A 57,671-nucleotide genomic window follows, 5' to 3' on the forward strand; every position below is an offset into this window, starting at 1 on the left:
TGGCCGGTGCGTCCGGCAATGCCGACGCGCGCATCTTTGCTTTGAATATGTCGCCGGAACTGGTGTCCATTGCCGGCGTCTACCGTACTTTTGAAGACGGCTTCCCGGCCGAATTTGCGCGTTCTCCCGCGCAAATCCGTTTGATGGGTGACCGAATCGATATACTATCTGTCAATTCCGCAACCCGCGCCTGAGTGGCCGCCATCCCTCTTTCTGTAAAGGATTATCTGTGGCAAGAATCATTGTTGTAACGTCCGGTAAGGGCGGTGTCGGTAAGACGACCACGAGCGCCAGCTTTTCGACGGGCCTGGCCATGCGCGGCCACAAGACTGCGGTCATCGACTTCGACGTCGGCCTGCGCAACCTCGACCTGATCATGGGTTGCGAACGCCGCGTGGTGTACGACCTGATCAATGTGATCAACAAGGAAGCGACGCTGAACCAGGCCCTGATCAAGGACAAGCACTGCGACAACCTGTTCATCCTGCCCGCCTCGCAGACGCGCGACAAGGATGCGCTGTCGGAAGAAGGCGTGGAGGTCGTGCTCAACGAGCTCATCAACATGGGCTTCGAGTACATCATCTGCGATTCGCCGGCCGGTATCGAGCACGGCGCGCTGATGGCGCTGACCTTTGCCGACGAAGCGATCATCGTCACCAACCCGGAAGTGTCGTCGGTGCGCGATTCGGACCGCATCCTCGGCATCCTGCAGGCCAAGTCGCGCCGCGCCCAGAGCGGCGGSGAGCCGGTCAAGGAACACCTGCTGATCACGCGCTACTCGCCGAAACGGGTGGAAGCGGACGAGATGCTGTCGCACGAAGACGTCAAGGAAATCCTGCGCATCTCGCTGATCGGCATCATTCCGGAATCGGAGTCGGTCCTGCATGCCTCGAACCAGGGCAACCCGGCCATCCACTTCAAGGGCACCGACGTGGCGCAAGCGTACGAGGACGTGGTGGCGCGCTTCCTCGGCGAGGAACGTCCGCTGCGCTTTGTCAACTACGAGAAGCCCGGCTTCCTGCAGCGACTTTTCGGGAGTAAGTGACCATGGCCCTGCTTTCCTTCCTGTTCCCGAAAAAGGAAAAGACCGCCACGGCGGCCAAGGAACGCCTGCAAATCATCATCGCCCGCGAGCGCAACGGCCGCACCGGCCCGGACTTTCTGCCGGCCTTGCACAAGGAACTGATCGACGTGATCTCGAAGTACACCAAGGTCAACGCCGACGACATCAAGATCTCGCTCGACCGCCAGGGCAACCTGGAAGTGCTCGACGTCAACGTCGTACTGCCCGACGCCTAATCCGCCTTCTCCGGCGTTGCACGCGCATAGGCCTGCCCTTCGGGGTGGGCCGGGTCGGCGATGCCCGCGCTGACCAGCTCCTGCGCCACGCGCACGCAGGCTTCCACGTGCTGGTAGCCGAGCTGGCGAAACGCAAAAAACCCGATCCCGGCCGACGCCAGCTGCCCGGCCAGCGGCACCAGCTTGCCGGCCTGCTTGGCAGCAGTCTTGACGCCGACCTTGCGTAACATGTGCACCACCACCTCGCGCGTGACGACCTTACCCACCAACATGCTGCCGATGCCCACCGCCGCCTGATAAGCGATCATGCGAAAGCGTGGATGCATGCGCTCGATCTGCTCCTCCGACAGGCCGAAGTGGCGATTGATCTCCTCGATCAGGTTGGCGAACAGGCGCATGTCCGAGACGATGTCGAGCCCGGGGATGGGCACTGCCGCCACGCTGGCCGACACCATCGCGCGGCGTCGTACCAGTTGCCGGCAACGGTCGCGCACGGCGTCGATATCGCGCGCCGTGCCGGGCACCAAGGTCCAATTTGTGTCTTTTTTCCTACCCATTGCGGCTCCCGGACGAGAATTTGAATTTTCTTTCCAAAATCCAACTTCTTGATTGAATTCACAGTTTTTCCAGTGTACCGTGTATTGCTTCTGCACCTGTACACGATAGCGGACCCAACTTTCCAAGCAATAGTTGTTGTTCTGTGGAAAAATAATGTGACCATTTTGAGAGCCAATTGTAAATCTCTGGTATATTCCTCAGTGTCAACTCTTTAACAATTATTTCCCACGGGCAGCAGTATGAGAATCGCTGTACTTGATAACGACCGCAGCCAGGCCGACCTGATCTGTCAGGTCCTGACCTCGGCAGGTCACATATGCCACAGTTTCCAGACCGGTAAAGATCTGCTGGCGCAGGTCCGCAAGGACAGCTACGACATGCTGATCCTCGACTGGCAGGTGGTCGATATGACGGGCGCCGACGCCATGCGCCGGGTGCGTGAAAAGCTGCCCGAGACCGCGCCGGTGCTGTTCCTCACCACCAGTTCCGGCGAGGACGATATCGTTGCCGGTCTCGGCGCCGGGGCCGACGATTACATGATCAAGCCGCTGCGCCGCAGCGAGATGGTGGCGCGGGTGCAGGCGCTGCTGCGGCGCGCCTACCCGGCGCAAAATGGCGCGGAGCAGTTGCAGTTCGGCCAGTATGTGTTTGAAACCCGGCCCGGTCGCCTCTTGATGGATGGCATCGTGTTGGATGTCACCCACAAAGAGTTCTACCTGGCACTGTTATTTTTCCGCAACATCGGCCGTCCGCTGTCGCGCGCCTACATCCACGAGGCAGTGTGGATCCGCGAGACGGCAGTGCCGTCGCGCACCATGGACACCCACGTTTCGCGCGTGCGCAACAAGCTGCAACTGAAGCCGGAAAACGGTTTCCGGCTGGTGCCGGTGTATAGCTACGGTTACCGCCTGGAAAAGCTCGGCATCTAGTCGATGGCAGGCCTGCCCCACTGTGGCGCGCGGGTCGCGCAGCGGGCCTGGCGGGCTTTCGCCCCCGGCGGCAGTAGGGACATCGCGCTATAATGTCCGCTGATCCATCGTCCGGAACCGAAATGCAGCTGCTTGCCGTCGGCCTCAACCACCATACCGCCCCCGTCTCGCTGCGCGAGCAGCTGGCGTTCGCCCCTGAGCAGCTGGGCCAGGCGGTGGTGGCGGCGCGCTCGTGGTTCGAGCGGATCGACCACCGCGGCGCGGACGAAGCCGCCATTCTCTCCACCTGTAACCGCACCGAGCTCTACGCGGCCAGCCAGGTGCCCGATCCGCTCGACGCCGGCGCCCATTTCCTGGCCGACTTCCACCAGCTCAATTACGCCGACCTGCGCCCGCACCTGTACATGCTGCCGCAGCACGACGCCGTGCGCCACACGTTCCGCGTCGCGTCCGGGCTCGATTCGATGGTGCTGGGCGAAACGCAAATCCTCGGCCAGATCAAGGATGCGATCCGCACCGCCGACGCAGCAGGCGGCCTCGGCACTTACCTGCACCAGCTGTTCCAGCGCAGTTTTTCGGTGGCCAAGGAAGTGCGCAGCACCACCGAGATCGGCGCCCACAGCGTGTCGATGGCGGCGGCGGCCGTGCGCCTGTCGCAGCGCATCTTCGACAAGATCGCCGAGCAGAACGTGCTGTTCATCGGCGCCGGCGAAATGATCGAATTGTGCGCGACCCACTTCGCCGCGCAGAACCCGCGCTCGATCACCATCGCCAACCGCACGCTCGAACGTGGCGAAGCGCTGGCCCACCGCTACGGCGGGCGCGCCATGCGCCTGGCCGAGCTGCAGGACAAGCTGCACCAGTTCGATATCGTCATCTCGTGCACGGCGTCGTCGCTGCCGCTGATCGGCCTGGGCATGGTCGAGCGCGCGATCAAGGCGCGCCGCCACAAGCCGATGTTCATGGTCGACCTGGCCGTGCCGCGCGACATCGAACCGGAAGTGGCGCGCCTGAACGACGCCTTCCTGTACACGGTGGACGATCTCGGCAAGGTGGTGCAGACCGGCATCGAGCACCGCCAGGCCGCCGTGGCGCAGGCCGAAGCGATCATCGAAACCCGGGTGCAGTCGTTCATGCACTGGATCGACGACCGCGCCGTGGTGCCCGTCATTCAAGGCCTGCACGAAAACGGCGAGGCGCTGCGCCAGCTCGAACTCGAGCGCGCGCGCAAGATGCTGGCCAGGGGCGACGAGGTCGATGCCGTGCTCGAAGCGCTGTCGCGCGGCCTGACCGCCAAGTTCATGCACGGTCCGCAGCAGGCGCTGCACCGCGCCCAGGGCGAGGAACGCGCCCAGCTGGCACAGCTGCTGCCGCAATTGTTCCGCGGCCGTCGTTAGCGCCCCTGCTGCACTTCCCTGCCGCGCCGTCTGCCGCCTGCTCCGCTGCGGCCCTCCGTTCTACCTCTGATACCGATACCTTATGAAACCATCCATGCTGGCCAAGCTCGACCAACTGGCAAACCGCCTGGTCGAACTCGATGAATTGCTGATGTCCGAAGGCGCCACCGCGAATATGGACGCCTACCGCAAGATGACGCGCGAACACGCCGAGCTCGGCCCGCTGGTCGCGCTGTACAAATCGTACGGCGACGCCCAGGGCGACCTGGCCGCCGCGCAAGACATGCTGCAGGACCCGGACATGAAGGACTTCGCGCAGGACGAGATCGAGGCGGCCAGGCAGCAGCTGGCAGCGCTGGAACTGGAGTTGCAGAAAATGCTGCTGCCCAAGGACGCCAACGACGAGCGCAACATCTTCCTGGAAATTCGCGCCGGCACCGGCGGCGACGAGTCGGCGCTGTTTGCCGGCGACCTGCTGCGCATGTACACCCGCTTTGCCGAGCGCAACCGCTGGCAAGTCGAAGTGGTGTCGGAATCGGCCTCGGACCTGGGCGGCTACCGCGAGGTGATCGTGCGCCTGGTCGGCAACAGCGTGTATTCGAAACTGAAATTCGAATCGGGCGGCCACCGCGTGCAGCGCGTGCCGGCCACCGAAACGCAGGGCCGCATCCACACCTCGGCCTGCACGGTGGCGGTGATGCCCGAGGCCGACGAGGTCGAGGACGTGCACATCAACCCGGCCGACCTGCGCATCGACACGTTCCGCGCCTCGGGCGCCGGCGGCCAGCACATCAACAAGACCGATTCGGCCGTGCGCCTGACCCACCTGCCCACCGGCATCGTGGTCGAGTGCCAGGACGACCGCTCGCAGCACAAGAACAAGGCCCAGGCGATGAAGGTGCTGGCCGCCCGCATCAAGGACGTGCAGCTGCGCGAACAGCAGTCGAAAGAGGCTGCCACCCGCAAGAGCCTGATCGGCTCGGGCGACCGCAGCGAACGGATCCGCACCTATAACTACCCGCAGGGCCGCATGACCGACCACCGCATCAACCTCACCCTGTACAAGCTCGACTTCATCATGGATGGCGACCTGACCGAACTGACCAATGCGCTGGCCGCCGAACACCAGGCAGAGCTGCTGGCGGCGCTCGGCGATTGATGTCAGGCCGTCAGCCACCAGCAGATGCGCATGCCGTTAAGTTAAGCGAAAATTATTAATTTTGTTAACGTAAAAACGTCGTCCCTGCGCAGGCGGGGACCCAGTTTGGCTGACATGCCGACGCATCTCGCAGAACTTGGGTACCCGCCTTCGCGGGTACGACGGCCATGAAGGCCTTCACTTAAGGCGACCTCTAAAAACTTACTGCGCGACCCGCTATCGCCTCTCCGTTGCTCAGCGTACCTTTGTACGCTTGCGCTACTCAAGACGATATCGGGCCGCTCGCTACGGTTTTTCGAGGTCTCCTTAACGGCATGACCAGCAGACGCCGTCATTGCCGCGCAGGCGGCAACCCAATCTGTTGCGCAGGCGGCAATCCCATTGTGATGCACCGGGTGGGCAGCCCATGCTTAAGAAGCTGCTAAGGCCAACCAGGCAACTTTGTGCGAAAATCCTCGGCGCTGTCCACCGACCAACCTGACCGGAACCACCATGCATCCATCCCGCCCCCTGCTGTTGTCCGTTGCTGCCGCCAGCTTCGGCCTGATCGGCGTTGCCCTGTACCTGCAGCACGGACTCGACATGCTGCCGTGCCCGCTGTGCGTGATCCAGCGCTACCTGTTCCTCGCGATCGGCATCGCTGCGCTGGCCGGGGCGCTGCTCGCCAAGCCCAGGGCCGGCGCCGGCGTGGCCCTGCTGGCCGCGCTGGGTGGGCTGTACACGGCCGGCAAGCATTTGTACGTGCTGGCCAATCCCGGCCTGTCGTGCGGCATCGATCCCGTGGAAACCTTCCTCAACAAAATCCCTACCGCCACGTATTTGCCGTTCCTGTTCCGCGCCGACGGCCTGTGCGAAGACGCCACCGCGCCCTGGTTCGGCCTGTCGATTCCGCAATGGTCGTTCCTGTGGTTCGCAGTGCTGGCGCTCGTGCTGGCCTGGGTGCTGATCCGCCGCCGCGCATGATCGCAGCACTGACCGAGATCGTCGCCGGTGTCACCGTCGGCGCGCTGCAGCGGCAGGCGCTGCTTGACGCGCTCGACTGGCGGGTACTGCTGTGCCACGCCCTGCAGACCAACCGCGTGGGCCTGATCACCGGCGCCGAGCGTGCGCTGACAGACGACGAAGCCCGGTGCTTCGGCGACCTGGTGCAGCGCCGCCTGGCCGGCGAACCGGTGGCCTACCTGGTGGGTGAGCGCGAATTCTTCGGCCTGCCGTTCGCGGTCAGCGACGCGGTGCTGATACCGCGCCCCGACACCGAGCTGCTGGTGGAACTGGCGCTGGCGCGCCTGCCGGCCCGCGGCCGCGTGCTCGACATGGGCACCGGCAGCGGCGCCATCGCCGTCTCGCTGGCGCACACGCGGCCCGACGCCAACGTCACCGCGCTCGATGTCAGCGCCGATGCGCTGGCCGTCGCGCGCCGCAACGCCGACGCCAACGGCACACGCGTGACCCTGCTGCACAGCGACTGGTTCGACGCACTGGGCAAGGCAGCGCCGTTCGATGTCATCGCCTCCAACCCGCCTTATATCGCCAGCGGCGACCACCACCTGTCTGAAGGCGACCTGCGCTACGAGCCGGTGAGCGCGCTGACCGACCACGCGGACGGTTTGTCGGCGCTGCGCATCCTGGTGGCCGGCGCCCCGGCGCACCTGGCGCCGCAGGGCTGGCTGTTGATGGAGCACGGCTACGACCAGGCCGAGGCCGTGCGCGCCCTGCTGACTGCGGCCGGCTACACCGACGTGCAGAGCTGGCGCGACCTGGCCGGCATCGAACGGGTCAGCGGCGGCCGCTCTCCCCTGTAACGTCATCCTCCCCCAGCAGCCGGCGCGCGACCGCCAGCAATTGCCCCGCCGGCGCCGGCTTGCTCAACACCAGCGCATAACGCTCCGGCTGCGCCGGCGGCAGCAGCGCGTGCCACACACGCGGTACATGCCGCTGCGGTGGCGGCGGCTGAGCGGTGCTGGCAGTTGCGGTTGTGCTGTTGCTGGCGGTCGCGCTGGCGGTTGCGTTGGTGTCGTTGCCGATGCTGGCGTCGGAACCGGCGCTGGCGTCCGGATCGGTGCAGATCACCAGCGCCGGTGACGCGCCGTCCAGTGCGGCGGCGTCGTAGCACAGCGTAAAACCGGCGCTGTCGAAGATCTCGGCCAGGTACGCGCGCATGGCATCGTGCGGTTCCAGCACCAGCACGGTGTAGCCGTCACCGAACGGGGCGGGCGGCTGATCGCGCGCGCCAAACGGTGGCGGCGGCATCGCTTCGTCCTCAGTAGCCGGCGCGGCGCTCAGCGTGAAGCGCAAGGCGGCGCCGCGCTGCTGCAGACAGCCGCCCATGGCGCGCACCAGGTGCGCCGCCAGCACCAGGCCGGGCGCCATCTCGCCCCCGTCGAGCGTGACCGGCACGGCAGTCCAGCCGTGATGGGCCGCTTCCAGGGCCGCGACAGCTGCGCTGGCTTTGACGCCGGTGCTCGCAGTGGTGGCTGCGCAGTCTGCCGTACCGGCGGGATCGGCGCGCGCGGCGCGCGCGGCAGCGCAGGGATCGCCGGTCACGGCGAGCTTGGCAATATCGTCGGGGTAGGCGATATCGGCATGACTGGCGATATTGGCAGTGCGGGCGAGTTCATCGGTTTGGCCGGTGTGGCCGATATTGGCGGTGTTGGCAGTGTTGGCGGTGTTGGCGGTGTTGGCGGTGTTGGCAGTGTTGGCGGTGTTGGCAGTGTTGGCGGTGCCGGCGATATCGGCGAAAGTGACGCTGACAGCGCGGTCTGCCATGTCTCCGGCACCGGTATGAAAGGCCAGCAGGATGCTGCCATCGGTGCTGGCGCCTGCCGCCAGCGCCAACGGTGCGCCGACGTGGGCGGCCAGGCGGTCGAACACTTGCGCCAGCAGGTGCGCATCGAGCACCGCCAGGCCTGGCAAGCTTGCCGGGTCATGGCGGATGCCATGCGCCTGCATCAGCGCATGCAGGTAAGCGGGCGCCGGCGCCAGCTCGGGCGGCATCACTTCGTAACGGGCGCAGGCCTGCAGATCGGCCAGCCAGGCCAGCTGGCGATGCGCGAGACCGGCAATGTCGTCGAGGCCGGCGCCGCGGGCGCGGGCGGCGATCTGCGCCAGCGGCGCGCGCAGCTCGTGGTTCAGGCGCGTCAGCAAGCGGGCACGCACCTGCGCTTGCGTCAACTGCGGCGTCCCGGTAGGACCAGCAACGGCAGCAGTAACGTCGCAACGCGCATCGCTAGCGGAGTTGACGGCATGAGCCGTTTCAGCGGCGTGCGCTGCGTCAGCGGCGTGAGTTACGTCAGCGGCGTGAGCAGCGTTATCGGCATCAGCGGCGTGCGCTGCATCTGCGGCGCGAGACGCATCAGCGGCGTGCGCTGCATCTGCGGCGCGAGACGCATCAGCGGCGTGCGCTGCATCTGCGGCGCGAGACGCATCAACTGCGCGAGACGCATCAGCGGCGCGAGACGCATCAGCGGCGCGAGACGCATCAGCGGAGTGAGCGACGTCAGCGACGCCAGCAGCGTTATCGGCGTCAACGGCGTTCGCGGCGTCAGCGATATCCGCAGCGGCATCAGCGTCATCGACGGCGTGCGCAGCGTGATTCGCCTGCGCCGCATCAGCAACATCAGCAACACCGGCACCGTCGCCGACGTCTGCCGCCGCACCGCGTTCGATACCGGCTGTCATGAATGGCCGACCGCCTGACGCACCGACTGCCGGTAGGCGGTCGGCGTGGTGCCGGCGTGTTCGCGGAAGGCGGTGGCGAAGTTGGCGGCGCTGCGAAAGCCGATCTGTTCGGCGATCTGCTGCACGCTCATGTCGGTATCGACCAGCAGCTGGCGTCCGCGCATCATGCGCGCTTCGGCCAGGTAGACGAACACGGTGATACCGGCCTGCTGGCGAAACGCCTGCGACAGCCGTTTTTCGTATGTCCCCAGCGCGCGTGCAATGCCTGCCAGCGTCAGTGGCGCACCGAGGTTGTCGTCGATCAGGCGCATGGCCGCATCGGTCATGACGGCGTCCGGATGCGGATGAAAACGGCGCGCCGGATGATCGCTTCCCGTTGGTTGCGCGGGCGCCGGCGTGACCGCGGTCGCTGCGGTGCCGGCGGCCGCATCGGCGGTAGCGGAGGCCGCCGAACCTGCTGCCGCAGCAGCCACCACGGCCACGGCAGCGGCGGCGCGCACGGCAGCGAGCTCGAGATGGATGCGCACGCGCGCAAATACTTCGGCCGGATGATAGGGCTTGGTGATGAAATCGACGCCGCCCATGGCCAGCCCGGCCACGCGCTCGTCGGGATCGTCGAGCGCGCTCAGAAACAGCACCGGAATGTCGCGCGTGACCGGGTCGGCCTTGAGCAGGCGGCAGGCCGCAAACCCGTCCACCACCGGCATGCGTACGTCGAGCAGGATCAGGTCCGGCGGGTGGGCCAGCGCGCTCTGGTAACCGGCGGCGCCGTCGGCCGCGCTGCGGACGTGATACAACTGGCGCCGCAGCAGATCGGTGAGCACGCGCAGCTCGTCCTGTTCGTCATCGACGATCAGGATGGTCGGCCGTACTTTTTCAGTAGAGATAACGGAAAGAATGGCGCGCTCCCGGTGGGGAATACGCGCCGATTATACACAGCCAGTGCAGCGATTTTCAGTCCTGCCGGTGTCTTTCTTGAGTCCGCCTCTTGGGGCAAAAGTTTTGTCTCCTGATTCAAAAGCAAGCTACCAGTGACCGACCAGCGTCAGGCCGTCGCTGCCGGTCTGGATGCCGACCAGGGTGGCGTCCACCACCAGTTGCGCCACCATTTCGTCGCGGCTGTGGCTGTCGAGGTAGTTGTCCCAGCGCGACAGCGTGGCGGCGTCCGGTGCGGCGTCGGTGATGTTGCGGAACATCTGGGTCACGAACGCCGCGTCGTCGAGCACGCCATATTTTTGCTGGAACTCGGCCGATTGCGTAAAGCCGTGGGCCAGCGCGGCGCCGGTCAGGTTTTGACCCACCCAGTACTGGACGCCCTTGATGTCGCCCGAGCGGTCGAGCGTGAGCTGGTACAGCATGCCGATTTCACGCAAGGTGGCGGTGGACGCCTGGGCAAAGCCGAGATCGACCACGCGGTCGTCGAATTCCGCCAGCTCGACCTGGCGCACGGTATTCATGCTGCCGGCCCCCTGCCCCACCATCAGATCGGGGCCGTTGGCGCCGGCGCTGGTGTGGTTGCCCAGCACGATCAGGTGGCTGGCGGCCGAGCCGGTGAAGACGGCAGTGTCGATGCCGTCGCCGCCCACCAGCAGGTTGCTGCCGCTGCCGACCACCAGCCGGTCGTTGCCGGAACCGGCGATCCAGCCCTGTTCCTCGGTCAGCAGCTCGCCGCCGAGCGCCATGCCGTCGGCCGTCCACCACAGCGCCTTGTGGGCATCGGTGAGGGCGATCTCCGACAGGACCGCAGCGCGCTGGCCGAGGTCGCCGGGCGCACCATCGAGGCGCGCCACGTAGCCGGACAGTTCGCTGGCGGTCGGTTCGCGGTCGAGCGTATGGCGCAGCAGGGTCGCCACGAAATCGGCGTTCCCGAGTTTCATCAGGCCGTCCCGCGCTTCGGCTTCGGCCAGGAAACCGGCAGCGTACTGCTGGGCGGTCATGGCCTGGTTGGTCCAGAAGGTCAGGCCGGGCAGGTCGGGCGCGCGGTCGAACGCAGCGTGGTACAACAGCGACAGCGTTTCCAGGCGCACGGCGTCGGCGTTGACGAAATGGAGCTGGCCGATGGCGAGATTGAGTTCGGCAGCGGTAATGGTCTGCATGCCGCCAAGCAGCGTGGCTTCGTGCATGCCGAGCACGGTGCCATTGGCCTTGAGCACGAACCGCCACTGGCCGCTGTCGGTGCGTCCGCCCTGCAGCACGTCGTTGCCGGTGCCGGCCACCAGCACATCGTTGCCGCCGCCGCCGAACAGGATGTCGTCGCCATCGCCGCCATCGAGGTAATCGTTGCCGCCGGCCGTGCCGAGGATGTCGTTGCCGCCGTTGCCGTACAGCGTGTCGTTATCGGTACCGGTCGTGAGCGTGATGTGCTGGGCCGCGTCGTCGCCGATCAGGAAGTTGCTGCCCTGTCCGCCCTGCACGCGCGCGGCACCGATGATGGCGCCGAAGTCGAGGTTGTCGATCTGCAGCCCCACGCCGCTCAGGCTGCGGGCGTCGATCACCAGGGCGATCTCGGTGTCCAGATCGACCACTGCATTGGCAGCGACACCGGCCAGCGCGCTGGCGCGCAGGCCCTGCGCGGTGACCATGGTGCCGGCCTGGACCGAGGTATCGCCGGCAATCAGCAGCATGGTGTTGTCGAGCGTGCCGCTGCCGCTGACGCGCAGCGTACCGTTCTGCTGCAGTTCGTCGGCCGCCTGGCTGGCCAGGAACTGGCGCGCCTGCGCTTCCATCGCGTCGCGGGTGCCGCTGGCCACGGTATGGTCGTCGATGCGGCCGATCAGGTCGAGCGCAGCCAGGGCGCCGGCCAGCAGCACCGACGGCCCGCTGGCCTCGAAGCCCACGCCCACCGGCACGCTGACGGTCAAGGTGCTGCCGACGCCGTTGGCATTGGCGCCAATGCCGAGCGGGATGTCGGCCAGGGTGGCGTGCGGCGTGCCGATATCCTCGGCACGGCCGCTGCCGACCACCGGCACCGTGACGGTGCGGACGGCCACCCCGGTGCGTGCATCGACGCCGGACGCGGTCGTCACAGCGACACCGTCCACCAGTACCGATTCGCCGCTGCCGACCTGCAGCACCAGCGGCGCAGCGGCGCGGTTGGCGTTGCCGGCGGCATCGGTAAACAGCTGGGCCGGCACGCCGATGGTCACCGGCGCCGAACCGGTCGGGACCAGGGTGGCGGTATAGGTGGTGCCGCTGCCGCTGAAGTTGCTCAGGGTGCCGCCGGCCACCACGATGTTCGACAGGTCGAGCACACCGGGATCGCTGAGCGTGAAGGTCAGCGTCACCGCCTGTCCCGGCGCCAGCACGGCGGCGCTGCTGGTGATGGCGACCGTGGGTGCGATCGTGTCGACCAGGTAGGGCACGGTCTGGAGGGTGCTGACATTGCCGGCGGCATCGGCCACGCGCACGGCCAGGATGCCGTTGACGTTGGTGGGCAGGACCAGGCCGTCGAGACTCCAGGCCTGGCCGCGGATGACGGCCTGCAGCCAGGTGCGGCCGCCGTCGATCGACACCTGCACCACGTCGCCGGCTGCCGGCGGCGCCGACAGCGTGCCGCTGAGCGACTGCTGCGCAATATTGGTCAGCAGGTCGCCGGCCAGGCCGGTATCGTTGGAGAAGCTGATGGCGCCGCTGGTCGGTGGCGGCGCCACGGTGTCGATCTGCAGCGATGGCAGGCTGGTGTCCGCACCGGTGTTGCCGGCCAGGTCGCTGAAGCCCGAGACGGCGATGCTGGCGCTGCCGGCCGGCACCCCGGCCGGCGGCGTGAAGGTGGCCGTGTACACCAGCGGATCGGCCGTCGCGGTCAGCGCACCGAGGGTGCCGCCGGTGACTGCCACGTTGGCAGCGCTGAAGTCGACCGGTGGCGCCGAGAACGTAAAGGTGATGATGGCCGGTTCGACCCCGTTGGCGACCGGCACATTGCTGGTGATGACCACCGTGGGCGCGCCCTGCGCCAGCACGTACGGCGTGACGGTGGTCGCGCTGGCGTTGCCGGCGGCATCGACCACGCGCACCTGCAGCACACCGCTGCCGGCCAGCAGGTGATCGAGCGACCAGCTGGCGCCGTTGACGACAGCGGTCAGCCAGGTGGCGCCATCGTCGAACGATACCTGCACCGCGTCGCCGGCAGCGAGCGGCTGCGACAGGTCGCCGCTGACGGTCTGCTGCGCCGCCGACGTCACCAGGTCGGTGTTGCTGACGCCGGTGTCAAGCGAGAAGCGCGGGCTGCCCGTCACGAAAGCGGCAGGCGGCAGCGTATCGATGGCGATCTGGGGCCCCGCTGCAGCCTGGCCGAGGTTGCCGGCCAGGTCGGTGTAGGCAGCGGCCGGCAGTGCGATACCGGCCACCCCGCCCGCCAGGCCGGCAGTGGGCACGAACAGCGCCGTGTACACCAGCGGATTGGCAGTGGGCGCCAAGCCGGACAGCACGCCATTGGTCACCACGATGGCGTCGGCACTAAAACTCTGCGGCGCCTCGCTGAAGGTAAACGTGATCTGCGCGCTCTCGCCGATCTTGAGCGCGGCCACATTGCTGGTGATGGCCAGCGTGGGCGCGCCCTGGTCGAGCACGTAGGCATTGATGGTTTCGGGACTCAGATTGCCCACGGCGTCGGCCACCCGCACCCGCAGCACGCCGCTGCCGGTCAGCGTGTGCGCCAGCGACCAGGTGGTCTCGCTGCCGCTGGTGACCACGGCGGCAGTCTGCCAGGTGACGCCGTTGTCGAACGAGACCTGCACGCTTTCGCCGGACGCCAGCGGCAGCGACAGGCTGCCGCTGACCACCTGCGCGGCCACCGAGGTCACCAGGTCGGCATCGCTGACGCCGGTATCGGCGGAGAAGCGCGGAAAGCCGATGGCGGACGCCGCCGGCGCTAGGGTATCGATCGCTATCTGCAGCGAACTGGCGCCGGTGCCGGCATTGCCGGCCAGGTCGCTGTAATCGCCGCCTGCCACGCTGACGGCGGCGCTGGCGCCGGCCACTCCGGCGCTCGGTGTAAACACTGCCGTGTAGACCAGCGGGTTGGCGGTCGCGCTCAGGCCGGACAAGGTGCCGTTGGAAACATTGACTGCGGCCGGGCCGAAGCCGACCAGCAGTTCGCTGAAGGTGAAGGTGATCAGCGCCGTGTCGCCGGCCTTGAGCTGGGCGCTGCTGCTGGTGATGGTCAGGCCGGGGGCCAGGGTATCGACCGTGATCGTCGGCAGCACGCCGCCCAGGCCGGGATTGCCGGCGCTGTCGCCATAGCTGCCCGGCGCCAGCGAGACGCTGGCCGCGCCGTTGTAGCCGGCGGCCGGCGTGAACACGGCCGTGTACACGCTGAGGTTGGCGGTGGCGCTCAAGCCGCTGACGGTGCCGCCAGCCACCGTCAGGCTAACGCCGGTAAAGCCCTGCGGCGGCTCGCTGAAGGTAAACGTCAGATTCGCGCGCTGGCCGGCCGACAGCGTGGCCGTGTCGCTGGCGATGGTCACGCTGGGCGCGACATTGTCGATGGCGTACGCGGTCGACGTGACCGGACCGGAATTGCCGGCGCTGTCGCTCACGCGCACCAGCACCGCACCGACCGCGCCAAGCAGCACCGGCGTGGGCAGCGCCCAGGCGTTGCCGCCCACCGGGGCCACTGCAGCGATCCAGGTCGCGCCCTCGTCGAGCGACAGTTCGACCAGTTCGCCCGCCACCAGGTTGGCATTGAGGGTGCCGGTAAGGGTTTGCAGCGGATTGATGGTGAGATGATCGCTGCTGCTGATGCCGGTGTCGCTGGAAAAGTCCAGCGTGGCGCCGGCCGTGGTGGGCGCCTGCGTCCGGTAGCTGACCGGCGCCAGCGACGCCGGTGCGCCGGGATTGCCGGCCGCATCGGTGTAGCCGCCCGCCACGCTGACGGTGGCGGTGCCGCTGGCCACCGACTGGTCGGGAGTGAGGATGGCGGTGTACACCAGCGGATTGGCGGTCTGGGCAAAGCCGCTCAGGGTGCCGCCCGTGACCGCGACATCGGCAGCGTCGAAACCCACCGGCAGTTCGCTGAAGCTGAAGCGGATCACCGCTTGCTGGCCCAGCGCCAGCGCGGCGGCGCTGCTGGTAATCTGCAGCACAGGCGGCGTGGTATCGACCGCAATCGACGGCGACGTGAAGCCGGCGCCGGGATTGCCGGCAGCATCGGTGTATTGGCCCGGCGCCAGCGTGACAAACGCGCTGGCGCCTGACAGGTTGGCGCCCGGCGTCAGCTGCACCGTGAACACGCGCGGATCGGCCGTGGTCGCAAAGCCGCTCAGGCTGCCGTTGATGGCCACCAGGTCGGCCTGCTGGAAGCCGGTCGGCACTTCGCTGAAGGTGAACGTCAGCGTGGCCGCCTCGCCGGCCCGCAAGGCGGTGGCGCTGCTGGCGACGGTGACGGTGGGCGCGGTCTGGTCGAGCGTGTAGCCGGCCGAGAACACCGGGCCGGCATTGCCGGCTGCATCGGCCACCCGGACCTGCACCGCGCCGGCAGCGCCGCCATTGTCAGGCAATAGCTGCAGCGGCAGCGTCCACTGCGTGGTCGAGGTGGCCACCGCCGTCAACCAGCTGGCGCCGTTGTCGAGCGACACCTGCACCGTATCGCCGGCCGCAAGGGCGCCGTTCAGCGTGCCGCTGATGACCTGGGCGGCAATGCTGGTCACCAGGTCGGTGCTGCTGGCGCCGTTGTCGGCCGAGAAGGCGATCGACGCGCCCGTGATGGTGGGCGCGAGCGTATCGATGGCGATCGGCGCGCTGCTGGCGCCGGCGCCGGGGTTGCCGGCAGCGTCGACGATCAGGTTGGGCGCCACGCTGACGATGGCGTTGCCGGCGGCAAGCCCGGCCTGCGGCGTGAAGGTGGCGGTGTACACCAGGCGGTCGGCGCTGGCGGTGAAATTGCCGAGCGTGCCGTTGACCACGCTGATGTCGCCCAGCGCGAAGCTGGCCGGCGCTTCGCTGAACGTGAAGGTGATGGTGGCGGTCTCGCCCACTTTCAGGCTGCTGGCGCTGGCGTCGATGGTCAGCACCGGGGCCGCCGTATCGATGGCGAGCGACGCCAGGCTGGCGCCGGTGCCAAGGTTGCCGGCCGCATCGGTGTAAAGGCCGTTGGCCAGGGTGATGCTGGCGCCGCCGGTCTGGCCCGCGGCCGGGGTCAGCAGCACCGTGTACACCAGCGGATTGGCGGTCGCGGTGAAGTTGCTGAGCGTGCCGCCGACTGCCACCAGGTCGGCCTGCGTGAAGCCGCTGGGCGCTTCGCTGAAGGTCAGGGTCACCAGTGCCGACTGGCCGGTGCGCAGGCTGGCCACAGCGCTGGTGATGGCCACCGTCGGGGCCGTGGTGTCGATCGTATAGGCGTGCCCGGTGACGGCGCCGTGGTTGCCGGCGCCGTCGGTCACGCGCACCTGCACCACGCCGCTGCCCGGGTTCAGGACCTGGCCGGCCAGCAGCCAGGTCGTGGCGCCCGGCACGGTCACCGCCCCCTGCCAGCTGGCGCCGTTATCGAGCGACACTTCCACCACCTCGCCCGCCGCCAGCGGCCCGGACAGGGTGCCGGCAAGGTCCTGCACGGCGGTGTCGGTCACCAGGTCGGCGGCGCTGGCGCCGTTATCGGCCGAGAAGGTCAGGCTGCCGCTGACCAGGGTCGGGGCCACGGTGTCGATGGCGATGGCCGGCACCGCGCCGATGCTGCCGCCGTTGCCGGCCAGGTCGGAAAACGGCGCCACCGTGATCTGGGCGCTGGCGCCGGCCACGTTGGCGTTGGGCGTCAATACCGCCGTGTACACGAGCGGATCGGCAGTCTGCACCAGGTTGCTGAAGGTGCCGTTGGCGGCGCCCAGGCTGCCCAGGGCAAAGCCCAGCGGCGCTTCGCTGAAGGTGAACGTCACGACTGCCGTGGCGCCGGCGCCGAGCACGGCGCGGTCGCTGGTGATGACCAGCGTGGGCGCCACATTGTCGATGGCGATCGGCGCCAGGTTGGCGCCGAGGCCGGTCACGCCGCCGTTGCCGGTGTAGGCGCCGGTGGCAATGCCGATTGCGCCCGTGCCCTGGGCAACGCCGGCCGCCGGTGTGAACACGGCCGTGTACACGAGCGGATCGGCGGTCGCCGCCACCGGGCTCAAGGTGCCGCCGCTGACCACCAGGTCGGCGTCGGTAAAGCCGGTGGGCGCGGTGCTGAAGCGGATCGTGATGGTGGCCGTTTCGCCAGCCTTGAGGACGCTGACGTCGCTGCTGAGCGCCACGCCGGGCGCCACGGTGTTGTAGCTGATGGTGGGCGCGCTGGCGCCCTGGCCGCTGTTGCCGGCAGCATCGGTGTACGCGCCGGCCGGCAGCGTCACCGTGGCCACGCCCGCTGCCTCGCCGGCGCTCGGCGTGAGCACGGCCGTGTACACCAGCGGATTGGCGGTGGCGGTAAAGCCGGACAGCGTGCCGCCGCTGACGGACAGGCTGGCGGCGGAAAAACCGACCGGCGCCTCGCTGAAGGTGAACGTGATCAGCGGCTGTTCGGCGCCGTTGAGCGAAGTCTGGCTGCTGGTGATGGCCACCGTCGGCGCCGACTGGTCGAGCACGTAATTCACGCCCACCACGGGGCCGTGGTTGCCGGCCGCGTCGGCCACGCGCACCTGCACCTGCTGGCCGGCGCCAGCGTTCAGGGTCTGGTTGGCCAGGGTCCAGCCGGCCGCGCCGGCGGCGGCGGTGGCGGTCACCCAGGTGGCGCCGTTGTCGAGCGAGACCTGCACCGTCTCGCCGGCCACCAGGCTGGCGTTGAGCACGCCGCTGAGGGTCTGCGCAGCCACATTGGTCACCAGGTCGCTGGTGCTGGCGCCGCTGTCGCTGCTGAAGCTGACGGTGCCGCCGATGGTCAGCGGCGCCTGGGTATCGATGGCGATCGCCGGCAAGGTGACGCCGGCGCCGGCATTGTTGGCCAGGTCGCTGTAGCTGCCGGCCACCAGCTGCACCACGCCGCTGCCGGCATTGACGCCGGCCGCAGGCGTGAAGGCCACCGTGTAGACCAGCGGATCGCTGGTGGCGGTCAGCGCGCCCAGCGTGCCGCCGGTAGCGCTCAGGCTGGCGTTCGACAGGCCCACCGGCGCTTCGCTGAAGCTGAGGGTGATGGTGGCCGTTTCGCCGGCCTTGAGCGCGGCGACGTTGCTGCTGAGGGTGGCGGTCGGCGCGCTGGTGTCGAGCACATAGGAGCGGGCAAAGGCGGCGCCATGGTTGCCGGCGGCGTCGCTCACGCGCACCTGCACCACGTTGCTGCCGGCCAGGGTCTGCCCGGCCAGGCTCCAGGCGGCGCCGGCGCTGGTGGCGGTCGTCCACGCGTTGCCATTGTCGAGCGAGACCTCGACGAATTCGCCGGCGCCGAGCGGCTGGCCCAGCGTGCCGCTGATCGTTTGCGCCGCAACATTGGTGACCAGGTCGGTCGCGCTGGCGCCGCTGTCGGCAGAAAACAGCACGTTGCCGGTCACGGCGACCGGCGCCTGGGTATCGATGGTCAGCCCCGGCTGGGTGATCGTGCCCAGCGCATTGCCGGCGGCGTCGGTGACCGCGCCCGGCGTCAGCGCGAAGCTGGCAGTCACGCCCTGCACGCCGGCGGTCGGCGTCAGCAGCGCGGTGTACACGAGCGGGTTGGCGGTGGCGCTCAAACCGCTCAACACGCCGCCGCTGGCGGTGATCGCGGCGGCATCGAAGCCGACCGGCGCCTCGCTGAACGTAAACGTGATCTGCGCCGTCTGGCCGGCGGCCAGCTGCGCGCTGCTGCTGGTGACGACCAGCGACGGCGCCAGCGTATCGATGGCGATCGGCAGCGAGACGGCGCCGCTGCCGCTGTTGCCGAAAGCATCGCTCCAGGCGCCGCCCGCCACGCCCACCGACGTGCTGGCGGCAGCCAGTCCTGCCGTGGGCGTGAACTGGGCCGTGTACACCAGCGGATTGGCGGTGGCGGTAAAGCCCGACAGCGTGCCGTTGCCGGCCGAGATGCTGGCTGCGCTGAAACCGGTCGGTGCGCTGCTGAAGGTAAACGTGATCTGCGCCGTCTCGCCCAGCGCCAGAGTGCTGTCGTTGCTGGTGATGGTCAGCGTGGGCACGACCGTGTTGACGGCAATCGCCGCCGGCGCACCGGCCTGGCCGCCATTGCCGGCCAGGTCGCTGTAGCTGCCGCCGATGACGGCCACGCTGGCGGTGGCGCCCGACTGGCCCGGGGTCGGCGTAAACACCGCCGTGTACACGAGCGGGTTGGCGGTGGCGGTAAAGCCCGATATCGCGCCGCCGGTCACGGCCAGCGACGCCGGCGTGAAGTTGAACGGCGCCTCGATGAACGCAAAGGTCAGCTGCGCGCTCTGGCCCAGGCCCAGCGCGGCAGCGCTGCTGGTCACGGCCACCGTGGGCGCCGTGCTGTCGAGCACATAGGCGGCGCCGAAGACCAGGCCGTGGTTGCCGGCAGCGTCGGCCACGCGGACCTGCACGGTGCCGCTGCCCGGCAGCGTGACGTTGGCCAGGCTCCAGCTGCTGCTGCCGGCCGCGCCGGCAGCGTTGACCCAGGTCGCGCCGTTGTCGAGCGAGACCTGCACGGTGTCGCCGCTGGCCAGGGCAGCGGTCAGCGTGCCGCCCAGCGTTTGCGCCGCCACATTGGTCACCAGGTCGGTGCTGCTGGCGCCATTGTCGGCCGAGAAGGTCACGCCGTTGCCGGTGATGAGCGGGGCCACGGTGTCGATGGCAAGCGGCGCCGAGACGGCCGCCACGCCGGCGTTGCCCACCGCGTCGGTGTAGGCGCCGGCGTTGACGCTCACGGTCGCCACGCCCGAGGCAATGCCGCTGTTCGGGGTCAGCAGGGCGGTATAGATCAGCGGGTTGGCGGTGGGGGCAAAGTTGCTCAGCACCGCGTTGGTCACCTGCACGTCGCTGGCGTCAAAACCCAGCGGCGGTTCGCTGAACGTAAACACCACCGTGGTGCTGGCGCCCAGGTGCAGCGCCGTGGCCTGGGTGGCGATGGCCAGCGTGGGCGCCACCGTATCGACCGCGATGGCCGGCGTGGCGCCGCTGCCGCCGGCCAGGCCGAGGAAGTCCGTGTAGCTGCCGCCGGTGACGGTGACCGACGCCGGGCCGTTGACATTGGCGCCCGGGGTAAACAGCGCCGTGTACACGCCGTTGCCCTGGTTGACCAGGTTGCTGACGGTGCCGCCGCTGGCGACGATGTCGCTGGCGGTAAAGCCGAACGGCGTGCTGCTGAAGGTAAAGGTGAGGTTGGCCACCTGGCTGGCGTTCAGGCTGGCCTTGTCGCTGCTGATCACCACCGTCGGTCCCAGCGTGATCGACATGCTGGTGGCCGCTGCGGCCGCACCGGCGTTGCCCGCCACATCGGTATAGCTGCCGGCCACCAGCTGCACGCCGCCGGTCACGCCGCCCACCCCGCCGTTGGCGGCATAGTCGATCGTGTACACGCGCGGATCGGCGGTCGCCTGCAGGTTCGAGACGGTGCCGTTGACGCCGCTGAAGCTGGCCAGCGACAAGCCCACCGGTACCTCGGAGAACGACACGGTGACGGTGCTGGTCTGGCCGCCGCCGATCACGCTCACGCCCGTGCTCAGGGTGGCCGTGGGGGCGGCGACATCGAGCACATAGGCCGTGCCATGCGCGGCGCCCGTGTTGCCGGCGGCATCGACCACGCGCACCTGCAGGGTGTCGCTGCCGGTGAGGGTGACCCCGGCCAGGCTCCAGGCGCTGCTGCCGGTGCTGGCGCTGGCGGTGGTCCAGGTCGCGCCATTGTTGAGCGACACCTCCACGTGCTCGTCGGCAGCCAGCGCGGCGGTCAGGGTGCCGGTCACGGTCTGCTGGGCCGTGCGGGTGATCAGGTCGGTGCTGCTGGCGCCGCTGTCGGACGAGAACACCACGGCTGCGCCGCTGGTCGTGGGCGCCGTGGTGTCGAGCGCGTAACTGACCGACAGCGGCGTATTGCTGCCGCCACCGTTGAGGACCCGCACCTGCAGCACGCCGGCGCCGGCAGGCAGGGTCTGGCCGGCCAGGGTGAAGGCGGTGCCGCCCACGCTGGCGACCGCATTGGTCCAGGTCACGCCGTTGTCGAGCGAGACTTGCACCTGCTCGCCGCTTTGCAGGCCGGCGCTCAGGGTGCCGCTGATGGTTTGCGCGGCCACGTTGGTGATCAGGTCGGTGCTGCTGCTGCCGCTGTCGGCCGAGAATGTGACGGACAGCGCGGTGGTGGAACTGGGCACCGTGGATTGCACCGTGGTGGCGGTGTTGCTGACGATGACGTGACCGTCGTTGACGGCGATGGCCAGCGTGGTGCTGCCGGCCTGGCCCGGTGCGGCCTGGAACACCAGCGACTGCAGCGCCGCCTGGGCGGCGCCCGGTGCGGTCGACGTGTGGGTATAGGTCAGGCCGCCGTCGCTGGTGACGAAGCCGGCTGCGCTGGCCGAGGCCGCGGTAAACGTGCCCAGCCCGGCGTTGGTGCTGCTGACCGTGATGGTGACGATCACGGCGCTGCCGACATCGGGATCGCTGATTACGACATTGCTGAACGGCCGCACGGTACCGCCGGCAGCGACCGCCTGGCCGGCGGTGGTGCCGCTGACCACGGGAGCGTCGTTGACCGACAGCGCGCTGACCACGGTGCCCGTGTTGACGGCGCTCGCCAGGCCGTTGGCGTCGGTGGCGGTCAGCGAGAACGTGGTGTTGACGCTGGAGCCGACCGCCACCTGGTTATCGGTCGGCGTGAAGGTCAGCGCCTTGAGCAGCGCGGTCAAGGCGGCCGGCGTGGTCGCACTGAGCGTGTAGCTGCCGGCGCTGCCGGACAGGCCGGCGCCGGTCAGCACGCCGTTGGCGCCCGTGTAGTTGATGGTCAGGCTGACGTTATCGCCATTGACATCGGCCACGCTGACATTGGCGAACGGGTTGATGCTGGCGTTGTCGTTGACGGTGCCGGCCGAGACGCCGGTGATGGTCGGCGGGCTGTTGACGACGTTGGTGACGACCAGGCTGGCGCCGGCCACGCTGGTGTTGGCATTGCCGATCGCGCTGTTCCAGTCGTCGGCCGCCACCAGCTGGTAGCTGGCGCCGCCGCTCGAGGTGGCGCCGTTCTTGTTGAACAGCGCAGCGATGGCCGTCACGTCGGCGCCGGTCAGCGTCACCGAGAACGACGTGGCGCTGGTCACCTCGACGTTGCCGGTGGTGTTCAGGGTATAGGCGACGCCGCCCTCGCCGCGCAGCGACAGCTTGCCGACGGCGATGTCGTTGGCTGCGCCCAGCGTGCCCACCAGGTTGGCGCCGGTCACGGTGAGGACGTGGCTGGTGGCGTCGTAGGTGGCGCCGGTGATGGTCGGCAGCTGCACGCTGGCCACCGTGATCGGATTGCCGGTCAGGTCCTGGCCGCTGGGGCGGCTGGCGTTCCAGTTCATCGCGGCCGACAGGTTGAAGCCGGTGCCATCGACAGCGGTGCCGCCATTGTTGTTCAGTACCCCGGCCAGGGCCAGCTTGTCGGCGGCATTGAGCACCACCGCGAACGCGGTGCCGCTGGTCGCACTCACCAGCGACGAGGTCAGGGTATAGCTGCCGCCCTGGCCGGTGACGGTGAGCTTGGACGTATCGATGCTGTCGCCGGCGTTGATGCCGGCGGCCGTCACGGTCAGCACCCCGGTGGCGGCGTTATAGGCGCCCGCGGTGATCGACGGTGCAATGCGGCCGTTGGCCACCTGGACATCGTCGATGCCGACCTCGAAGCCGAGTGCATTGACGATGCGGATGCCGAAGATGCCCTTGAAGTTGGCCGACGAGGCCAGGTTAAGCACGCCATCCTCGTTGAGCAGCAGGCCGGTCACCGACTGGCCGCCGCCCGTCGGCTGGTAGTTGGCGTCGAGCGCATAGACGGTAAACACGGTGTTGCCGAGCAGGTTGCCGACCGCGTTGCCGGTGCCGATCTTGATGCTGAGCAGGTCGAATACGCCGCTGTTGGCGCGCAGGTCCACGTAGCTGACCGGCGACAGCGTGGAACCGTTGACGGTCAGGCGGTCGTCGGTGACGGGCAGGCCGATGACATTGGTGCCGTTGGCGTTGACCACCGCGATGCTGCCGCCGTTGCTGCTGCGCGTGTACAGGTCGAGGCCGGTGTTCAGGATGTTGGTGATATTGACCACGGCGCCGGCAGCCAGGCCGGAGGCGTTGAGCAGCGTGACATTGCTGTTGGTGCCGAAGGTGAAGGTGCCGGCCGCGCCGTTGTTGACCAGCGCCAGCGTGTGCGCGTAGTCGTGCTGGGCCTGGGCCGACAGCGCGCTGGCCGCCTCGATGCTGCCGGTGGCCGCTTCCAGCACCCAGTTGGCGCCCAGCAGGTCGCTGCCGGTGGTGTCGGTCGAGGCGGCCACGTCGGCGCCGGTCAGGCCGGCCAGCGCATCGATGAAGGCCAGGCCCGCGTCGCCCTGCCCCACGTCGCAGCCGTACAGCAGCAGGTCGCCGCCCGCGCGCAGGGCACCGCCCCACCGGGCCAGCGCGGCCGCGTGGTCCGCCAGGCCGGCCGCGTCGAGCACCGTGTCGCCGAGCTGCAGCTGGCCGCTGGCGCCGTGGGAGACGATCTGGATGCTGTCCAGGCCTTCGAGTCCTTCGAGCGCGGTGGCGATCTGCTCGACGCCGTCGCCATCGGCAGTCAGCTCGACCACCAGCACGCCCTCGGCCGCACTGGCCAGCAACACGCCGGCGTCGGCAACGCGGGCATCGATAAACAGGACCGAATGGTAGAGACGCTGGCTCATTGACTGCTCCGAAAAAAAGTTACGCTACAGCACGATTATCGGTAGCTTCAGAGCGATTACGAAATTTTCCTGTTTGCCAAACAGTTTGTCCGGTGCAGCAAATGCCGGCGTCCGCTGGCGCACGTAATTCCCGGGGCGCATTTTGTTAAAATGCTCTTTTTCCCGGGGTTTGGGCGGAGTTCGGCGGGTGAATCCAATTTCGGTTACTCTCAGCACAAAATGCATACGCTTAAAAGGATTACAAATTGCCAACTCTACTGACACGGCGCCTGGCCCTGCTGGCCGATGAACAACACCGCGCCGTGCTGGCAGGCGGTTTGCGCGGCATCGAGCGCGAAACGCTGCGCGTGGACGGCGCCGGCCAGCTGGCCCGCACCCGTCATCCGGTAGCGCTCGGGGCAGCGCTGACCCACCCGCAAATCACCACCGACTACGCTGAAACGCTGCTCGAATTCATCACGCCCGCGCAGGCCGACATCGCCACCACCATCGCCAGCCTGGACGGCATCCACCGCTACGCGTACAGCAAGCTCGGCGACGAGATGTTGTGGAGCCAGTCGATGCCGTGCGCGCTGCCGCCCGAAGAAGAGATCGAGATCGCGTGGTATGGCACGTCCAACCTCGGCACGCTCAAGCATGTGTACCGGCGCGGCCTGGCGCTGCGCTATGGCAAGGCCATGCAGTGCATCGCCGGCATTCACTACAACTATTCGCTCGACGAGCGCCTGTGGCGCGTGCTCGCTGCCGACGATGCCGCCCGCGCGCCGGCGGCCAAGCGCCTGTCGGCCATGGCTTACCAGTCGGAAGCCTACCTGGCCACGATCCGCAATTTCCGCCGCTACAGCTGGCTGCTGATGTATCTGTTCGGCGCCTCGCCGGCGCTGGCTGCCGGCTTCCTGCGCGGCCGCCAGCACCAGCTCGAACAACTCTCGGACGACACCCTGTACCTGCCGTATGCGACCAGCCTGCGGATGAGCGACCTCGGTTATCAGAATGACGCCCAGTCGGGCCTGCGTCCGCACGAGAACTGCCTCGACAGCTACGTGGCAGCGCTGACGCGCGCGGTCAACCAGCCCTATGCCCCGTACGCCGCGCTCGGTACCAAGCGCGACGGCGAGTGGATCCAGCTCTCCACCAATGTGCTGCAGATCGAAAACGAGTACTACGCCACCATCCGCCCCAAGCGCGTGATCCAGACCGGCGAACGGCCGATCCAGGCGCTGTGCGCGCGCGGCGTGCAATACATCGAGGTGCGCTGCATGGATGTCGATCCGTTCGAACCGGTCGGTATCAGCCTGGAAGCGGGCCGCGTGCTCGACGCCTTCCTGCTGTTCTGCGCGCTGGAGGAAAGCCCGGCCATCACGCCCGACGAGGGCGCGCGCCACACCGCCAACTTTGCGCGCACGGTCAAGGAAGGCCGCCGCCCGGGCCTGATGCTCGACGGCGACCAGGGCCCGGTCGCGCTGGCGCAATGGGGCGCCGCGCTGCTGGAACGGATCCGCCCGGCCGCCGAGCTGCTCGACCGCCAGCGCGGCGACACCGTGCACGCCGACGCCCTGCGCGCACAGGCGGCCAAGCTGGCCGACCCGGACCTGACGCCGTCGGCCAGGGTGCTGGTGGCCCTGCGCGAACACGGCAACTCGTTTGCCGCCTTCGGCCTGGCGCAAAGCGCGCGCCACGCCGCCTATTTCCGCAGCACGCCGCCGGCGCCGGCCGAGGCGGCCGCACTGGACCGGATGGCAGCCGACTCGCTGGCCGAGCAGGCCGCCATCGAAGCGGCGCCGCGCACCAGTTTTGACGACTACGTGGCCGCCTACCGCAACAGCAATCTGTGCCACTCCCAGTACGGTGCCGCGTCGGACTGCGACTGAGCCAACCAGGGAGTCCGCGCGTGCTGACCTTCTACAACGAGCTGCACGACCAGCACCGGGGCCGCCACGAATTCTTCCGTGGCGCGCTGGTGCCCTGCTTCGAACAACCGGAACGGGCCGACGCCGTGCTGGCCGAACTGGGCCGGCGCGGGCTGGGGCGCATCGTCACACCGCAGGGCGTGCCGCTGATGTCGCTCGAACGCATCCATACCCCGCGCTACCTGCACTTCCTGCGCACCGCCTGGAGCGCCTGGCTGGCGCTGGACCCGGCCAATGCCGGCCGCGACGCCTTGCCGTCGGTCTGGCCGGTGCGCTCGCTGCGCCACGACATCGAACCCGACAATTTCACGGCCCGCATGGGCCTGTACTCGATGGACAGCGGCACGCCGCTCACGGCCGGCACCTGGACCGCCGCCAAGACCGGCGCCGACTGCGCGGTCAACGCCGCCCACGCGCTGCGCCTGGGCGAGCGCGGCGCGTTTGTGCTGAGTCGCCCGCCCGGCCACCACGCCGGCAAGGATTTTTTCGGCGGCTCCTGCTTCCTCAACAACGCCGCGCTGGCGGCCCAGCACATGCTCGACGACGGCGCCCGCAAGGTGGCCATCCTCGACATCGACTACCACCACGGCAACGGCACCCAGAGCATTTTCTATGACCGCAGCGACGTGCTGTTCGTGTCGATCCACGCCGACCCGCGCAACGAATACCCGTTTTATCTCGGCCACGCCGACGAGCGCGGCGACGGCGCCGGCCACGGTTTCAACATGAATTTGCCGCTGGCGCCGGGCAGCTCGGCCCAGGCCTGGTTCGCAGCGCTGGAAACGGCCTGCATCCGCCTGGGCAGCTTCGGCGCCGATGCGCTGGTGGTGTCGCTGGGCGTCGACACCTTTGCCGGCGACCCGCTGTCGCAGTTCGCCCTGCACAGCGCCGACTACCTGAAGATCGGCGAACGGCTGGCGTACCTGAACCTGCCCACCGCGTTCATCTTCGAAGGCGGGTACGCGGTCAGGGAGCTGGGCGTGAACGTGGTCAATGTGCTCGAAGGATTCGAAACCGCCTTATAACCCTGTCATCCCCGCGCAGGCGGGGATCCCATTGTGCCTGCGGACCAGCGACATCGGATTGCCGCCTGCGCGGCAATGACAATGCCAGGGTCCCTGATGTCAGTACACATCCCTGCGGTACCGCCCGGTCTCGATCAGATCGTCGAGCGCGGCGCGGCCGATGATGTCTTGCAGCGCCGCCTCCACGCCGCCGGCCATGCCCTGCAGGCTGCCGCACACGTACAGCACTGCGCCATCGGCCAGCCAGTCGCGCAGCACGTCGGCGCGCACGCGCAGGCGGTCCTGCACGTACTCGCCACCGGTCACGTCGCGCGAAAACACCAGGTCCAGTTCCGGCAACATGCCTGCCGCGCGCCAGCCGGCGATTTCCGCTGCGCAGACGCTGTCGCATGCGCGCTGGCGCTCGCCGAAGATCAGCCAGTTGCGCGCCTGACCTTCCTGCACCCGCGCCCGCAGGTGCGCACGCAGGCCGGCCATGCCGGAGCCGTTGCCGATATAGATCGCCGGCCGTGCTTCGGCGTGCGGGGCGAAAGCCGGATTGGCGACCAGCCGCACCCGGATGTCGTCGCCCACCTGCGCGGTGTCGGTGAGCCAGCCCGAGGCCAGGCCCAGGACCGGACCCTGTTCACCGGCGTGGCGCACCTGCCGCACCAGTAGTTGCAGCACGCCGTCGGCCGGCATCGACGCCAGCGAATAGCGGCGTGGCGTCACCGCTGGCGCGCCGGGCGGCGTGTAATGCCCGGGCCAGATGTCGGCCAGCGCGCCCGGATGCCAGTGCGCTGCCGGCTCGCCCGACAGGGTCAGCTCGTACAGGCCGCCGCCGGCGCTGCCCGGGTTGAGCAGCGTGCGCCCGACCAGGCGCCAGCGCGTGTAATCGCTGTCTGCCGCCGCCGACAAGGTGCATGCCTGGCCGGCGGCCGCTGCGCCGCTCAGCGTCTGCAGCGTGCCGGACCAGCGCGCCAGGGCGCCGGCGTCGCCGTTATCGACTTCTATGGTCGGCTGCAACGCTTGCGCGCCCAGGGTACGCAGGCGGGCGTCGAGCGTGTGGCCGAAACCGCAGAACTGCGCATAGTTGCGGTCGCCCAGCGCCAGCACCGCAAACTGCAGGTGCTGCAGGTGCTGCAGTTCCGCAGCAGCCGCGTGCAGCAGGCGGTTGAAGCGGCGCGCCGTATCGGGCGGCTCGCCCTCGCCGAAACTGCTGGCCACGAACAGCGCGCGGCGGTAGCGGACCAGTTGCGGCGGCGTCAGCTTTTCCAGCGAGTGCACGTGCACCGCCACGCCGGCCGCCTGCAGGGCCGCTGCGCTTTGCAGGGCCAGGCGCTCGGCGGCGCCGGTCTGGCTGGCGTAGGCCAGCAGCACGGCGTCGTCGGCGGCGCCGTCGGTGGCCGGGCCGGCCGCAGCGAATTGTCTGCGCGCGGCAGCAGCGCCGCGTTGCTGTCTGCGCCGGTTCAGGTACAACATCCAGCCGGTGATGGCAAACCCGGGCAGCGCCAGGCTGGCGATGCACATGGCGATCCGCCCCGGCATGCCGAAGAAGCTGCCCACGTGCAGCCCGTACATCGACGCCTGCAGCTTGCCGCCCGCGGTCATGCCGGCATACGGTTCGTTCCTGACCAGGGCGCCGGTCTGCTGGTTGATGGTCATGCGACCGCGCGCGCGCACGTGCGGCGCGTCTTGCGCGACCCAGACCACTTGCAGCGGCGCGCTGGCGCGCTCCGGCAGGCGCAGGATGGCCATGCGCCAGTTGGGCGCAGCGCTTTCGAACGTGGCCCAGCTGGCGGCCAGGTCGGCCGGCGCCGGCTTGGCACCGTGCGCCGGCCTGGGGCCGGGCGCTGCGCGCGCCACCTTGCCGACACCGAGCCAGCCATCGACGGTGCTGCGCACCACGTCGAAACTCCAGTACACGCCGGTCAGCGTGAACACCACGTACAGCACCAGCAGCCAGGTGCCGGCCACCGAGTGCAGGCCCCACAGGAAGGAGCGCCCGGTCAGGCGCAGGTCGAACTTGAGCCAGGCGCGCCAGTCGCCGACGCGGCGCGGCCAGCGCAGGTACAAGCCGCTCAGCGACAATCCCAGCAGGCACAGGGCCAGGATGCCCAGCGCGATGCGGCCGGCGTCGCGCGGCAGCAGCAGATGGCGGTGCAGCGCTTCCACCCAGTCGAACGCTGCGTCGTAGCGCAGCGGTGGCAGCAGCGCGCCGGTGTACGGGTCGAGGAAGAACGCCGCGCCGCGGGTGGCGCCGGCGGCGGGCGCCAGGCTGATGCGCGCCGAGCTACCGGGCGCAGAATAGACGGTGATGTTGGCGATGCGCGCCTGCGGCTGCACCACTCTGGCGGCAGCGGCCAGCTGCGCCGGCGTGAGCATCGGCGCCGCCTGCACGGCGACCTGGCGCACGCCCGGGTTGAGGGCGTCGAGCACCTCGTCGCGGAACGCCAGGATGGCGCCCGTCAGACCGATCAGCACCAGGATGGTGCCGGCCGTGATGCCCACCAGCCAGTGCAGCTGGAACCAGAATTTTTTCACGGTCCGACCCCGGCGCCTGCGGACGGCAGGCGCGCCGTGTCGGCACGGCAGCGCACGATGGCGGCGGCGGTGGTAACGATGGCAATGATCGAAGCAGGCGGACAGGATGCAAACATCCCGCCATTCTATACGTAATGGGAATCATTATCAATTACTGCTTGCGGAAGAGGTGGCGCTCAGCGGTCCAGCCATGCCACGATGGTGGCGATCATCTGTTCCGCATCGACCGGTTTCGAAATAAAGTCTTGCATGCCGGCGGCCAGGCATTCGCCGCGCTCGGCCTGGGTGACGCCGGCGCTCATGGCCAGGATCGGCGTGCGCACGCCGCGTTCGCGCAGCAGGCGCGTGGCTTCGTAGCCATCCATGACCGGCATTTGCACGTCCATCAGGATGATGTCGAACGGCGCCTGCGCCATGTCCACCAGCGCCAGCGCATCGCGGCCGTTTTCCGCCACGGCAGGCGTGGCGCCAGCCAGTTCCAGCAGGCGCGAGGCGACCAGCTGGTTGATCGGATTATCCTCGACCAGCAGCAGGCGGCGGCCGGCCAGCGGTCTGGCGGCCGCCGGCGCCGGCGCGGACGCAGGCGCGCCACCGGGCCCGGTGTGGGCGGCGCGATCGTCGAGCTGTGTCAGCAGCCGCTGCAGCGCGCGGCGCGTGACCGGCTTGGCCAGCAGGCCATCGAAGCGGGCATCGTCGGCTGCCGGTCCGGTGGCCGCATGCATCAGCACCAGCCGGGCCCCGGCCGCGCCCGCGGCCGCGCGCAGACGCGCGGGCGCAGCGGCGTAAAGACCGGCGCTCACCAGCACCACGGCGATGCGCGGACCGGCAGCGGCGCCGGCATGCGCGTCCAAATCGGCAACGTCGTCCGTACCGTGCGCGGTCGCGACCAGTGTAGTAGCGGCAGCGGGAGCGGCGGTGGCAGGAGCAGCAGCGCTGGTGGCAGAAGCATCAGCGTCGGCGCTAGCCCGAGGGGCGCTGCCGTGTTGCAGCAGCAGGGCGACGCCTTCGTCGATGGTGTTGGCGCTGTAGGCCGGTACCGCGCAGTATGCGGCGCCTTGCAGCAGCGCCTTGAGCGAGGCCAGGTGGGCATCGATGCACAGCAGTGCGCCGGTAGCCGGCGCTGTCGGTGCGCTCTCGTGGGCGTCGCTGGCGGCCGGCGGCGCCGGCAGCGACACCGTGAATTCGGCGCCGGCCCCGGCCGCGCTGGTCACCGTGATCTGGCCCTGCATCAGCGCCACCAGCTTGCGCGAAATGGTCAGCCCCAGGCCGGTGCCGCCGTACTTGCGCGAGGTGGACATGTCGGCCTGCTCGAACGGCTGGAACAGGCGCTGCTGCTGGACCGCCGACATGCCGATGCCGGTATCGCGCACGGTGATCGCCAGCGTCTGGTCATGCAGGGCCAGTTCCATCACCACCTCGCCGGCGGCGGTAAATTTCAGCGCGTTGTTGACCAGATTGGTGATGACCTGGCGCAGGCGCATGGCGTCGCCGACCAGCCGCGCCGGGAAGTCGGCCGGCACCACGATGGCCAGTTCCACGCCGGGCTTGCTGCCCGAGGACAGCATCGCCGCTTCGGCCGCTTCGACCAGCGCATGGGTGTCGAAGACGTCGCGCTCGATCTGGATCTTGCCTGCCTCGATCTTGGAAAAGTCGAGGATGTCGTTGATGACGTGCAGCAGCGAGCGGCCGCACGATTCGATCAGGTCGAGGTAGCCGCGCTGCTCGGCGGTCAGCCGGGTATGGCCGAGCAGGTGCGACGCGCCCAGCACTGCGTTCATCGGCGTGCGGATTTCGTGGCTCATGTTGGCGACGAACTCGCTCTTGGCGCGGTTGGCCGCTTCGGCCAGCTTTTCGTTGGCCGCCTGGGCGATCTCGATCTGCTTGCGCTCGGAGATGTCGGTCACCAGGATATGGAAGCCGCGCACCCCGCCATCGGCATCGATGTCCGGAATAAAATCGTTCATGAAATGCCGCGGCCAGTCCGGGCGATCGAAGGTTTCCTCGAAATGCACGGTGGCGCCTTCGAGCACGCGCACGATGCGTCCGCGCAGCAGCGCATACACATCGTCGCCAAGCACCTCGGCCATGTGACGCCCGAGCATGGTGTCGGGGGCGATGCCCAGCGCCCGCTCGTGGGCTTTGTTGGCAAAGCGGTAGATGTGGTCGCGATCGACGTAGGCAATCAGCGCCGGGCTGTTGTTGGCGATCGTGCGCAGGAACTTCTCGCTGTCGTGGGCCTTGCGCAGGGCCGCGCGCTCCTGCTCCTCGCTGCGCGACTTCGCAGCGAGCGACGCTTCAAGCGCCTCGGTGCGCTGCGCAACCTTGTCTTCGAGCGCGGCGTTCAGGGTATTGAGCTGATCGCGCTTTTGCGCCAGCCGCGCCAGCAGCGCATCGAAGGCGCGCGTGAGCGTATGCACTTCGTAGAAGCCGCCGCGCACCGACAGCCGGGCGTCGAGGTCGTCGATACTGGCGGTGGTGGCGCCGATGGCCGCTGCCGCTGCCGCCGCCCGCTGCAACGGCGCCGTGAGCCGGCGCGCCAGCAGCCAGCCGCACACGGAAAACAGCAGCGTGAGCGCGATGCCGCTCTGGTAGATGCGGCGCTGCATCGCGACCACGTGGGCGTAGGCGGTATCGGCTTCCTGGCGCGCCAGCACGGTCCAGCCCAGGCCCGGGTATTCGCCCTTGCCGTGGGTGGCGTAGCGCGCCGTGATATAGCGCTTGCCATCGACCCATTGCAGTTCGTTCGCCACCGGCGAGGCGGCCGGGACGCCGGGCGCCAGCCGGTCGAGCCGGTTACCGACCGCATCGTCGGGCCCCATCAGCACCGTGCCGTCGGCCGACACCAGCATGATCTCCACCGCCCGCTCGGCCACCGGCGCATTGAACATGCGTCCCAGCTGGCCGATCCAGGCCCAGCTCAGGTGCGCGCCCAGCACGCCGGCCGAGGTGCCGTCCGGCCCCGCCAGGCGCACCGGGAACGCCAGGTCGACGAAGCGCTGCGGATTGCCGCGGTCGAGCGGCAGGTGCTTGGCCAGCAGCTTGGCGTCGTGGACGTCGTGCACGTGGATACCCTTGGCGGCGTCGCCGAACCACGGCCGCATCGACACGTCCGCTCCCTCGAGCATGCCGCCGGTGCTGGCCACCACCTTGCCGCTGGCGTCGGCCACGCCGATCCACGCGTACTGCGGGGCCGATGTCTGCACCTGTTCGAGCAACTCGCGGCGGGCGGCTGCGGCGCGCGCGGTGTAGGCGAGTTCGCGGTCGATGCGCGCGGCCAGCTGACGCACCTCGAGGTAGCGCGTGGCCATGTTATCGTCGATCATGTCGGCCGCCGTGCGGGCGCGCTCGGCCAGGATGCCGCCCACGGTGCGCTTGATGTCGGTGGTGGCGATGCCGCCCACGATCCACACCATCAGCCCCGTCACCAGCAGCGTGGCAGCGGCGATCACGATCGCCAGCAGGGTGCTGAGGCCGGGCAGGTAGCGGCTATCGCGCAAACGCATGGAGGTTCACCGGTATGTATGTCTTGGAGGAAAAGTCTAACACACGGCCGGTGGCCTCCGACGCTAGCGGGAAGGTTCTTGCGCCGCCTTCCCTGCCTGCGCCGCTTCCTCCGCCAGCACCGCCGCCAGGCGCTGGCGTGCCTGCTCGGCATAGGTACGGCAGGCCTGCCGGTCGATGAAGGCGGCGTTGCCCCGCGCCGGCTGGCGCGCCTTGCGCTGCCACAGGTCGCCCGCTTCCGGGTGCGCCGTCACCAGGATGTCGCACGGCAGGGCGGCCACCGTGGCGATCGACCGTTCGAGGTCGGCGCGCGCACGCGGGTAGCGGGGGTCGCCGCCGTAGCGGAATGTGCGGTCGGCGTAAGCGGTCAGGCTGTCCGCATACACCATGTGGGCGGTGGTGGCGCCTTCGGTCGACTGCCAGGTCCAGCTGGTGCCGCCCTCGGTGTGGCCCGGCGTATAGTGGGCGGTCACCGCCAGCGGTCCCACGCGCACGACCTCGCCATCGGCGACGGCGCGGGTGCGGGCCACGGCTGCCAGCGGCGTGGTCAGGATGCCCAGTTGCGGATCGCCAGGACTGGTGCGGCCGGTGCGCAGCACCTGCTCGGCCCGGGCGCTGGCCAGCACGGTGGCGCCCGACATTTTTTGTAGTGCCGCGATGCCGCCCGCATGGTCAAAATGCGGATGCGAATTGAGGATGTACTGGATGTCCTCGACCTTGAATCCGAGTGCACGGATGTGTTCGGCGATGGCGGCGGGCGCCTGGGGACCGGCGCCGTCGATCAGGATGTGGCCCTGGGGTGACGTAATCAGTACCGAACTCAGCCCCGCGGTGCCCACGTAATAGCTGTTGCCGAACAGGGCGAACGGCGCCTGCGGACCGTCCCAGTCGGCCTGCGCGTGGGCGCGGCCGGCCAGGCCGGCGAACATGAGGGCAAAAACAAGCGACCGTTGCATGATATCTCCAGGGTTTGTGACTGATGACACCATTGTGCGACATTTGTCGCATTACCGTCAAGCCGGCATGGATGCAGCAACGGTCACAATTCCTTACAAATATAGCTTGCGATTAGATCGTGTGCTATGTATAGTGGATCACATGGGCGCCACGCAATGTGCAAAACCGGCGTCAACACGGAACACCGCAGTAGAATTGAAAAGTTGTTCCCCTCACTCATCGTAGTCATTGAAAGGAAAACATCATGTCGATCGAAAAAGTTCTCTACCGCGCCACCGCTACCGCCACCGGCGGCCGTGAAGGCAAAGCCCTGTCGTCGGACGGCGCGCTCGACGTCAAGCTGACTACCCCGAAAGAACTGGGCGGCGCCGGTGCCGCAGGCACCAATCCTGAGCAACTGTTTGCCGCCGGCTACTCGGCTTGCTTCCTGGGCGCCATGAAATTCGTCGGCGGCCGCGACAAGATCGCCATTCCGGCCGACGTTTCGATCGAAGGCAATGTCGGCATCGGCCCGATTCCGACCGGCTTCGGCATCGAAGTGGAACTGAAAATCTCGCTGCCCGGCATGGACCGCGACACCGCCCAGAAACTGGTCGACGCCGCCCACATCGTCTGCCCGTACTCGAACGCCACCCGCGGCAACATCGACGTCACGCTGACCCTGGTCTAAGCCCTTTCGGGGTCAGCGCCTGACCCCGAAGTTTTTGATGAGATGCATATGATTGAATGGCAGTGGTTGGCGTTTGACGAGATCGCCCGGCGTGACTGGTACGAGGTGCTGCGCCAGCGGCAGCAGGTGTTCGTGCTCGAGCAGACCTGTTTGTATCCCGACATCGATGGCCTCGATCCCGATTGTCACCACCTGATGGCGTGGCGCGAGGTCGATGGTCAGCGCGTGCTGCAGGCGAGCTTGCGGGTGCTGCCGCCCGGGCTCAAGTACGACGAAATGTCGATCGGCCGCGTGCTCACGACCCAGGCTGCGCGCGGCACCGGCATCGGGCGCGCCCTGCTCGACCGCGCCATGCCGCTGATCGACGCGCTGCACCCGGGCCACGCCTGCCGCATCGGCGCCCAGGCCCACCTGGAAAAATTCTACGGCGGCTATGGCTTTGTCACCGTCAGCGCGCCGTATGACGAGGACGGCATCATGCATATCGACATGCTGCGCCCTGCTGCGCTCGCGTCGCGCTAAAAAAAAACCGGCGGCATCGCTGCCACCGGTTTTTTTGCATCACGACACCATCAGTTCTTGGTATCGCCCACACTGACCAGTTCGATGGTAAATACCAGGGTACTGTCGGCCGGAATGGTCGCGGAGCCGGTTTTGCCGTAGGCGAACTTGCTCGGAATAATCACGGTGCGTTTGCCACCGACCTGCATGCCTTTGACCGCATCGTTGAAGCCCTTGATCACTTCCAGCGGCGAGGCGTCCACCAGGAACGACAACGTCGGCGCCACGGCCGGCGGGGTCGGTGCGGTGACCGGCACATTGGTGTCGAATTGCTTGCCGATGCGGCTGGCAACGGTACCGTCGTAGAAATAACCGGTGTAGTACACACGCGCATACTTGCCTGCCACGGGCGCAGCGCCCGTGCCCACGACCGGCGCCACCAGATCGGTCACTACCGCAGGCGGCGTCGCGGGAATGATGTTGGGCAGCATGGTCACGGCCACCAGTTCGATGTCGTACACCAGCGGCGAGTTGGCCGGCACGGCCGGGAAGGATTTTTGCGGATTACCGGTCGCGGTGCGGGCGGCAATCGCCGTTGCGCCATACGCCAGGCTGGCTGGCAGCACGACCGTGCGTTTGCCGCCGACCTGCATGCCGACCACGGCCTGGTCGAAGCCGATCAGGGCAGTGGTATTGGCCAGCGGTTTGCCCGCACCCAGCGTAAACGGCTGCATCGGGAAACCGGGGAACATCGATTCGCCCGGAGCCGAGGTTTCCACCACGGCGCCCTTGCCGTCCGGCTTGGTGCTGTCGTACAGGTAGCCCGTGTAATTGACGGTCACCAGCTGCGAGTCGATCATGTACCGGTTCAGGATATTCTTTTGGCTGTCCGGAATCGATTTATCGGCAGCGTCATCGGGATCGTAGATCGTCACCGTCGTGCCCAGCTTGGCCGTGGCGCCGGTACCGATCAACGTATCGGTCTGCTTGTAGTCGGGCTGCGCCACCACCACCGCAGCAGGCGGCTTGTAATTGCCGCCGCACGCGGTCAGCACTGCTGCGCCGATGACAGCCGCAGCGATCAATTTCAACATCGATTTCATGGTTACCTTTGCAGAGAAGTTCGTATTCCTTGGCAGCTTTGCAGCTTTTCAGGAGCAGCAGTGTAGCAGACCGGGCACCCGGTGCCCGGACCACAACATTCGGTTACATTTTTTTGGCGGCTAGATCTCGACCTGGGTACCGAGCTCGATCACGCGGTTGGGCGGGATCTGGTAGTAGTCGGCCGCGCCGCGCGCATTGCGCGACATGGTGACGAACAGGTGCTCGCGCCATGGCGCCATGCCCTTGTCCGGCGCCGAGATCACGGTCTGGCGGGCGATGAAGAACGACGTTTCCATCATCTCGAACGGCAGGCCCAGGCACTCGCACTGCTGCAGCACTTTCGGTACGTCCGGCTCGTCCTTGAAGCCGTAATACACATTGACCTGGTAGCACTGGTGGCCGAGATCGGTCACCTTGACCTGTTCGTCCACCGGCACATACGGCTCCTCGATGATGTGGACGGTGAAGAACACCACCCGCTCGTGCAGCACCTTGTTGTGCGACAGGTTGTGCAGCAACGCGTGCGGCACGCCGTCGCTTTCGCCGCGCAGGAAGATGGCGGTGCCGTACACGCGGGTGGGCGGCGCCACGAACAGCGAGGCCATGAATTCCTCGAGCGGAATCGCGTGCTTCTGCAAGTTCGAGAACACCAGTTCGCGGCCGCGCTTCCAGGTCATCATCACGGTAAACAGCACGATGGCCAGGAGCAGCGGGAACCAGCCGCCGTGCAGCAGCTTGAGCGTGCTGGCCGAGAACAGCAGCACGTCGATGGTGATGAAAAAGCCCGTGGCCATCAGGCACAGCCACAGCGGCAGGTGCCAGCGGTAGCGGATCACGAAGAAGGTCAGCACGGTGGTGGCCAGCATGGTGGCGGTGACGGCGATGCCGTAGGCGCCGGCCAGCTTGTCGGATGACCCGAAACCGATCACCGCCATCAGCACCACCACCAGTTGCAGCCAGTTCACGGCCGGGATGTAGATCTGGCCGATCTCGCTGGCGGACGTGTGGTTGATGCGCATGCGCGGCAGCAGGCCCAGCGCGATGGCCTGCTTGGTCATCGAGAAGGTGCCGGAAATGGTCGCCTGCGAGGCGATCACCGCCGCCGCCGTGGACAGCACCACCAGCGGGTACACGCTCCAGGCGCCGAGCTGGTTGAAGAACGGATTCGAGACCGTGTCCGGGTGCGTGAGCAGCAGCGCGCCCTGCCCCAGGTAATTGAGCGCCAGCGCCGGGAACACGATCAGGAACCAGGCCACGCGGATCGGATGCTTGCCGAAGTGGCCCATGTCGGCATACAGCGCCTCGGCGCCGGTAAACGCCAGCACCACGGCGCCCAGCGCCACGAACGCGATCATGCGGTTTTCCAGCATGAAGTGGAACGCGTGCACGGGGTTCAGTGCATACAGGATTTGCGGCGCGGCCACGATGTTGATCAGGCCCATCACGGCCAGCGCGGTAAACCACAGCAGCATGATGGGGCCGAACCAGCGGCCGATGCCGGCCGTGCCCAGGTGCTGCAGCGCGTACAGCGACACCAGCACGATGATGGTCAGCGGCACGATGTATTGTTCGAGGCCGGGCGCAGCCACTTCCAGGCCTTCGATCGCGCCCAGCACCGAGATGGCCGGCGTGATCACGCTGTCGCCGTAGAACATGGTGGCGCCGATCACGCCCAGCATCAGCAGCGGATAGTGCCAGCGCGGCGCCGCCTTGTTGACCGAGTTCAGCGCCAGCGCCATCAGCGCCATGATGCCGCCCTCGCCGCGGTTGTCGGCGCGCAGCACCAGCGTCACGTACTTGAGCGAGACGATCATCGTCAGGCCCCAGAAAATCAGGGAAATGATGCCCAGCAGGTTGGCCTCGTTGAGCACCAGGCCGTGGTCGGGATCGAAGATGGTCTTGAGGGTGTAGAGGGGACTGGTACCGATGTCGCCGTAGACGATGCCGATGGCGGCCATGGTCAGCGCGGCAACGCTGCTTTTCTTGTGTTGCTCGGTCAAGATTGCACCTGCTGTTGTTTTGGTGCATTGCACAGTAGGACAAGGTCCGACAAAACGCAAGGGGATTTTGGCGTGAGAGAGGGCATCCGGTTCGCTTCCAAAGGGTTCTCAGTCGTTCCAGTTCGTCAATAGCGCCAGTGTACGCCGCCGCGCGCCGCAAGTGCGCCCGTCTCGCCATGGCGACGGCAGATGAGGCCGGCAAGCAACGCCCGGATCGGTCATAATGTCAAACCGACCACGTGTTACGCCGCCCCGCACCATGAATCCAGGAATCCTCTACGCCGCCGCCGCCTTTATCCTGTGGGGCATTTTCCCGCTCTACTTCCACGCCATCCACGAGGTACCGCCGCTGGAAATCCTCGGCCACCGCATGCTGTGGTCGCTGTTATTCCTGGTCATCGTGCTGACCGTGCGCCAGCAATGGAAATGGTTGCCGCAAGTGGTGCGCCAGCCGCGCGTGCTGCTGACCTTTGTGGCCAGCGCCCTGCTGCTGTCGTCCAACTGGTTCGTCTACATCTGGTCGGTCAATAACGGCCACGTGCTCGACGCCAGCCTCGGCTACTTCATCAATCCGCTGATCAATGTGATGCTGGGCATGCTGGTGCTGAAAGAGACCTTGCGCCGGGGACAGTGGATCGCCATCGGCCTGGCCGCGTGCGGCGTGGCCTGGCTGACCTGGTCGGCCGGCGAGCTGCCGTGGATTGCGCTGGTGCTGGGCATCTCGTTCGCCTGCTACGGCCTGCTGCGCAAGACCGCCGCCCTGGCTGCGCTGGAAGGCCTGTCGCTCGAGACCATGCTGCTGTTCCCGCTGGCGCTCGGTTACATCGGCTGGCTGACCGTGCACGGCCAGAATACCTTCATGAACAGCGAGACCGGCGCCACGCGCTGGCTGCTGGCGGCTGCCGGCCCGATCACGGCGGTGCCGCTGCTGCTGTTCGCGGCCGGCGCGCGCAAGATTTCGATGTCGGCGCTGGGCTTGCTGCAATACCTGTCGCCGAGCCTGCAGGCGCTGCTGGGCGTGTGGGTGTTCCACGAAGCGTTCCCGCAGGCGCGGCTGATCGGCTTTGCCATCATCTGGACCGCGCTGGTGCTGTACGTGGCCGAAGGGCTGTGGGTCAGCCGGCGCAACAGCCTCGCCCGGCGCGCGGCATTGTGAGCCGATAGTGGGCGCAGCACGGGTTTTGTCGTATCCTGTCGTCCTTCCCCGGATTTTCACCCAATCATTTCACCGAGACATTGAATGGCCAATTACGTCTATACCATGAACCGCGTGGGCAAAATCGTCCCGCCAAAACGCCAGATCCTCAAGGACATTTCGCTTTCCTTCTTCCCGGGCGCAAAAATCGGCGTGCTGGGCCTGAACGGCTCCGGCAAGTCCACCCTGCTCAAAATTATGGCAGGCATCGATACCGACATCCAGGGCGAAGCGCGCCCGATGCCGGGTCTGAACATCGGCTATCTGCCGCAGGAACCGCAGCTCGATCCGGAAAAAACCGTGCGCCAGGAAGTGGAATCGGGCCTCGGTGAAGTGTTTGACGCGCAAGCCAAGCTCGACGCCGTGTACGCGGCGTATGCCGAGGAAGACGCCGACTTCGACGCCCTCGCTGCCGAGCAGGGCCGCCTGGAAGCGATCATCGCCTCGTCCGATGGCGGCAACCTGAACCTGCAACTGGAAATGGCAGCCGACGCGCTGCGCCTGCCGCCCTGGGACGCCAAGATCGGCGTGCTGTCCGGCGGTGAAAAACGCCGCGTGGCGCTGTGCAAGCTGCTGCTGTCCAAACCGGACATGCTGCTGCTCGACGAACCGACCAACCACCTCGACGCCGAATCGGTCGAGTGGCTCGAGCAGTTCCTGCTGCGCTTCCCCGGCACCGTGGTCGGCATCACCCACGACCGCTACTTCCTCGACAACGCCGCCGAATGGATCCTGGAACTGGACCGTGGCCATGGCATCCCATGGAAGGGCAATTACTCGTCGTGGCTGGACCAGAAGCAGGCGCGCCTGAAGCAGGAAGAAGCGACCGAATCGGCGCGCCAGAAGGCGCTGCAGAAGGAACTCGAATGGTCGCGCCAGAATCCGAAGGCGCGTCAGGCCAAGTCCAAGGCCCGCCTGGCCCGCTTCAACGAGCTGAGCGAACACGAATACCAGAAGCGCAACGAGACCCAGGAAATCTTTATTCCGGTGGCCGAGCGCCTCGGTAACGAAGTGATCGAATTCAAGAATGTCTCGAAAGCGTTCGGCGACCGCCTGCTGATCGACAACCTGTCATTCACGGTACCGCCCGGCGCCATCGTCGGCATCATCGGCCCCAACGGCGCCGGTAAATCGACGCTGTTCAAGATGATCGCCGGTATCGACCAGCCCGACAGCGGCGAAGTCGTGATCGGCCAGACCGCGCGCGTGTCGCTGGTGGACCAGAGCCGCGACGACCTGGGCAACAACAAGACCGTGTTCGAAGACGTGTCCGGCGGCGCCGACATCCTCAGCGTGGGCCGCTTCGAAATGCCGTCGCGCGCCTACCTGGGCCGCTTCAACTTCAAGGGCGGCGACCAGCAGAAGATCGTCGGCAACCTGTCCGGCGGCGAACGCGGCCGTCTGCACCTGGCCAAGACCCTGCTCAAGGGCGGCAACGTGCTGCTGCTCGATGAACCGTCGAACGATCTCGACGTGGAAACCCTGCGCGCGCTGGAAGATGCGCTGCTCGAGTTTGCCGGTTCGGTGATGGTGATCTCGCACGACCGCTGGTTCCTGGACCGCATCGCCACCCACATCCTGGCCTTCGAAGGCAACTCGCAGGTGACCTTCTTCGACGGTAACTACCAGGAATACGAAGCGGACAAGAAAAAGCGCCTCGGTGAAGAAGGCGCCAAGCCCAAGCGGATCCGCTACAAGCCGCTCACCGCATAAGGGAACGCAAAAAAAAAAGCCACCGGATCACCCGGTGGCTTTTTTACTTGGCGCTAGCTGCAGCGCTTGCTTAGAAGGCGTAACGCAGGCCGGCCGTCACGGCACCGCTCTTGCGGCCGGTGTCGATGTCGTTCTTGCCGTAGTTTTCATATTCCAGCGAGACCTTGACGTTGTTGTTCACAGCGTACTCGGCGCCCACCGCAGCGTACAGGGCGGTCTTGTTCTTGTCGCCGTTCACGGCAGCGATGCCGGACGTGTCGACTTCGTTGCTGTTGCGGGCTGCACCGAGCTTGCCGAACAGGGCGATCTGCTGGTTCACCGGCCAGGTGCCTTTACCGGCCAGGTAGTACGAGTGGGCCTTGCTGCGCACGCTGCCATCGGCGCCGCCGGCCGTGTAGTTATAGCCTTTCTTGCCGAAGTCGGTGTAACCGCCTTCCACCGCCCAGGTCTGGTCGATGTTGTAGCCGCCGTAGATCTTGCCGCCAGCCTTGTAGCCGCTGTGGTTTTCGGCGCTGACCGCATTCGGGGCGTTGAATTCGTATTTGCTGCCGACCACGCCGGCGCCGATGTAACCGGTGCCTGCGTCATCGGCATAAGCGGAAGTACCAGCCAGGGCGGCGGCAGAAGCAACAACTGCGAGGATAATTTTTTTCATGATGTCGATCTTTCAGCAAAAGTGGTTTGACTTGCTTGGGACCGCAATTCGGTCGGTGATGAATCGCGATGTGTTCAAGATATCACCGGATGCGGCACCCGTCACGACCGAATTAGTAATAAGTGTAACGAGATGTGAGCCGAACGAACATCTGCCGATGCGTGTTCAAACCAAACTTAAGCGAGACTTAAGGGATCACCGCCCGTCGCGCGCCGTCAGACGATCAGGCGGAAGGTCAGATTGATGCGCGGCCCCAGCGGCGTGCGCTGCTTGTTGATGCCGTGGGTCCAGTGCTGTTGCAGGGCGCCTGCCATCAGCAGCAGGCAGCCGTCGCCCAGCGCCAGTTTGATGGTCCGGGGCACGGTGCGGTGCTTGAGGATGAAGGTACGGGCGGCGCCGAAGCTCACCGACGCGATGGCCGGCTCGGACCCCAGCTCGCGTTCGTCGTCGGCGTGGAAACCCATGCTGTCGCGCTCGTCGCGATAGTAATTGAGCAGGACGCTGTTGTAGCGGTAACCGGTGGCCCGTTCGACCGCCTGCTTGATGTGCAGCTGCAGCGGCGTAAACGGCTGCGGGTCGAAGGTCTTGCCGGAATAGCGGTAGCGCGCTTCGCCATGCCAGGCCGACAGGCGCGGCTGCATGTGCAGCTTGCCCCACACCTGGATCTGTTCGGCGCGCCAGTCGGTCTCCTCGCGCAGGCGGCGAAACACGGCTTCGGGCGACAGATCCAGCGCCAGGCGCTGCTGAAACGCCAGGTAGCCATCCTCGATCGGGATCGGCGTCAGGGCGTCGGCGGCGCGGTCATCAGGGTCGAACAGGTCCATGCCGCCATGATACAGGGAGGTGCGTTGCACAGCGCGCAGCGCTAGCGGGCCGCGCAGCCCGATGTCGAGGTGCTTTATGCGTAGGCTTCGGCCAGGGACATGACGCGCGGGGTGATGGTGATGCCGATACCGGAGAACAATTCGTTGATGGCGGCCATGTTCGCTTCCAGCTCTTCCGCCTTCCAGCCCTGGAACAGATCGGTGCCATCTTTCTGGAAGTGCAGGTCCAGCACCTTGCCGCGGTCCTTGTGGGTATAGCCGCCACTATAGGTATTTTTGAAGCCCAGTTCGGCCAGTTTTTCCAGCACGGCAGTCGGCGGATGGTCGGGATCGGTGGCGATGAACACGCCGAAGGTCTTGCCTGGCGGTTTGGCGGCAACGTCGACATCGTAAATGCCGGGCGCTTTCGTCACGGTGGTGCTTTTCAAAAATAACATGGTCTACCCCTATACAATTGACGCCAGCTCGGCATATTCGTGAACTGCCTAATTTCTTATAAAAAACATTCTGAGAAACAAGCTTATTGCTTATCAAGGCATTTGTCGATCAATCTGGCAGATTCCAGGCGCTTATTTGTCAATTCGTGGCATTTCAACTGCAACAGCCGGGCGTCAGCGCGGCTTTTTTTGCGCCAGTACGGCAGTGGGCGCCACCAGGTCCCGGTACAGCGCGCCGGTGGCCGCATCCCAGGCCGAGACCGCCTGCCGCTGGCGCGCCACGGTGGCCATGTCGCCGCGCGCGACCGGGCCGCTGAGCGCAGCAGCCGGACCGAGCCGGAACACATTGGCCAGCGATTCGGTGGCCAGCGGCTGCGCGATCTGGCGCGCCACGTGTTCGGGCACGCCGGCGGCCTGGTAGGCGCGCAGCGCGGCGTCGAGCACGGTCACCAGGTAATTGCTGGCAAACACGGCCGCTGCGTGATAGACGGTCTTGGCGTCGGGATCGATGGTCACCGGCTGCGCACCGAGCGCCGTCAGGGCCGGGGTCAGCACGGCCAGCGCACCGGCATCGCCCTCCACCCCGCAGAAGGTGCCGGCGAAATGGTCGGCCACGGCTGCCGGGTCGGCAAAGCTGCGGATCGGGTGCACGCTGGCCACCAGCGCGCCGGCCGCGCGCGCGGCCTGCAGGTGGCGCGACGCCAGCGCGCCGCTGCAGTGGCACACGATGCTGCCGGCCAGCGGCACGGCAGCGGCCAGCGCGGCGCAGGCGGCTTCTATCTGGTCGTCGCCGACGGCCAGCAGGTGCACGTCGGCCGGCTGCAGCTGGTCGTAGTGCACGATGGGCTGGCCGGCGCCGATGAAATCGACGGCCTGGCGCGCCGACGCTTCGGAACGGGTCAGCACCTGGCCGATCGTCACACCGCCGTGGCGCGCCAGCAGCCGGCCCAGCACCCGGCCGACATGGCCGGCGCCCACCAGGTTGATCGTGGTCGTCATGTTAATTCCTCGCGTGCGAGAGCTGGTAACTGTGGATGCCGTCGAAGTCCGCCAGCTCGGCCGACAGCACCGACATCGGCGCGCCGCTGCGCTTGCTGAAGGCGATCGCGACGAAGCGCCATTCCTGCATGCCGCCGTCGCTGGCGATCATCAGCGAGCCGCCGGCGATTTCGTAGCCGCGCTGGCGCGCCATGTCGCGCAGCGCCTGTTCCTGCGGCCGGTACCCGGCCTTGAAGCGCATCGTGATCGCGATCGCGTGGCGCGACGGCAGCCACGCTTCCACCCTGGTGAGCAGCACCATGGAGCCGGCGCACAGCACGGCCAGGCCGATCGCGCCGAGGTAAAAGCCCACGCCCACCATCACGCCGATCACCGCCGAGGCCCAGATCGACGCCGCCGTGGTCAGGCCGCTGATATTGAAGCCTTCGCGCATGATCACGCCGGCGCCCAGGAAGCCGATGCCGGTGACGATGCCCTGCACGATGCGGGTGGGATCGGAGTTGATCAGGTATTGCGAAACGTGGCCGCCGAACCAGTGGCCCGGATAGCCGCCGATCACGGTCAGCGCGGCCGAGGCCATGCACACCAGGCCATAGGTGCGCATGCCCGCTGCGCGGCCATGGTACGAGCGCTCGTAGCCGACCACCAGCCCCAGGCCCAGCGCGCCCAGCAAATTGAGCAGGACCACCAGGTTGGTCGCCAGTTCCGATGGCGACCAGTAGGCGCCCAGGAATTCGTTGGCCGGCATACGCGTTTTACGGTGCCTTCTTTTTCAGCTGCTTTTCGAACGCGATATCGAGCTTGCTGACGCGCTTGGGCGCCAGCGGCGCAATGCCGTTGACGAAGGCGACGAAGTCGTCGAGTTCCAGCGGTGGGCACAGCGGCGGTTCGCCGGCGCCGTCGCTGAGGGTGAAGTGGCCGGCACCGGTGCGCGCCATCGAATAGCGCGGGTTGCCGGTGCGGGTTTTCAATCGGTCCAGCGCCGAGGTGGCGCGGGTGGCGCGTCCGCTCATAGGGTCTCCGTACGTTGGTGAAGCCAGGTCAGCGCGGCCCCCGTCACCAGCGGCGACAGGCGTTCGCGCACCATGGCGTGATAGTCGTTGAGCCAGCGCCGCTCGTCGTCGCGCAGCAGCGCAACTGCGAGGCAGCGGGTATCGATCGGGCACAGGGTCAGCGTTTCGAACTGCAGGAAGTCGCCGAAATCGGTCTGCCCGGCGCTGCGGTTGAGCACCAGGTTCTCGAGGCGGATCCCCCATTTTCCGGGCCGGTACAGGCCCGGCTCGATCGAGGTGATCATGCCCGGTTCCATCGCCGTCTGCGGCTCCGGCATGGCCGATGGCGAGATCGATTGCGGTCCCTCGTGCACATTGAGGAAGTAGCCGACGCCATGGCCGGTGCCGTGGCCGTAGTCGATGCCGGCCGCCCACAGCGGCGCCCTGGCGATGGCGTCGAGCATCGGCGCGCGGGTGCCGCGCGGGAAGTGGGCGCTCGACAGCGCGATCAACCCCTTGAGCACCAGCGTGACATCGCGTTTGTGTTCGGCCGAGATGGCGCCCACGGCCACCATGCGCGTGATGTCGGTGGTGCCGCCCAGGTACTGGCCGCCCGAGTCGATCAGCAGCAGGCCGTCGCCCTCGATGACGGCGTGCTGCGCTTCGGTGGCGCGGTAGTGCATGATCGCGCCATTGGCGCGAAAGCCCGCGATGGTGGCAAAGCTCGGGCTGACGAAGCCGGGCCGGCGCGCACGCGCGGCCGTGATCTGGGCGTCGATTGTCAGCTCGGTCAATTCAGCCGCCCCGGGGCGCTCGCGGTCGGCCAGCGTGGCGTCAAGCCAGCTGAAAAACTCGCACAGGGCGGCGCCATCCTGTTCCATCACGGCGCGCACGTGGATGGCGTCGGCCTCGCTCTTGCGCGCCTTGGCCAGCGTGGTGGGATTGGTCGCCTCCACCACCTTGACCTTGGCCGGTAGCGCCTGGCGGGTGCCGTGGGTGACGCGGCGCGGGTCGATCAGCACCGTGGTGTCCGGCCCCAGCGCGGCAAGGGCGGCGGCCAAGCTGTCGTAGCGGGCCACGTCGATGGCTTCCTGCGCCAGCTGCTCGCGCAGCTCAGGCGACATCTTGCCGTCGGCCACGAACAGCGTGGCGCGGGTGGGCGTGACCAGCGCGTGGGCCAGGAACACCGGGTTGAACGGCACATCGGCGCCGCGCAGGTTGAACAGGTAGGCGATGTCGTCGAGCGTGGAGATGACATGGCGGTTGGCGCCCTGCTGCTGCATGGCGGCGCGCACGTCGGCCAGCTTGCCGCTGCGGCTCTTGGACGCGTACGGTGGCAGGTGTTCAAACACGGGGGCGGTCGGCAACCCGGGACGATCGCGCCACACTGCATCGAGCAGGTCGAGGTCGAAGCGCAGCGTGGCTTCCCTGGCAGCGAGCGCCTGCTGCAGCAGGCGTGCAATCGACAGGCCCAGCACCGCGCCATCGACCGCGACCGTCTGGCCCGGCTTGACGTGGGCGGCCAGCCAGTCGATGTACTGGACGCTGGCGCCGGACGTGATCTTCATCAGCTCGATGCCGCTGCCGGCCAGCTGCTGTTCGGCCTGGGTCCAGTAACGGGCATCGGTCCAGATGCCGCAAAACTGGTGGGTGATGATGAAGGTGCCGACCGAACCGGTAAACTGCGACAGCCATGCACGCCCCTGCCAGCGCGGCGGCAGGTATTCCGACAGGTGGGGGTCGGCAGACGGCACCAGCACGGCGTCCACACCATGCTGGCGCATGGCGTCGCGCAAGCGCTGCAGGCGTTTGGCTGGGGGCGGTGAAGTCGTCATAGGCATGGGTCCGTGGCGCAGCAGCAAAGGTCGGCCCTATGATACCGCGAATGGCGCCATGGTCACGAGCGCCACGCTTGCACGATCGCGACGCCGGCCGCGCGCCATCGTTGCCGAAGTTACCTCAGACCAACTTCGTCGCAGGAAAGCGCCAGATGAAGGATAATGTCGAGCTTTGTCGTTACCGAGAAAATCATGCAAGATTTCCACCATAATCGTGCCCGCGCATTGCTGCAAAGCGCCGAGGAGCTGTTCACCAAGCAGGACGTGGATGCGGCGGTGACCGCCATGGCCGACAAGCTCAACGCCCGCTACAACCATCCCGAAGCCGAAGCGTTCCCGCTGGTGCTGGGCGTGATGGGTGGCGCGGTGGTCTTCACCGGCAACTTGCTGCCGCAGCTGACATTCCCGCTCGAATTCGATTACATCCACGTCAGCCGCTATGGCGACGAAGACCGCGGTGGCGAAGTGGTCTGGAAAGTGGTGCCGCGCTCCAACGTTGCCGGCCGCACCGTGATCGTGCTCGACGATATCCTCGATGAAGGCGAGACCCTGGCCCACGTCAAGCAACGCCTGCTGGACATGGGTGCGGCGGAAGTGATCCTGGCCGTGTTCGCGGACAAGGCCATCGGCAAGGCCAAGCCGGTCGCTGCCGACATCGTCGGCTTGACCATCCCCAACCGTTTTGTCGTCGGCTTCGGCATGGATGCGTACGGCTACTGGCGCAACCTGCCGGGCCTGTGGGCGATCCGCCCGGAAGCGCTGCACAAGGATTAATCAGGCTGATGCATTGCCGGTCAGGCCGGCAACACATCAGCAGCGTTACAGCGCCAGGCGGGCGCGGGCGGCGTCGTATTCCTGCTTCAGGCGCGCCACCATCTCGGCCGTGGTGGGGATGTCGTCCATCAGGCCCACGCCCTGGCCGGCGCCCCAGATATCGCGCCAGGCCTTGGCGCTGCCGGAGCCGAAATTCATGCTGGTCTTGTCCGACTGCGGCAGCGCGTCCGGATCGAGGCCGGCGGCGACGATCGACTTTTTCAGATAGTTGCCGTGCACGCCCGTAAACAGGTTGGAATAGATGACGTCGGCTGCAGTCGATTCGATGATGGCGTCGCGGTACGCGTCGCTGACGTTCGATTCCTGCGTGGCCAGCCAGCGCGAGCCGATGTAGGCAAAATCGGCGCCCATGGCCTGGGCGGCCAGGATGGCGTCGCCGGTGGCAATCGAGCCGGACAGGGCAATCGGACCCTGGAAGAATTTGCGCACCTCGCCCACCAGCGCGAACGGCGACAGCGTGCCCGCATGGCCGCCGGCGCCGGCCGCTACCAGGATCAGGCCATCGACACCCGCTTCCAGCGCCTTTTGCGCGTGGCGGATCGAGACGATATCGTGCAGCACGATGCCGCCATAGCTGTGGATGGCATCGAGCATGTCCTTGGGCGGCGCGCGCAGCGACGAAATGATGATCGGTACCCGGTGCTTGACGCACACTTCGACATCGTGGGCCAGGCGGTCGTTCGACTGGTGGACGATCTGGTTGACCGCGATCGGTCCCACTTTTCGGTCGGGGTGGGCAGCCTGGTAGTCGGCCAGTTCCTTCTGAAGGTCGGTCAGCCAGACATCGAGCAGTTCGGCCGGCCGCGCATTGAGCGCCGGGAAGGAGCCGACGATGCCGGCCTTGCATTGCGCCGCCACCAGCGCCGGACCGCTGGCGATGAACATCGGTGAGGCGATGACGGGAAGTGAAAGGTGTTGCAACACTGCAGGCAGGGCCATGGCGAACTCGCGAAGTGGATTGATCGGAATGCTGCGCAAATTATAGATCGAAAAAAGTACGACCGTGCCATAACTAGGGGCCATGCTCTATTTCTGGAAACCGTCCTCATCAAATGAAACCGTCTCCCTGCGGCGACCGATTGCCACCCACACTGCCTGTTTATATGCCTCGTCGGCGGTGGACCAGGCCATGATTTCATCGAGGGTGCGCAGGCAACCCGTGCAGTACTGGCGTTCGGCATCCATCTTGCACAAGCTCACGCACGGTGACGGGACCCGGTTGGAGGGAAACTGGAGAGGGTTAGTTGGCGCACTCATAGCTGCCATTATGCCTGGTATCGACTTGATTAATCGCACAGCACTCCTATACTACCATCCAGGTAGATGGTAACCAGATGGAGACTCATGGCTAAGCAAGAATTAAAACTGAAGACCGCCGACTCGGAAAAAATCACGATCAACCTCGGTCCCATCGACCTGGGCCAGATCGACCTGCTGGTGCAAGAGGGGTTTTATTCGAACCGGACCGACCTGATCCGCACCGCGATCCGCAATCAGTTGAACCAGCACGCCGACGTCGTCAAGCAGACGGTAGCGCGTAAAAGCCTGGTGCTCGGCATGCAGCATTACTCGCGTGCCGACCTCGAAGCCCTGCGTGCCGCCGGCGAACGGCTGCACATCCAGGTACTGGGATTGGCCAGCATTGCCAGCGACGTCACGGTCGACCTGGCGCTGGCAACGATCGACTCGATTTTTGTCCTGGGGTCGCTCCATGCGAGCGCGGTACTGAAAACCGCGCTGGCGCCGCGTATCCACCACTGAAGGAACACCATGAAACTTCCATTCATGTCGCAGATGCGACAGGCTGCACAAAAAATGGTCCGCAAGGGCGCCACGGCGATGCTGCAAAAAGCCGTGGAAAGCACGTTGCAACAGCAGCAGAAGCTGCAGGAACAACGGATGAACACGCCTCGTCCGGCGCCCGGCACGCCGCCGGGCGGCATGCGCGACCTCAACCCCGCGCCCGACTACACGTCCGCCAAAGCGCCGGCGTCGTCGGCAGCCACACCCGCTAATGCCAAGGCCGAGGCCGAAACCATCGCGGCAGCGATGGACGACGCCAGGCCGATATGCAAGACGGCCGCCGAGCCGGCGCCAACGGCGGAACCGGCGCCGGCAGCTGAACAGGCAACGGCAGCGACAGCGCCGAATCCCGCTATCAATCCGGCTGCCTACGCGCAGGACATGCTGGAAAAAATGGGCATCAAGATCGATCTGACCGCCAGTTTCGAGCGCGGCATCGACCTCGGCACCTTGCGCCATCCGGGCACGGCCACCCCGCCGCCGCCGCTGCCCGCGGGCGCGCGCTTCGAGCGCGGCAGTTACGCCAACCACGCCGGCAGCCGCAATTACAAGCTGTTCATCCCGTCCAGCTACCGCGGCCAGCCGATGCCGCTACTGGTGATGCTGCACGGCTGCACCCAGAATCCCGACGATTTCGCCACCGGCACGCAGATGAACCAGGTGGCCGAGGAAGCCGGCTGCCTGGTGGTCTATCCCGAGCAGACGGCCGGCGCCAACCAGTCCAAGTGCTGGAACTGGTTCAACGCCATCGATCAGCAGCGCGGCCAGGGCGAACCGTCGATCATCGCCGGCATCGCCGAACAGATCGGCAACGACTACGCGGTCAATCCGCAGCAGGTGTACGTGGCCGGGCTGTCGGCCGGCGGCGCGATGGCGGTCATCGTCGGCACGCTGTACCCGGAACTGTTTGCAGCGGTCGGCGTCCATTCGGGCCTGCCGTTCGCCTCGGCCACCGACCTGCCGTCGGCGCTGTCGGCCATGAAGCGCGGCGCCAGCAACGCGCCCAGGGCCGGCAACGGTTCGCGGCCGATCATCGTATTCCACGGCGACAGCGACACCACCGTCAACCCGCGCAACGGCGAGCAGGTCATCGCCCAGCAGCTCGACCATCTCGACGCCGACCCGGACGTGCAATCGGGCGCGGTACCGAACGGCTACCGCTACACCCAGACCACGCACACGGGCGCCGACGGCGCACCGCTGGGCGAACACTGGGTGGTGCACGGCGCCGGCCATGCCTGGTCGGGCGGCAGCGAACACGGAAGCTACACCGATTCGCGCGGACCGGACGCCAGCCGCGAGATGCTGAGGTTTTTCCGCACCGTCAGCTAAAGAGCCTCGCAAAGCCGGCTGCGCGGCGCGCTACGGCTAGGGTGTGCGAGGTGCTTTCAAGACCTCGAGATGTCGCTCCAGGCAGGCCGGGCACCAGCAGCCGACCGCGTCGGCCGATGTTGGCACGGGCACGGCCGGCGGCAGATAGGTGCACCAGCACGGCGTGGCCGGACCGGCAGCGGCCGGAGCGGGGTCCGCCATGGCACAGGAAAAAATGGCGCCGCAGCGCGTGCAGGTACTCATGTATGTCTTGATAAGGGTTGCGGGCAGACTGGCCGAGGAACGCTGAAAATACCACCAGATGGCCCTATAATGCGTGCTTGACCGCAGCCGCAGGCTGTAAAATTGCTGCACTTTCTTTACCGGACTCGCCATGACCCAATTTTCTCATCTTAACTTAGGCATGAATGACGATTTGACCGCGGTATCCCCGCAGATCAAGGCGCAGATCCTGGCCGAGGCACTGCCGTACATCCGCAATTACCACGGCAAGACCATCGTCATCAAATACGGCGGCAATGCGATGACCGATGAACGCCTCAAGCACGGCTTCGCGCGCGACGTCATCCTGCTCAAGCTGGTCGGCATGAATCCGGTCGTGGTCCATGGCGGCGGTCCGCAGATCGACAACGCGCTGAAAAAGATCGGCAAGCAGGGCACCTTCGTGCAAGGCATGCGCATCACCGACGAAGAGACCATGGAAGTGGTGGAATGGGTGCTCGGCGGCGAAGTCCAGCAGGACATCGTCATGCTGATCAACCATTACGGCGGCCAGGCCGTGGGCCTGACCGGCAAGGACGGTGGCCTGATCCGCGCCCGCAAGATGGCCATGCCGGACAAGGACAACCCGGGCCAGACGCTGGACATCGGTTTCGTCGGCGAGATCGACGCCATCAACCCGGCCGTGGTCAAGGCGCTGCAGGACGACGCCTTCATCCCCATCATTTCGCCGATCGGTTTCGGCCAGGACGGCCAGGCCTACAACATCAACGCCGACGTCGTCGCCGGCAAGATCGCCGAGATCCTGAAAGCCGAAAAGCTGATCATGATGACCAATATCGCCGGCGTGCAGGACAAGCAGGGCAACCTGGTCACCGACCTGTCGGCGCGCGAGATCGACGAGATGTTTGCCGACGGGACGATCTCGGGCGGCATGCTGCCGAAAATCTCCTCGGCGCTGGACGCGGCCAAGTCGGGCGTCAACACGGTGCACATCATCGACGGTCGCATCGAGCACTCTTTATTGCTCGAAGTGTTGACCGAACAGGCATTTGGCACTATGATCCGGTCTCACTGAAAAAACGGCGACGCACTTCGCGCCGGTTTTGCAGTGCGTCGTTGTCGATTTGGTACACCACACCTGTTTGCCCTTTTAGCTCAGTGGTAGAGCACTCCCTTGGTAAGGGAGAGGCCACGTGTTCAATCCACGTAAAGGGCACCATCCCCCCTGTTGTTCCCTCCCCGCGTCAGTACACCCGTTCGACCTTGAGCCCGCGCTTGCGCAGCAGTTCCGGCACGCTGCCTTTGCCGACCAGGTGCAGCACGCCGATCGCGGCCACGCTGTTGTTATCGCGCGCCATCAGCCGCACCATCGCGTCGGCCAGTGCCGGGTTGCGGCCGTCGAGCAGCACTTTTTGCACGAAGCGTCCCGAAAAACTGTCGTCGGCGGCAGACTTCTGCGCCAGCGCGTCGAGCGCCTTGATGTCCGCGTGGCGCCAGGCGTCGGCGATTTCGCGCGACTGGTCGGCCTGCTCCTTGTCTTCGATGCCGGCAATCGCCTCCTGCAGGAATACCAGCTGGTCGGCTGCCGACAGCTTGCCGAACAAGGACATCTGCGCTTCGGGCGATTCCAGTTCGACCACCTTCTGGCCGCGGTCGTGGGCCTGGCGCGACAGGTAGCTGTCCACCGCCAGGGCCGGATCGTAGCCCTGGGCGGCAAACTCGCTCACCGTCAGCATGCTGGCCAACATCCACGGCCGCATCATGGTCACCGATTCGGGCGCAATCCGGTATTGCTGGAGCAGCCGGTCCAGGCGCGCGCGCCAGTCCGGCGACAGCGAGGCCATCGACGCGCCGCCCGTCAGCGCCAGCCCGTACTTTTGCGTGGCGCGGACCAGCCGTTGCTGGTCGCCGAGCGGGTCGATCTCCAGCGCCAGCACCGGCGCCTGTTTCAGCACGCCGGCCAGGCGCGGCTCGAGCGGATAGAAGTCCTGGGCGCCGACGTGGATGGTGCCGAACAGGTACAGCGTGCGGCCGCCCTGCTCCACCTTGAACAGCGCGCCGCGCGCGGGAATGGTCCCTGCCGGCGCTTGCGCCCAGCCCGGGCCGGCCAGCAGGCAGATCAAACTGGCGAACATCACTATAATCTGGCGCATGGCTGTCTCGGGTCTCTCTTATAAAGTCGTCGCTTGAATACTACTCTTTCCTCGCCGGTATGGTTGTTTGATCTGGACAACACGCTGCACAATGCGTCGCACGCGATCTTCCCGGCCATCGTCGCCAATATGAACCTGTACATGGCCCGCGTGCTCGGCGACGGCGTCACGCCGGCCAGCACCGACGTGGTCGATGCGGCGCGCACCCTGTACTGGCGGCGCTACGGCGCCACCTTGCTCGGCCTGGTCAAGCACCACCAGGTGCAGGCCGCGCATTTTCTGCACGAGACCCACAGCATCGACGACCTCGCTTCGCTGATCCGCGCCGAGCGCGGCCTGCGCCAGCTGCTGCGCCGCCTGCCCGGTCGCAAGATCCTGCTCACCAATGCGCCGCACCGCTACGCCAGCCAGGTGCTGCGCCACCTCGGTCTGCACCGCGCGTTCGGCCACCAGATGGCGGTGGAAGCGATGACGGTCAATCGTCAGCTGCGGCCCAAGCCGTCGAAACTGCTGCTGCGCAAACTGATGCGCATGCAGCGCCTGACGCCGCAGCGCTGCATCCTGGTCGAGGACACGCTGGCCAACCTGCGCAGCGCCCATGCACTGGGCATGCGCACCGCGTGGGTGACCCGGTACCTGACGTCGCGCAGCACGGGCGGCGCCGGTCTGCACCATCGGCCAAAACGGCTGATCCGCCCCGCCTACGTCGATGTCAAAGTAAAATCCGTGCACCAGCTGCCGGCGCGCCTGCACCGGCTGCGCTGACCACCCTGTTTTATTCTTGACCGCGAGATCACATGGCAAGCACCCCGCCCGGCCAGCGCCGCCTGGACATCCTGCAAGCACTGGCGCAGATGCTGGAACAACCGAAGAGCAACCGCATCACCACGGCCGCGCTGGCGCGCAAGCTGGGGTTTTCCGAAGCGGCGCTGTACCGCCACTTTGCCAGCAAGGCGCAGATGTTCGAGGGCCTGATCGAGTTCATCGACTCCTCGGTATTCGGCCTGATCAACCAGATCGCCGAGCGCCACGACGACGGCCTGACGCAGGCACGCGACATCGTCGGCATGCTGCTGCACTTCGCCGGCCAGAACCCGGGCATGACGCGGGTGCTGATCGGCGAAGCGCTGGTCAACGAGGACGAGCGCCTGCAGCTGCGCATGAACCAGTTCTACGACCGCGTGGAACTGGCGCTCAGGCAGGCCTTGCGCATGGCTGCCGCCGAAGGACAGGGCCGCGAGGACGACGTCGCGCCCCGCGCGGCCATGCTGGCCAGTTTCGTCATCGGCCGCTGGCACCGCTACGCCAAGAGCGGCTTCACCAACCACCCGACCCAGGACGCGCCGCTGCAGATCGCGCTGCTGCTCGGCTAACCTTGTATGAACCCGTCGATGTCCATGACCGCCGAATGCTTTGCCCTGCTCGATGACGCCAGCCCGCCGCCCGACGCGCGCCCGGCGGGCGCCAGCGCCGCCGCTCGCGCCCCCCTTGATGCCACCGAAGGCGCCAACTTAGGCGCCATCAATGACGCCACTTCGCGGCTGTACACGGACCACGTGGCCACGCTCTCGTGCAACGCCATCGGCGAGTGGCCGCAGATGCTGGACGCCATGCAGGCCGCGCTGGCGCGCGGCCAATACGCGGTCACGCTGTGCAGCTACGAACTGGGCGTGCAACTGCTTGGGATCGGGGCCACGGCGTGCGCTGCAGCGATGCCACCGGACGTAGCAACGACGCCGACTGACCGTCCGGCCGCAGCCGGCAGCGCAAGCGTCATTGCGACAGGCGCCGCAAGCAGCAACGCAACGAACGGCGTGGCGTTCAACGTCAGCCGCACCGCAGGCGGCAGTGCGGCGGACGACGCGAGCAGCACCGCAATAGACGGTGCGTCAGGCAACGGAGGCAGCAGCGCAAGCGGCAGTACAACTGGCGACGCGAGCAGCATCGCAACAGACGGTGCGTCAGGCAACGGAGGCAGCAGCGCAAGCGGCAGTGCGGCGGGCAACGCGAGCAATACTGCGCTCGCTGACGCTTGCGCAGCGGTGCAGCCGACGCCCGCCAGCGCCCCGGCCCCGCTGGCGCAGGTGCTGCTGTTTCGCCGCTGTGACCGGTTGACGGCTGCCGAGGTCGGAGACTGGCTGGCGGCGCGCGCGTTGCACGGCGCGCGCCCGGCCGGCATCGCCAATGTGCGCCCCAGTATCGACCAGCCGGCGTTCGACGCGGCGCTGGCGCGTATCCACGCCTACATCGAGGCCGGCGACACCTATCAGGTCAACTACACGATGCGCCTGCGCTTCGATGCCTTTGGCGGCATCTGCGCGCTGTACGCACGGCTGCGCGCGCGCCAGCCCGTGCCCTATGGTGCGCTGGTGCAGTTGGCCGACGGCTCGGCCGTGCTGTCGCTGTCGCCCGAGCTGTTCGTGCGCCACGCGCGCGGCGTGCTGACCGCGCGGCCGATGAAAGGCACGGCGCCGGCCACGCGTGAGGCGGCGGACGATGCCGAACGGGCCCGCGCCCTGGCGGCGGACCCGAAAAACCGCGCCGAAAACCTGATGATCGTCGACCTGCTGCGCAATGACATCGCGCGCGTGGCGGTCACCGGCAGCGTGCAGGTACCGGCGCTGTTCGACGTGCAGCGCTACGGCAGCGTGCTGCAAATGACTTCCACCATCACCGCCACCCTGCGCGCCGACGCCACGCTGGCCCAGGTGTTCGAGGCGCTGTATCCATGCGGCTCGATCACCGGCGCGCCCAAGCGGCGCGCCATGGAAATCATCAACGAGCTGGAACCGGACCCGCGCGGCATCTACACGGGCGCGATCGGCTGGTTCGATCCGGCTGCCGGCGGTTCCGGCGGCCCTGATGACACCGGCGGCACCGGCAGCACCATCGGCGACTTCTGCCTGTCGGTACCGATCCGCACCCTGGCCCTGGGTGCGCCCGACGCCGCCACCGGCGTGGCGCGCGGCGAAATGGGCGTCGGCGCGGGCATCGTGTACGACAGCGCCAGCGGCGACGAGTACGACGAGTGCCGCCTCAAGGCGCGCTTCCTGACCGGCCTGATGAACAGCTTCGAGATATTCGAGACCATGCATGTCACGCCCGCAGACGGCGTGCGCCACCGTGCCCGCCACCTGCAGCGCATGGCGACATCGGCCGCCTACTTCGGCTTCGCCTGGGACGCCAAGGCCGCCAACGCCTGCCTGGACGCCGTCTGCACGACGCTGGCCGAGCAGGCGCGCGAGGCAGCGGCCACCGGCCAGGCAGCCGGCACGGCAGGCAGCGCAGCAGCGGACGGTCTGGCAGGCGCGGCGGCCGACCTGCCTGGTGACGATCGACAGCGCGGCCCGGCATTCCGGTTGCGGCTGGCGCTGGCGCAGTCGGGCGCTTTCACGGTCCAGCACGCGCCGCTGGCACCGTTGCAGGCGCCGTTACGGCTGCTGCTGGCAGACGATGTCATGGATGCCGGCGACCTGTTCCTGCGCCACAAGACCAGCATCCGCAGCCGTTATGACGACGCCTGGCGCGATGCCGAAGCGCAGGGCGCCTTCGACACGCTGTTCTTCAACGCGCGCGGCGAGCTGACCGAGGGTGGGCGCAGCAATGTCTTCGTCAAGCTGGACGGCCGCTGGCTCACGCCGGCCCTGCAGTGCGGCGTGCTGCCCGGCGTGATGCGCAGCGTGCTGCTCGACGATCCGGCATGGCAGGCCAGCGAAGCGGTGATCACGCGGGCGATGCTGGCGCGGGCCGAGGCGCTGGTGGTGTGCAATGCGCTGCGGGGGGCGGTGCGTGCCACGTTGTGATTGCTGGGCCGTTTATTGGTCGCGAAACCCGGGGATGAGGCAGCTAGTCGGGATGGAACTCGCTAGCCGTGGCAAACAAGTCCCAGGTCGCGATGAACAGCGCGGCAATCACCGGGCCGATCACGAAGCCGTTCAGTCCGAACAGGGCCATGCCACCGACGGTCGAGAGCAGCACCACGTAGTCGGGCATCTTGGTGTCCTTGCCGACCAGGACCGGGCGCAGGATGTTGTCGACCATGCCGATCACCAGCACGCCGTACACGGTCAGGCCCACGCCTTCCCAGACGTCGCCCGTGGCCAGGAAATAGGCTGCCACCGGCGCCCACACCAGCGCCGCGCCGATGGCCGGCAGCAGCGACAGGAACGCCATCAGCACGCCCCACAGCACCGGCGCGCTCACGTCCAGGTACCAGAACGCGAGACCGCCGAGGAAACCCTGGACGATGGCCATCACCACGTTGCCCTTGACGGTGGCGCGGATCACGGTGGTGAAGTTCTGGAACAGGCGCTGCTTGTATTTGCGGCTCAGCGGCACGGCGTCGCGGATGCGCCGGGACAACTTGTCGCCGTCGCGCAGCAGGAAGTACAGCAGATACATGGCGATACCGAGACTGGTCAGGAAATCCATCGTGTACAGGCTGGCGTTGATCGCGCGCTTGGCCACTTCCTGGCTCACCTGCGCGGCGCCTTCGGTCAGCTTGTCCTGCAGGTTCGCCAGGCTGGTCAGGTGGAAGCGGTCGAGCAGGTTGATCATCCAGTCCGGCAGCACCGCCATGATCTTGGCGAAGAACGAACCGACGGTCACCTGGCCCGACCGCACCATCTCGACCACCGACGCGGCCTGGTTGATGATCGATACGGCAATGAGCGTGAGCGGCAGGATCACCATCACCAGGATCAGCAGCAAGGTCAGAAAAGCTGCCAG

General features: G+C 67.1%; 43 protein-coding genes and 1 tRNA gene (2 of these 44 cut by a window edge). 22 read left to right on the forward strand and 22 right to left on the reverse strand.

What is annotated here, in order from left to right; all coding sequences use genetic code 11:
- The 3 genes in view from minC to minE are tightly spaced (at most 35 nt apart) and all read left to right on the forward strand, a layout consistent with a single transcriptional unit that may run on beyond the window.
- Nucleotides 1-194, forward strand: partial view of a septum site-determining protein MinC gene (gene minC / locus ASF61_RS18805; RefSeq protein WP_056159411.1) — the end only. The gene continues 598 nt to the left of window position 1, outside the view; only the last 194 of its 792 coding nucleotides appear in the window; its start codon lies off the left edge, out of view; the stop codon is at nt 192-194.
- Nucleotides 195-229: 35 nt separating this feature from the next.
- A complete protein-coding gene (gene minD, locus ASF61_RS18810) occupies nt 230-1,045 on the forward strand; it encodes a septum site-determining protein MinD (RefSeq protein ID WP_056159415.1) in 816 nt (271 codons plus the stop codon).
- A gap of 2 nt (nt 1,046-1,047) precedes the next feature.
- The gene (minE, locus tag ASF61_RS18815; protein ID WP_056159418.1) at nt 1,048-1,299 is read left to right on the forward strand and encodes a cell division topological specificity factor MinE; all 252 of its coding nucleotides are present in this window, start codon (nt 1,048-1,050) and stop codon (nt 1,297-1,299) included.
- On the opposite strand, the gene ASF61_RS18820 is transcribed toward minE, so the two are convergent.
- On the reverse strand, nt 1,296-1,856 hold the full coding sequence (locus ASF61_RS18820; RefSeq protein ID WP_056159421.1) for a hypothetical protein: 561 nt from the start codon (nt 1,854-1,856) through the stop codon (nt 1,296-1,298). The two genes, minE and ASF61_RS18820, sit on opposite strands and share 4 nt — an antisense overlap.
- Nucleotides 1,857-2,096: 240 nt before the next feature.
- Here ASF61_RS18820 and ASF61_RS18825 point away from each other — a divergent pair, with 240 nt between their 5' ends.
- From ASF61_RS18825 to prmC, 5 genes are all read left to right on the forward strand, one after another.
- The gene (locus ASF61_RS18825; protein ID WP_056159427.1) at nt 2,097-2,786 is read left to right on the forward strand and encodes a response regulator transcription factor; all 690 of its coding nucleotides are present in this window, start codon (nt 2,097-2,099) and stop codon (nt 2,784-2,786) included.
- Nucleotides 2,787-2,908: 122 nt separating this feature from the next.
- Nucleotides 2,909-4,183, forward strand: a complete 1,275-nt coding sequence (hemA, locus tag ASF61_RS18830) for a glutamyl-tRNA reductase (RefSeq protein WP_056159430.1) — start codon at nt 2,909-2,911, stop codon at nt 4,181-4,183.
- An 82-nt stretch (nt 4,184-4,265) separates the two neighbouring features.
- Nucleotides 4,266-5,342, forward strand: a complete 1,077-nt coding sequence (gene prfA, locus ASF61_RS18835) for a peptide chain release factor 1 (protein WP_056159435.1) — start codon at nt 4,266-4,268, stop codon at nt 5,340-5,342.
- Between the two features lie 492 nt (nt 5,343-5,834).
- Nucleotides 5,835-6,305, forward strand: coding sequence for a disulfide bond formation protein B (locus ASF61_RS18840; protein ID WP_056159438.1), 471 nt, complete (start codon nt 5,835-5,837; stop codon nt 6,303-6,305).
- Nucleotides 6,302-7,144, forward strand: coding sequence for a peptide chain release factor N(5)-glutamine methyltransferase (gene prmC / locus ASF61_RS18845; protein ID WP_056159440.1), 843 nt, complete (start codon nt 6,302-6,304; stop codon nt 7,142-7,144). The genes ASF61_RS18840 and prmC overlap by 4 nt, the downstream gene beginning before the upstream one ends.
- On the opposite strand, the gene ASF61_RS18850 is transcribed toward prmC, so the two are convergent.
- The 4 genes from ASF61_RS18850 to ASF61_RS18870 all read right to left on the reverse strand — a co-directional run bounded on the left by ASF61_RS18850 (nt 7,119) and on the right by ASF61_RS18870 (nt 23,755).
- Nucleotides 7,119-8,513, reverse strand: coding sequence for a hypothetical protein (locus ASF61_RS18850; RefSeq protein WP_056159443.1), 1,395 nt, complete (start codon nt 8,511-8,513; stop codon nt 7,119-7,121). The two genes, prmC and ASF61_RS18850, sit on opposite strands and share 26 nt — an antisense overlap.
- A gap of 113 nt (nt 8,514-8,626) precedes the next feature.
- Nucleotides 8,627-8,965 (reverse strand): hypothetical protein, encoded by a 339-nt coding sequence (locus ASF61_RS23645; protein WP_373994563.1) that lies wholly within the window; start codon nt 8,963-8,965, stop codon nt 8,627-8,629.
- Between the two features lie 51 nt (nt 8,966-9,016).
- Entirely contained in the window at nt 9,017-9,940 is a 924-nt protein-coding gene (locus ASF61_RS18865; protein ID WP_307156143.1) for a response regulator, read from the reverse strand.
- Nucleotides 9,941-10,045: 105 nt separating this feature from the next.
- Nucleotides 10,046-23,755 (reverse strand): Ig-like domain-containing protein, encoded by a 13,710-nt coding sequence (locus ASF61_RS18870; protein WP_056159455.1) that lies wholly within the window; start codon nt 23,753-23,755, stop codon nt 10,046-10,048.
- Between the two features lie 245 nt (nt 23,756-24,000).
- Between ASF61_RS18870 and gshA the strand changes: the two genes are divergently transcribed.
- Nucleotides 24,001-25,626: a glutamate--cysteine ligase gene (gene gshA / locus ASF61_RS18875; RefSeq protein WP_056159458.1), complete on the forward strand. Its 1,626-nt coding sequence runs from the start codon at nt 24,001-24,003 to the stop codon at nt 25,624-25,626.
- Nucleotides 25,627-25,646: 20 nt separating this feature from the next.
- On the forward strand, nt 25,647-26,690 hold the full coding sequence (locus ASF61_RS18880) for a histone deacetylase family protein (protein ID WP_056159461.1): 1,044 nt from the start codon (nt 25,647-25,649) through the stop codon (nt 26,688-26,690).
- A 99-nt stretch (nt 26,691-26,789) separates the two neighbouring features.
- On the opposite strand, the gene ASF61_RS18885 is transcribed toward ASF61_RS18880, so the two are convergent.
- From ASF61_RS18885 to bla, 3 genes are all read right to left on the reverse strand, one after another.
- Complete coding sequence (locus ASF61_RS18885) at nt 26,790-29,213, reverse strand: sulfite reductase flavoprotein subunit alpha (RefSeq protein WP_082491812.1); 2,424 nt, start codon at nt 29,211-29,213, stop codon at nt 26,790-26,792.
- Between the two features lie 176 nt (nt 29,214-29,389).
- On the reverse strand, nt 29,390-32,716 hold the full coding sequence (locus tag ASF61_RS18890) for an ATP-binding protein (protein ID WP_056159468.1): 3,327 nt from the start codon (nt 32,714-32,716) through the stop codon (nt 29,390-29,392).
- Between the two features lie 63 nt (nt 32,717-32,779).
- A complete protein-coding gene (gene bla, locus ASF61_RS18895) occupies nt 32,780-33,670 on the reverse strand; it encodes a subclass B3 metallo-beta-lactamase (protein WP_056159470.1) in 891 nt (296 codons plus the stop codon).
- A 245-nt stretch (nt 33,671-33,915) separates the two neighbouring features.
- Between bla and ASF61_RS18900 the strand changes: the two genes are divergently transcribed.
- Nucleotides 33,916-34,341 carry an organic hydroperoxide resistance protein gene (locus ASF61_RS18900; protein ID WP_056159473.1) on the forward strand — a complete coding sequence of 142 codons (426 nt, stop codon included), beginning with the start codon at nt 33,916-33,918 and terminating at the stop codon, nt 34,339-34,341.
- Between the two features lie 48 nt (nt 34,342-34,389).
- Nucleotides 34,390-34,863, forward strand: a complete 474-nt coding sequence (locus ASF61_RS18905; protein WP_056159476.1) for a GNAT family N-acetyltransferase — start codon at nt 34,390-34,392, stop codon at nt 34,861-34,863.
- A 50-nt stretch (nt 34,864-34,913) separates the two neighbouring features.
- Here the strand turns inward: ASF61_RS18905 and ASF61_RS18910 are convergent, their stop codons facing one another.
- Both ASF61_RS18910 and ASF61_RS18915 read right to left on the reverse strand, forming a co-directional pair.
- On the reverse strand, nt 34,914-35,936 hold the full coding sequence (locus ASF61_RS18910; RefSeq protein WP_162242013.1) for an FKBP-type peptidyl-prolyl cis-trans isomerase: 1,023 nt from the start codon (nt 35,934-35,936) through the stop codon (nt 34,914-34,916).
- Nucleotides 35,937-36,065: 129 nt separating this feature from the next.
- Nucleotides 36,066-37,946, reverse strand: a complete 1,881-nt coding sequence (locus ASF61_RS18915) for a potassium transporter Kup (RefSeq protein ID WP_056159482.1) — start codon at nt 37,944-37,946, stop codon at nt 36,066-36,068.
- Nucleotides 37,947-38,205: 259 nt separating this feature from the next.
- Between ASF61_RS18915 and rarD the strand changes: the two genes are divergently transcribed.
- Together rarD and ettA are read left to right on the forward strand one after the other, a co-directional pair.
- Nucleotides 38,206-39,102, forward strand: coding sequence for an EamA family transporter RarD (gene rarD, locus ASF61_RS18920; protein WP_056159485.1), 897 nt, complete (start codon nt 38,206-38,208; stop codon nt 39,100-39,102).
- A gap of 84 nt (nt 39,103-39,186) precedes the next feature.
- Nucleotides 39,187-40,854 carry an energy-dependent translational throttle protein EttA gene (gene ettA, locus ASF61_RS18925; protein WP_056159488.1) on the forward strand — a complete coding sequence of 556 codons (1,668 nt, stop codon included), beginning with the start codon at nt 39,187-39,189 and terminating at the stop codon, nt 40,852-40,854.
- Nucleotides 40,855-40,924: 70 nt separating this feature from the next.
- On the opposite strand, the gene ASF61_RS18930 is transcribed toward ettA, so the two are convergent.
- The 7 genes from ASF61_RS18930 to ASF61_RS18960 all read right to left on the reverse strand — a co-directional run bounded on the left by ASF61_RS18930 (nt 40,925) and on the right by ASF61_RS18960 (nt 46,602).
- A complete protein-coding gene (locus ASF61_RS18930) occupies nt 40,925-41,509 on the reverse strand; it encodes an outer membrane beta-barrel protein (protein ID WP_056159491.1) in 585 nt (194 codons plus the stop codon).
- Between the two features lie 215 nt (nt 41,510-41,724).
- The gene (locus ASF61_RS18935; RefSeq protein ID WP_373994564.1) at nt 41,725-42,363 is read right to left on the reverse strand and encodes an alpha-ketoglutarate-dependent dioxygenase AlkB; all 639 of its coding nucleotides are present in this window, start codon (nt 42,361-42,363) and stop codon (nt 41,725-41,727) included.
- A 44-nt stretch (nt 42,364-42,407) separates the two neighbouring features.
- Nucleotides 42,408-42,770, reverse strand: coding sequence for a hypothetical protein (locus tag ASF61_RS18940; protein ID WP_056159497.1), 363 nt, complete (start codon nt 42,768-42,770; stop codon nt 42,408-42,410).
- 174 nt (nt 42,771-42,944) lie between these two features.
- Entirely contained in the window at nt 42,945-43,769 is an 825-nt protein-coding gene (locus ASF61_RS18945) for a Rossmann-like and DUF2520 domain-containing protein (protein ID WP_056159500.1), read from the reverse strand.
- A 1-nt stretch (nt 43,770) separates the two neighbouring features.
- Nucleotides 43,771-44,517, reverse strand: coding sequence for an MgtC/SapB family protein (locus ASF61_RS18950; protein ID WP_056159503.1), 747 nt, complete (start codon nt 44,515-44,517; stop codon nt 43,771-43,773).
- 7 nt (nt 44,518-44,524) lie between these two features.
- The gene (locus ASF61_RS18955; RefSeq protein ID WP_056159506.1) at nt 44,525-44,782 is read right to left on the reverse strand and encodes a hypothetical protein; all 258 of its coding nucleotides are present in this window, start codon (nt 44,780-44,782) and stop codon (nt 44,525-44,527) included.
- Complete coding sequence (locus tag ASF61_RS18960) at nt 44,779-46,602, reverse strand: aminopeptidase P family protein (RefSeq protein WP_056159704.1); 1,824 nt, start codon at nt 46,600-46,602, stop codon at nt 44,779-44,781. The genes ASF61_RS18955 and ASF61_RS18960 overlap by 4 nt, the downstream gene beginning before the upstream one ends.
- 189 nt (nt 46,603-46,791) lie before the next feature.
- Between ASF61_RS18960 and ASF61_RS18965 the strand changes: the two genes are divergently transcribed.
- Nucleotides 46,792-47,373, forward strand: coding sequence for a hypoxanthine-guanine phosphoribosyltransferase (locus ASF61_RS18965; protein ID WP_056159708.1), 582 nt, complete (start codon nt 46,792-46,794; stop codon nt 47,371-47,373).
- Between the two features lie 45 nt (nt 47,374-47,418).
- On the opposite strand, the gene ASF61_RS18970 is transcribed toward ASF61_RS18965, so the two are convergent.
- A complete protein-coding gene (locus tag ASF61_RS18970; RefSeq protein ID WP_056159711.1) occupies nt 47,419-48,372 on the reverse strand; it encodes a nitronate monooxygenase family protein in 954 nt (317 codons plus the stop codon).
- 87 nt (nt 48,373-48,459) lie between these two features.
- A complete protein-coding gene (locus ASF61_RS18975; RefSeq protein WP_307156106.1) occupies nt 48,460-48,699 on the reverse strand; it encodes a DUF1289 domain-containing protein in 240 nt (79 codons plus the stop codon).
- A gap of 78 nt (nt 48,700-48,777) precedes the next feature.
- Between ASF61_RS18975 and ASF61_RS18980 the strand changes: the two genes are divergently transcribed.
- Together ASF61_RS18980 and ASF61_RS18985 are read left to right on the forward strand one after the other, a co-directional pair.
- Nucleotides 48,778-49,194 carry a hypothetical protein gene (locus tag ASF61_RS18980; RefSeq protein ID WP_056159509.1) on the forward strand — a complete coding sequence of 139 codons (417 nt, stop codon included), beginning with the start codon at nt 48,778-48,780 and terminating at the stop codon, nt 49,192-49,194.
- Between the two features lie 9 nt (nt 49,195-49,203).
- Nucleotides 49,204-50,568 (forward strand): PHB depolymerase family esterase, encoded by a 1,365-nt coding sequence (locus ASF61_RS18985; protein ID WP_229205928.1) that lies wholly within the window; start codon nt 49,204-49,206, stop codon nt 50,566-50,568.
- A gap of 36 nt (nt 50,569-50,604) precedes the next feature.
- Here the strand turns inward: ASF61_RS18985 and ASF61_RS24470 are convergent, their stop codons facing one another.
- A complete protein-coding gene (locus ASF61_RS24470; RefSeq protein ID WP_307156110.1) occupies nt 50,605-50,943 on the reverse strand; it encodes a cysteine-rich CWC family protein in 339 nt (112 codons plus the stop codon).
- A 28-nt stretch (nt 50,944-50,971) separates the two neighbouring features.
- On the opposite strand from ASF61_RS24470, the gene argB reads away from it, so the two are divergent.
- Together argB and ASF61_RS18995 are read left to right on the forward strand one after the other, a co-directional pair.
- On the forward strand, nt 50,972-51,865 hold the full coding sequence (gene argB / locus ASF61_RS18990; RefSeq protein ID WP_026637672.1) for an acetylglutamate kinase: 894 nt from the start codon (nt 50,972-50,974) through the stop codon (nt 51,863-51,865).
- Between the two features lie 69 nt (nt 51,866-51,934).
- Nucleotides 51,935-52,009 (forward strand) — tRNA-Thr (locus tag ASF61_RS18995).
- 25 nt (nt 52,010-52,034) lie between these two features.
- Here ASF61_RS18995 and ASF61_RS19000 read toward each other — a convergent pair.
- On the reverse strand, nt 52,035-52,943 hold the full coding sequence (locus tag ASF61_RS19000) for a TraB/GumN family protein (protein ID WP_056159512.1): 909 nt from the start codon (nt 52,941-52,943) through the stop codon (nt 52,035-52,037).
- 63 nt (nt 52,944-53,006) lie between these two features.
- On the opposite strand from ASF61_RS19000, the gene ASF61_RS19005 reads away from it, so the two are divergent.
- Genes ASF61_RS19005 through ASF61_RS19015 form a run of 3 tightly spaced genes read left to right on the forward strand, consistent with a single transcriptional unit; the run spans nt 53,007 to nt 56,746 of the window.
- Nucleotides 53,007-53,708 (forward strand): pyrimidine 5'-nucleotidase, encoded by a 702-nt coding sequence (locus ASF61_RS19005; RefSeq protein ID WP_082491814.1) that lies wholly within the window; start codon nt 53,007-53,009, stop codon nt 53,706-53,708.
- A 32-nt stretch (nt 53,709-53,740) separates the two neighbouring features.
- Nucleotides 53,741-54,316 (forward strand): nucleoid occlusion factor SlmA, encoded by a 576-nt coding sequence (gene slmA, locus ASF61_RS19010; protein ID WP_056159519.1) that lies wholly within the window; start codon nt 53,741-53,743, stop codon nt 54,314-54,316.
- Nucleotides 54,317-54,340: 24 nt separating this feature from the next.
- Nucleotides 54,341-56,746, forward strand: coding sequence for a chorismate-binding protein (locus tag ASF61_RS19015; protein ID WP_373994566.1), 2,406 nt, complete (start codon nt 54,341-54,343; stop codon nt 56,744-56,746).
- Nucleotides 56,747-56,789: 43 nt separating this feature from the next.
- Here the strand turns inward: ASF61_RS19015 and ASF61_RS19020 are convergent, their stop codons facing one another.
- Nucleotides 56,790-57,671 carry the 3' portion of an AI-2E family transporter gene (locus ASF61_RS19020; RefSeq protein ID WP_056159522.1) on the reverse strand. The gene runs 177 nt beyond the window's last position, so 882 of the gene's 1,059 nt are visible here — the last part of the coding sequence; its start codon lies beyond the right edge, outside the window; the stop codon is at nt 56,790-56,792.

The sequence above is a fragment of the Duganella sp. Leaf126 genome, from assembly GCF_001423125.1.
Lineage (GTDB): Bacteria > Pseudomonadota > Gammaproteobacteria > Burkholderiales > Burkholderiaceae_D > Rugamonas.

What these genes read in the sequence shown, in the direction of transcription:
- minE (WP_056159418.1), top strand. Translation starts at nt 1,048, where the DNA reads ATGGCCCTGCTTTCCTTCCTGTTCCCGAAAAAGGAAAAGACCGCCACG.
- ASF61_RS18820 (WP_056159421.1), bottom strand. Translation starts at nt 1,856, where the DNA reads ATGGGTAGGAAAAAAGACACAAATTGGACCTTGGTGCCCGGCACGGCG.
- ASF61_RS18825 (WP_056159427.1), top strand. Translation starts at nt 2,097, where the DNA reads ATGAGAATCGCTGTACTTGATAACGACCGCAGCCAGGCCGACCTGATC.
- hemA (WP_056159430.1), top strand. Translation starts at nt 2,909, where the DNA reads ATGCAGCTGCTTGCCGTCGGCCTCAACCACCATACCGCCCCCGTCTCG.
- prfA (WP_056159435.1), top strand. Translation starts at nt 4,266, where the DNA reads ATGAAACCATCCATGCTGGCCAAGCTCGACCAACTGGCAAACCGCCTG.
- ASF61_RS18840 (WP_056159438.1), top strand. Translation starts at nt 5,835, where the DNA reads ATGCATCCATCCCGCCCCCTGCTGTTGTCCGTTGCTGCCGCCAGCTTC.
- prmC (WP_056159440.1), top strand. Translation starts at nt 6,302, where the DNA reads ATGATCGCAGCACTGACCGAGATCGTCGCCGGTGTCACCGTCGGCGCG.
- ASF61_RS18870 (WP_056159455.1), bottom strand. Translation starts at nt 23,755, where the DNA reads ATGAGCCAGCGTCTCTACCATTCGGTCCTGTTTATCGATGCCCGCGTT.
- ASF61_RS18890 (WP_056159468.1), bottom strand. Translation starts at nt 32,716, where the DNA reads ATGCGTTTGCGCGATAGCCGCTACCTGCCCGGCCTCAGCACCCTGCTG.
- bla (WP_056159470.1), bottom strand. Translation starts at nt 33,670, where the DNA reads ATGCAACGGTCGCTTGTTTTTGCCCTCATGTTCGCCGGCCTGGCCGGC.
- ASF61_RS18900 (WP_056159473.1), top strand. Translation starts at nt 33,916, where the DNA reads ATGTCGATCGAAAAAGTTCTCTACCGCGCCACCGCTACCGCCACCGGC.
- ASF61_RS18905 (WP_056159476.1), top strand. Translation starts at nt 34,390, where the DNA reads ATGATTGAATGGCAGTGGTTGGCGTTTGACGAGATCGCCCGGCGTGAC.
- ASF61_RS18910 (WP_162242013.1), bottom strand. Translation starts at nt 35,936, where the DNA reads ATGTTGAAATTGATCGCTGCGGCTGTCATCGGCGCAGCAGTGCTGACC.
- rarD (WP_056159485.1), top strand. Translation starts at nt 38,206, where the DNA reads ATGAATCCAGGAATCCTCTACGCCGCCGCCGCCTTTATCCTGTGGGGC.
- ettA (WP_056159488.1), top strand. Translation starts at nt 39,187, where the DNA reads ATGGCCAATTACGTCTATACCATGAACCGCGTGGGCAAAATCGTCCCG.
- ASF61_RS18930 (WP_056159491.1), bottom strand. Translation starts at nt 41,509, where the DNA reads ATGAAAAAAATTATCCTCGCAGTTGTTGCTTCTGCCGCCGCCCTGGCT.
- ASF61_RS18940 (WP_056159497.1), bottom strand. Translation starts at nt 42,770, where the DNA reads ATGTTATTTTTGAAAAGCACCACCGTGACGAAAGCGCCCGGCATTTAC.
- ASF61_RS18945 (WP_056159500.1), bottom strand. Translation starts at nt 43,769, where the DNA reads ATGACGACCACGATCAACCTGGTGGGCGCCGGCCATGTCGGCCGGGTG.
- ASF61_RS18950 (WP_056159503.1), bottom strand. Translation starts at nt 44,517, where the DNA reads ATGCCGGCCAACGAATTCCTGGGCGCCTACTGGTCGCCATCGGAACTG.
- ASF61_RS18955 (WP_056159506.1), bottom strand. Translation starts at nt 44,782, where the DNA reads ATGAGCGGACGCGCCACCCGCGCCACCTCGGCGCTGGACCGATTGAAA.
- ASF61_RS18960 (WP_056159704.1), bottom strand. Translation starts at nt 46,602, where the DNA reads ATGCCTATGACGACTTCACCGCCCCCAGCCAAACGCCTGCAGCGCTTG.
- ASF61_RS18965 (WP_056159708.1), top strand. Translation starts at nt 46,792, where the DNA reads ATGCAAGATTTCCACCATAATCGTGCCCGCGCATTGCTGCAAAGCGCC.
- ASF61_RS18970 (WP_056159711.1), bottom strand. Translation starts at nt 48,372, where the DNA reads ATGGCCCTGCCTGCAGTGTTGCAACACCTTTCACTTCCCGTCATCGCC.
- ASF61_RS18975 (WP_307156106.1), bottom strand. Translation starts at nt 48,699, where the DNA reads ATGGCAGCTATGAGTGCGCCAACTAACCCTCTCCAGTTTCCCTCCAAC.
- ASF61_RS18980 (WP_056159509.1), top strand. Translation starts at nt 48,778, where the DNA reads ATGGCTAAGCAAGAATTAAAACTGAAGACCGCCGACTCGGAAAAAATC.
- ASF61_RS18985 (WP_229205928.1), top strand. Translation starts at nt 49,204, where the DNA reads ATGAAACTTCCATTCATGTCGCAGATGCGACAGGCTGCACAAAAAATG.
- ASF61_RS24470 (WP_307156110.1), bottom strand. Translation starts at nt 50,943, where the DNA reads ATGGCGAGTCCGGTAAAGAAAGTGCAGCAATTTTACAGCCTGCGGCTG.
- argB (WP_026637672.1), top strand. Translation starts at nt 50,972, where the DNA reads ATGAATGACGATTTGACCGCGGTATCCCCGCAGATCAAGGCGCAGATC.
- ASF61_RS19000 (WP_056159512.1), bottom strand. Translation starts at nt 52,943, where the DNA reads ATGCGCCAGATTATAGTGATGTTCGCCAGTTTGATCTGCCTGCTGGCC.
- slmA (WP_056159519.1), top strand. Translation starts at nt 53,741, where the DNA reads ATGGCAAGCACCCCGCCCGGCCAGCGCCGCCTGGACATCCTGCAAGCA.
- ASF61_RS19015 (WP_373994566.1), top strand. Translation starts at nt 54,341, where the DNA reads ATGACCGCCGAATGCTTTGCCCTGCTCGATGACGCCAGCCCGCCGCCC.